Raw genomic sequence first — 57,671 nt, 5'->3', positions numbered from 1 at the left:
TTGTAGTTGAACATATCGATCGAACAGGCTTTGTGCCAACAACCATTGACGCTGCCTTACAGCAAGATGTAAAGCCGGCCCTAATTGATTCGCCGTATCAGCGACTTGAGAGCTCTCTTCAGTTGCGGATTGCTCAGCTCTACGCTCTTTTTCAAGCTCTTCTACAATCAAAGCATTTTCATTCTGACGGGAAGATAAAGCGTCACGTTGTTGAATGCGTAGGTCGGTATCTTGATCAGCTCTAGACATAGAGGCGTAGCTCACTCCCACAACGAGCAGCAAAAAAGACAGGTAGTGGTAATAGGTTTTCATTAAAGGATTCAATCAAAAAAGGGAGCGAATACACCGCTCCCAGAAACGACAAAAAGTGATTTAGTTCTTGCTACCACCAAAGGCAGTATCGAGCGTGCTGTCACCCGCGAACTTAGCAAAGCCAGCTAAGAAGGCGGCGTTAGCACCAAAGAAATGGCCTTGCGAGTGACCAATCTTTAGACCATTGGCGACGGCTGTGCCTGAAAACTCAGCCGTTGCCGCATTGATACTGTTGTTGTAAAGGTTGATTGCTAGGTTGCTGTTAGATAAAGAACCGTTCAGCTTTTGTGCTGCGAAGTCAGCGGTAAACTGACCCGCTAAAGTCGCACCATTATTTATACCTGCCACTGTGTACGTCGCCGAACCAGATGTTGGAACCGTCGTACCAGTATCATCACCGACATAATATACAGCACGATCATTAGCCTGACCGTTAGTGCTACCCGATGACCATTCACCAAACCAAATGTCCTGTCCAGCAACCTGAGAAAATACATACTTAGAATTGTTATGGTCACTACCGGAAGTGTATACCTCTCCATTTTTGCTAGCGAATACTGTCAGTCCGTCAAAATCAACTCTTTTGCCTCCAGTACTACCAATCCCTGCTTTACCTTTTGAGTGAATAAAAGGTACCCATACCTGAGACTCACCAACTTGACGATGCTCGCCATTGCTAATCGCTCCATCAAAGCCAGCATGTGCAAGTGAACTGAGACCAAGCATGGCCGCCGAAATCCATGAAAGTTGTACGATTTTCATTCTTCAATCCTTAATAGGCTATAAATTATTGTCCACTGCTAAGACCAAAGCACCTCAATCTCTATGCAGCTTCATCTGATACACCGAGTGACGATGACAAACCCGTAATCAAAATCAAAAAAACCGCAGCTTTGGCTGCGGCTTAGTGAACGTAATCCTAAAAGCGACTGGTCAGCTTAACGCTGATTGTTCTTCCTGGTGCCGGGATACCTGCTACTGCCCCCGGCTCTAGGTAATAGATATCGGTCAGGTTACTACCACGCAGCTCAAACTGGAGATGCTTGTTATAGGCGTAACCGATGTACGCATCCAACGTCGTCACATCATCGCGTTTAACATAGTCTTCTGAATGGCTTCCGTCTGCATAATAAGTTCGGGATCCGACAATAAGCTTTTTATTCAAAAAACGTGCTCCCAAGTGCAGGCTTCCGCTCATTTCAGGTGGGACTTTGTTGGCCAAATAGCTTGTGGTACTGAAACCGCCACGTCGGCATTCCTGATAGTTAGGCGTGTCATCGGTTTTCAAATCAGCCATAAAGCGTTGTGTGGCCGCGTTTTCATCACACACTTCATTTTCTAGATTGTAGGCAAAGGACAAGTCACCAAAATAGTCGCCATCGTCGTAATCCAACTGCAGCTCTATTCCACTTGTTTTCATCTTGTCCAAATTGGTAAAGCTTGTTGTCGCCACAGAAGTATTTCTATCCATGACATCCTCTATAACCTGATCGAAATAGGTTAGCTTCACATTGGCATGGTCAAAGTAGTAAACGTAGCCGAGCTCCCACAATTTAGAACGCTCGGGAGCCAACGGTGAAGACGTTGCTGGAACAGCCGAAAAACCCACGGTACTTTCGAACATACTCGGAAAGCGTAATGATTCGGCATAGCGAATATAGCTACGGCTGTCTTCCGTCATTAACCAAGTGATTGAAGCTGATGGCATCCAACCACTATCACTCGATTCATAATTGGTATAGGTACTGGTGGATGAACTACTGAGCTCCTGTGCTTTACAGCTACCTTCGACATAATTAGGGCTGTTTACTGCAGCAATACACGCATTGTCTGCCGCACTGTAATTATGTTCTCCGCTATGACGCCACTCAGACTCAATGTCTTCAACATAGGAAGTATGCGCGCTAGCCGCTGCAATTTCTTGGGCGACCAATGCATCCTGTTGCGCCACTTTTGCATCTAACTGTGCTTGAAAACCTGGGACGAGGAAGGGTGGAAGATTAGGGATTCCGTCACGTAAGTTAGCGATCTCTTGGTTCAAGCTAGTATCTGCGTTTCGAACTCGAGACTCTACGCCAGCCAGGTAAGTAGCACGATTGGCATCTGTAATAGGCACATTCATCTGATAAGAAAGTCGATAACCTTCGCCACCGTATTGAGATAAAGAAGAGCGATCCCCTGCGGCAAGGCGATTTTTTACATAGTTATCGATAGATTTGTAGTAGCCATAGCGAACACCAGCATTGAAGATAATCGAGTCACTCGCTCGCCATTCGACATTTGCACTACCATTATACTCAGTACGTTCACCCGCTCGTACTTGACCAAACTCAGCAATGACAGAGTCCAAATCACCTTTTGGTGCTAGCTGATGGTATTGATAGTTACCTGACAGCGTGACATCAACATCACTACCAAATAGCATTTTGTTGCTAAAGCTATACCCATACCTGTCTTCTTCTGAATTAATGAGGGAGGTATTTTTAATGATCGTCTCCCCTTCAGTAAGACTATTGGGCGAACCGGGGCCGGTATTAGAGCGAATGTCGGATAGCGTCACCCATAAGTTGGATTTGAAGTCGATGTAAGGGTTAGCAGGGTTAGAGCGAACCCTAAGATTATAAGCTTGCAACTCGGTATGATTCAGCGGCCACTGAGCAAGACCGGACATATAACGTGTTTCTGCTCGATCGGCCAAGATTTCCCCATGAACACTTTTCGTATAACGAGCACCAAACTCAACCTTAGTCGCTGGGCTAAGATTAAATGCAAACTTACCTAAAAAAGATTCCATTTCAGAAGAGGTATTTGGCACCTCTTCACCGGGATGGTAAACCAAAGCCAGATGCTCTGGTTGAATAAATAGCCTACGGTTTTCAACGCCTTGAGATTCATCGCCATTAAAAGGCTGTTGATAGAAGCTGGCCTTTTTGGTTCCCGAAAAATAGTTACCGCGATTGCGGTAAGCGTAGGCGGCTAGCCAATCAACCTTAGATCCAACACTACCAATCGCTAGGCGATAAGCAACATCTTCGCCATTAAATGGATTGTCATCTTGACGTTCCTTTGGGTCAACCACTAAGGCTGGGTCAGTATACAAAAGGTCATAAGCTGGGTTAGCTAGGTCTGCATACTCAGGTATCGTACTGATGTCCTGTCCTGTATATAACCTAGGTTCTCGAGGTGCGGTAGAGTTACTACTACTTTCCGCGACAAATTCCATACCAAATGTTTCACCAGGCAGAACAATGTCATTGGCTGACAAAGTGGTAATTTCAACCGCTCCCCCCACCGAGGTGTTTACATCAGGGTTAATTTGAGCGCCTTTATGTACCGTCATTCCGCCAATGAGGTTAGGGTCCAGAAAGCTACGGTTAGAAGCGGCACGATACCCATTGTCCATGGTAATTTCCTGCTCAGTGCCATCAATGATGACAGGCACCCTACCCGGACCTTGGACACCTCGAATATTCGGATCAATACCTCCGCCATTACGTGCATCACCACTATTAACGTTTGCCATCCCTTTAAAAATATCAGAAGCATCCGTTCCTCTAAAACGTTCGATCTCTTCTTTTCCTCGATACTCAGTGGCGAAGTCTTTGTCGTATACGTTGGCCTCGCCGATTTCATCTCGGTTTGCACCGCCATCCAACCTTGTACCAACTTGAACGGCGTCTAGAGCCCATTCATCACCAATATCGACTAAGTACGAGCCATCATCCTGTTTCTGGGCGCTTAAACCTGCGTCTGCCAGGAGAACAGTAAATGCGTCTTCAGGTTGGTAATCCCCTTGCAAACCTTGGCTATACTGCCCCTGCGTCAAACTAGCATCAACCGAGTATTCTATACCTGCTTGCAAAGCAAACTGGTTAAGAGCTATATCTAGATCAGCGGCAGGGATATTGAAGACCTTAGCTTGAACAGAAAATGCTACCCAAGGGAGAATCAGACCAGTACAACGAAGCTGAGTACGCATGGTCATTGAAAGCCTATTTAAGGGGAAGGGGGACTTCACGTCTGATATCCTTATTCGCTGAGTTAACTAGTGTCTACACCGAGCGAATAAGCCAAAGCCTCAATCAAAGTGAGAAAAATTATTATCGTGTCAGTAATTTATTCTTTTTTCGCAGAAATACTGACCCAAAAACGAGTTCGAGAATTAACTTCAATGGGTAGGATTTGCGTGAGGTTGTGTAAGGTTTGATCGGTATCTCGAATGGAATACACACCTGAAATACGTATCGAAGATAACTCTGGGGCGACTTTTATTACGCCACGACGATAGCGAGATAGCTCTGCGATAAACAATGGTAGCGGCGTATCCTGAGCGAGGATTTTCTCATCCAACCAAAGCGCATCTGTTGCTAATAAACTCTGCTTTTCTTCGTATTGATACGTATTGAAACCACTTTTTTGCCCAGCTAATAGGTGCTGTCCTTCATTTCGTTGCAGAGGTTTGGTAATAACCTCTCCTTCAAATACGCCAACCATAGTCTGTTGTTGAGCTAGACGGACACTAAATTTAGTCCCTATCGGCATGACACTACCATGGGGCGTAACAACACTGAATGGCGTTAGGTGATGGCCAGTCGTCACCATCACCTCTCCTTCCATCAATCGAATTCTTCTGTGATGCTGATTGAAATCAACGCGTATCCTACTCGCAGTGTTAAGTACGACGACGGTACCATCAGACAACTGTATTGGTTTTACTTCCCCTGTTGCAGAGACATACTCTGTCTCTCCTTGTGGCAAAGCGGCATCACTAGACAACACCAAGCTCATCGTCGCTAATGAAACACCGCCCCAAATCAATACCTGTCTGCGTGAGACACGTTGGCGATAAGTACCAAGTATTTTGCTGCCTGACTGGGGGTCTGGCACAGATGTGAATTTTCGCTGTAGAGACTCCATCTGTCGCCAAGCATAATCATTATCAGGATGGCGAGTCCGCCAAAGATGAAAAGCGCGCTTATCCTGCTCTGACACATCCTCAGACCACATTCGTGCCATCCACAGCGAAGCCTGTTCGATCGATTTACGTGAAATGCGCTCCATGTTTAGTAGTATCCCTCCATTGCAACCAACATGCAGCCTTGTAATGCTTTAGCGACATATTTCTCAACGGAAGAGACCGAAACCTCCAATCGGTGAGCAATTTCCTTGTAACTCAACCCTTCCATTTGTCTCAGGATCAATGCCTGACGCGCTTTGAAGGGCAATTTATGCAACATAGCGTCAATTTCAACTAAGACTTCAACCATCATGGTTTGCGCCTCAGGAGAGGCCGCAACTTCTTCAGGCTGGTGTTCAATGATTTCGAGATACGCGGCCTCAATACGACGACGGCGATAGAGATCAATCACTAACCCTTTTGCAATATGTGTCAAATAACGTCGCGAGTCCTTTCTCTCTGGGAGCTTGCCACTCACAAGTAGTCGTAAGTAAGTATCTTGAACCAAATCAGCACTTACTTGAGGGCAGCTCAACCTCCGTTGAATAAACAGCGAAAGCCAGCCGTGATGTTCTCGATACATGCTGTCGACTTCGTTGAGATCAACGGGACTCATGGCCGTCATAATTCGCCACTCCTTGTTTCAGTTGCACAAACTACAAATGAAAATAATTATCATTAAAATTTATTCATAAGCAACGATTATTGATAAGAAATGTGTTATGGAAATTCGATTCCCTGGATAAACTACAATTAAATCAGCAAATTGCGCTCTATAATTGGGCTGAAATAATTTCAACTACATGCTGAACTTCATAAAGGCATGATTGATATGAAGAAACTCTCAAAGCTAATTAGAAGCAAAAATGGTAAGCGACGTGAGTCAAAATGGTCGAATTAGCGACCGTGACTAGGCAGATTCAGAGACTCAGCCACTTGTGAAGATCCTTATGATCATGCTACTCTTCGCCTCCATTTTTCTGGCCTAAATTTCACCACTTCGGTGTTTCTATGTGGTCAGTGCTATCTTTAAACATGTCGGCATTATCAACTGGCAGTTATCAAACCAAATGTGGGATCGTACCTATGGGTAAAGGCACTCTATATATCGTATCTGCACCAAGTGGTGCTGGAAAATCTAGTCTGATTTCAGCCATGCTAGAAACTAACCCAACCTACGCGATGAAAGTGTCAGTCTCTCATACCACTCGCGGTATGCGCCCTGGCGAGCAAGATGGTGTTCATTACCACTTTGTGCAAAAAGAGCACTTTGAAGAGCTGATTGAGAGAAATGAATTCCTTGAATATGCCGAAGTGTTTGGCAACTACTACGGCACGTCTCGTGTTTGGATTGAAGAAAACCTCGATAAGGGCATCGATGTGTTCCTAGATATTGACTGGCAAGGCGCTCGTCAGATCCGTGAACAAATGCCTTTGGCAAAAAGCCTGTTTATCCTGCCGCCATCAAATGGTGAGCTAGAGCGTCGCCTTAACGCTCGTGGTCAGGATAGCGACGCTGTTATCGCGAAACGCATGGCTGAAGCAAAATCAGAAATCTCACACTACGGTGAGTACGACTACGTGATCATCAACGATGATTTCGACACTGCTTTGATGGACTTTAAAGCCATCATCCGCGCAGAAAGATTGAAGCAAGACAAGCAAGCTGCTAAATATAAAGGCATGCTTGATGCGCTTTTAGCTGAGTAAATAGCAGGAAACACAAACAGATCCTAGACACTAGGAACTGTCAGCCTGTATAATTTCTCGTCATTCAAAATTTTAGTTAACTAATTTGGAGTTCTCATGGCACGCGTAACTGTTCAAGACGCTGTTGAAAAAGTTGGCAACCGTTTCGACCTAGTTCTAATTGCGGCACGCCGCGCTCGTCAAATGCAAACTGGTGGCAAAGATTCACTAGTGCCAGAAGAGAATGATAAGCAAACGGTTATCGCTCTACGCGAAATCGAAGAAGGTCTTATCACTAAAGAGATTCTTGATGCACGTGAGCGTCAAGAGCAGCAAGAGCAAGAAGCCGCTGAACTAGCAGCTGTAAGCAGCATTGCTCACAGCCGTTAATTAGACGTCTCGTCACTACAACTATCTTCCGGGCCTAAAGTTTGTATCTATTCGATAGCCTAAAAGACGTTGCCCAAGAATACCTAACAGAGCCTCAAATTGAGGCTCTGCGTCAATCTTATGTGGTAGCGAAAGATGCCCATGAAGGGCAAACCCGCTCTAGCGGTGAACCTTATATCATCCACCCTGTTGCTGTTGCTCGTATCTTGGCTGAGATGCGCCTTGATATTGAAACCCTGCAAGCAGCCCTACTTCACGACGTTATTGAAGATACTGAAGTCACCAAAGAAGAGCTTGAAGCTCAATTTGGTAATACCGTTGCAGAACTGGTGGATGGCGTTTCTAAGCTTGATAAGCTTAAGTTTCGCGATCGCAAGGAAGCTCAGGCAGAAAACTTCCGCAAGATGGTTCTTGCCATGGTGCAAGACATCCGCGTTATTCTGATTAAGCTTGCTGACCGTACGCATAATATGCGCACGCTCGGTGCTCTTCGTCCAGACAAGAAGCGTCGTATCGCTCGCGAAACCTTAGAAATCTATTCTCCTTTGGCGCACCGCCTTGGTATCCACAACATTAAAACTGAGCTAGAAGAACTCGGTTTTGAAGCGCTCTACCCGAACCGTTATCGCGTTCTTAAAGAGGTCGTTAAAGCAGCCCGTGGTAACCGTAAAGAGATGATTCAACGTATTCATGATGAGATAGAAGGTCGCCTTGAAGAAGTCGCTCTTAAAGCGCGTGTTTTTGGTCGTGAGAAAAACCTCTTCTCCATCTACAACAAGATGAAGACCAAAGAGCAGCGCTTCCATACCATCATGGATATCTACGCTTTCCGTGTCGTCGTCGACAATGCCGATACTTGTTATCGCGTGCTTGGTCAGGTACATAGCCTATACAAGCCACGTCCAGGTCGGATGAAAGACTACATCGCGGTACCGAAAGCGAACGGCTATCAATCTATCCATACTTCAATGGTTGGCCCTCATGGTGTTCCGGTTGAAGTTCAGATCCGTACCGAAGATATGGATCAAATGGCGGATAAAGGGGTTGCCGCTCACTGGTCTTACAAAGGCAACGGTGAGCGAACAGGTACTACGGCGCAAGTCAAAGCTCAGCGCTGGATGCAAAGCCTGCTTGAACTACAACAAAGCGCGGGTAACTCATTCGAATTCATCGAAAACGTTAAGTCAGATCTGTTCCCAGACGAGATTTACGTCTTTACGCCGAAAGGCCGCATTGTTGAGTTGCCAGTGGGTGCTACCGCAGTAGACTTCGCTTATGCCGTACATACCGATGTCGGTAATACCTGTGTTGGTGCTCGTGTTGATCGCAACCCTTATCCACTGAGTAAATCGCTGAAAAATGGTCAGACGATTGAAATCATCAGTGCTCCGGGTGCGCGTCCAAATGCTGCATGGCTCAACTACGTAGTGACGTCTCGTGCGCGTACTAAGATCCGTCAGGTTCTGAAAACCATGCGCCGCGAAGAGTCGATTACCTTAGGTCGTCGCCTGCTTAATCATGCCTTAGGTGAGCTTTCTCTATCAGATATCGATGAAGAGAATATCAACCATGTTCTGACCGACCTCAAAGTAGAGTCAATCGACGATCTACTGGCAGATATTGGTCTAGGCGAGCTGATGAGTATCGTCATTGCGCGTCGCTTATTGGGCGATGCTGATGAGCTGACCGAAATTGAGAGTAATAACGAAGGTAAGAAGAAGCTGCCGATCCGCGGTGCGGAAGGTATTTTGCTGACGTTCGCTAACTGTTGTCACCCAATCCCAGACGACCACATTATCGCTCATGTTTCACCGGGCCGAGGCTTAGTTGTTCACCGCGAAATGTGTCCGAATGTACGTGGCTATCAAAAAGAGCCGGATAAATACATGGCGGTGGAATGGTCTGATGATTACGATAAAGAGTTCATCACCGAAGTCACTGTCGATGTACAAAATCGTCAAGGCGCACTCGCAGAACTGACCAATGTTATTTCAAAGACGGGTTCCAACATTCACGGACTTTCAACAGAAGAGCGTGATGGTCGCTTGTACACAGTAACAGTACTGCTAACGACCAAAGATCGTGTTCACCTTGCTGGCATTATGCGTAAGATTAAAGCTATGCCACAGACGCTTAAAGTTCGTCGCCGCAAGAACTAACCGTTTGATTTGAATATCTAACTGCCCTTGAAACCACCATTTCAAGGGCTTTTCTTTTGTATAAGATTATGAATTTAGAACGCTACAATCGAATCCAAGAAGTGTTAAAAGCACGCCAAGCTGACTTAACCCTTTGCCTAGAAGAAGTTCACAAGCCAAATAACGTATCAGCTGTTATCCGCACCGCCGATGCAACGGGTATTCACAAGATACACGCAGTATGGCCAAATGAGATGCGCACACTGAGCCATACTTCGGCGGGTGCTCGTAACTGGGTAGACGTTGAAACCCATGACTCTATCGACGAGGCAATTACTGAGCTCAAAGCGCAGGGCATGCAGGTGCTTGTCACCAACCTGTCTGAAACTGCAGTAGACTTCCGCGATATCGACTACACCAAACCCACTGCCATTATTCTCGGTAGTGAAAAAGTAGGCGCATCAGAACAAGCGAAAAAGCTTGCTGACCAAGATATTATCGTCCCAATGGTCGGAATGGTGCAGTCTCTCAACGTATCGGTAGCCAGTGCCGTGATCCTTTATGAAGCGCAGCGCCAACGTGAAGCGGCAGGCATGTACGACAATGAAGTAAGCTCTGTACCAGAAGAAACCATCCACCGCCTACTGTTTGAACGTGGTCATCCAGTGCTAGCTAAAGTCGCCAAGCGCAAAAAGCTTCCTTATCCACCACTAGACGAACAAGGCCAGATCATCGCCGATGACGAATGGTGGGCAGAGATGCAGAAGAAGTAAGAGAGCGAGAAGCGAGAAGCGAGAGAATTTGATGTGTTGGCGTTTTGCGTCAACCCTTCTTTTAAGAACTAATTAAGCATAACAACATACGACTACTGCTACACACATACCTCTCGAAGGACAAAGTCCGTTCTAAAATCCCGAAGCAAAGCGTTCTCGCGGGCGTTGCCCGATCTCTAACCCCAATTTTTCCTGTACAAAAACACAGCCCAATGGTTAACTAACAAGGTCTTATCTAACTCACTGAGTCACTTACTCAAAATAACGAGCGAGCTGTGTCATGTCCCAACTGCTATCTGCGATTCCTCTCACTTCTTTGACTGGCGTTGGTGCCAAAGTTGCCGAGAAGTTAGCCAAAGTTGGGCTCAATAGCGTTCAAGATCTTCTGTTTCACCTTCCTCTGCGTTATGAAGATCGCACTCGTATCTACCCGATTGTAAAACTGCATGCTGGCCTATGGGCGGCGGTGCAAGGCAAGGTGATGAGTGTTGATACCTTGTTTGGTAAACGCAAAATGCTGTCGGTGAAAATCAGTGATGGCAACGGCACCATCACGCTGCGTTTTTTCAATTTTACCGCCGGAATGAAGAACAACTTCGCCGAAGGTAAAACTGTTCACGCTTATGGTGAAATTAAGCGTGGTGGCTACGGACTAGAGATTGTCCATCCAGATTACAAATTCTACGCACCAAACCAAAGCGCTCAAGTAGAACAAACACTTACCCCCGTCTACCCCACGACTGATGGCCTAAGGCAGGTGACGCTGCGCAACTTAACAGACCAAGCACTAGAATTACTCGACAAATCGGCCGTGCAAGAGCTACTACCCAATGGTCTGTATGATCACCAAATCACCCTAGCGCAAGCACTGCACACTATTCACCGTCCGCAACCAAACATCGATTTAGAGCAGTTTGATGAAGGCAAGCACCCGGCGCAGATCCGCTTGATTATGGAAGAGCTGCTAGCACAAAATCTGTCGATGTTGGCGGTGCGCAGCAAAGGTCAGCAAGACACAGCATTACCGCTACCCGCTTGCAACAAACTTAAGCTGCAACTGCTCGACCAACTTCCCTTTTCACCAACCAATGCTCAAGTACGCGTAGTGGGTGAAATCGAACGAGATCTCGAAAAGCCACACCCTATGATGCGCCTAGTTCAAGGAGATGTGGGGGCTGGTAAAACCCTAGTCGCAGCGCTTGCCGCTCTGCGCGCCCTTGAGCATGGCTACCAAGTCGCGCTGATGGCCCCGACTGAACTACTCGCCGAGCAGCACGCGATTAATTTCGCTGCTTGGCTCGAACCTATGGGCATCAAGGTAGGTTGGCTCGCTGGAAAACTAAAAGGTAAGGCCAAAGAAGCTGAGCTTGCTCAAATCGCCAATGGTGAAGCGCAAATGGTGGTCGGCACCCATGCTCTGTTCCAAGAGCATGTCGAGTTTCATCACTTAGCTTTAGTTATCATTGATGAGCAGCATAGATTTGGTGTCCACCAGCGCTTAGAGCTGCGTGAAAAAGGGGCCAAGCAAGGTGCTTATCCACATCAGCTGATTATGACTGCAACTCCAATACCTCGAACACTGGCAATGACCGCCTATTCTGATTTAGAAACGTCAGTGATTGATGAGCTCCCACCGGGGAGAACGCCGATTCAAACCGTCGCCATTCCGGATACTAAGCGGGACGATATTGTTGAGCGAGTCAGAAATGCCTGTCTTAACGAAGGTAAGCAAGCCTATTGGGTGTGTACTCTGATTGATGAATCTGAGGTGCTAGAAGCTCAAGCGGCAGCGGATACGGCTGAAGAGCTACAGCGCAAACTGGCAGACGTCAAGATTGGCTTAGTCCACGGTCGAATGAAACCCGCTGAGAAGCAAGCGGTGATGCAAGACTTCAAGGACAATAAGCTCCACCTTTTGGTCGCGACGACTGTGATTGAAGTAGGTGTTGATGTGCCTAACTCAAGCTTAATGATTATCGAAAACCCCGAGCGTTTGGGTTTAGCTCAGCTCCACCAGCTACGAGGTCGTGTAGGTCGAGGCAGTGTCGCCAGTCACTGTGTGCTGCTCTACCATTCGCCACTGTCCAAAACCGCCCAAAAGCGCTTAGGCGTTTTACGTGAAAGCAACGATGGATTTGTGATTGCACAGCGTGACTTAGAAATCCGTGGACCAGGTGAGCTATTAGGCACCAAGCAAACCGGTATGGCAGACTTTAAGATTGCAGATTTGGTTCGCGATCAGCGCTTAATCCCCGAAGTTCAGCGTATTGCTCGGCATATTCATGACAACTATCCAGATAATGCTGTCGCGATTATCGACCGCTGGTTGGGTGATAGAGATGTGTATTCGAAGGCTTAAACTGGATAACTGGATAACTGGATAACTGGATAACTGGATAACAAAAAAGAGGGTTGGCGTGAAAACGTCAACCCTCTTAGTTTGAATAAACAATTCATCATCCTCAAGAGTGAGGAATGACCAAAATCAGAGCCAGCAATCCAGCAGCGTAGCAATCCCGCTTTCCATAGGGCGAAGCCCGTTCTCGAAGCGAAGCGTTCTTAAGGACGGAGTCCGCTTCAATCCTTAACCTTTAAAATCTCATCCCAAGGTAAGCTCTCATCACCCAAGACAATAAAATTCGGGTTCTCTAATGTATCGCGCTCATTGTAAGAAAGCGGCTCTAGCAAGGTACTTAGAATACGTCCACCCGCTTCTTCGACAATACATTGCGTTGCGGCGGTATCCCATTCACCGGTTGGGCCAAGCCGTAGGTAGCAATCGACCGCACCTTCAGCGACTAAACAGGCTTTCAGTGCTGCTGAGCCGAGTGGAACTAAATCATAATTCCAACCGCTGCTCATTCGGCTTGTGATGCGATTGATATCTTGGCGACGACTAATCGCAATCGCGATTGGGCTTTGCTTGCCATCATGTTGATGGGTTTTAATACGCACGCTTTCGCTTAAGTCTGGAATTTTCCACGCCCCTTTGCCTTGGTAAGCGTAGTACGTCACTCCAGAAACCGGACCATAAACCACTCCCATCACGGGCTTATTGTTTTCTACGAGAGCGATAATGGTGGCAAAATCGCCACTGCGGGCAATAAACTCTTGGGTGCCATCCAGTGGATCAACGAGCCAGTAGCGATCCCACTGTGAGCGTTTATCTAAACTGATATCAGCCGCTTCTTCCGATAACACAGGGATATCTGGAGTCAGCTCGGTTAGTCTTTCCACAATCAGTTTGTGCGCGGCGATATCAGCACTGGTCACTGGTGTTTCATCACTTTTGGTGAACGCCTGGTACTCTTTTTTCTCGTAAATATCGAGAATCAACTGCCCAGCACTACGGGCAATTTCAATCACTGCGGGCAAATGATGAGAAAGGTCTTCTGTCATTGGCATAAAAAATCCTTACGCTCTACCTACTCTTTCCTCATGCGACATCGCTGAGGAAAACGTTAATTATTTTAAGATTCGTAGAGCGAGTAACAACGCAGTAATACTGCGCGCTTCACTAAAATCGAGGTGTGTTAAAAGCTCTTCAGCTTGTGCTAAAGGCCAACGAACCACTTCTAACGGTTCTGGTTCATCACCTTCCAATTGCTCTGAGTATAGTTGCTCTGCAATGAACAGGGTCATTTTGCTAGAGAAATAAGAAGGGGCAAGAACGACTTCTTTCAAAGGCGTTAATTTATGAGCACCATAGCCAATCTCTTCTTTCAATTCACGTTCAGCCGCTTGCTGGGGAGTTTCACCAGGATCAATTAACCCCTTAGGAAAACCCAACTCGTACCTCTCAGTGCCCGCCGCATATTCTCTGACTAACAAAATGTCACCTTGATCGGTAACAGGAACCATCATGACTGCATTTCGCCCACTAGGTTTCATGCGCTCATAAGTCCGATGTTCACCATTGCTAAAGCGTAAATCCAACGCTTCAATAGCGAACAGTCGAGATTGCGCCACAGTCTGTTTCGCCAGAATTTCTGGTGGGTTCCGTTTGGCCACGAGCTTACTCCTTTGCATCAAGGGAAGGTTCTAGAATCTGTCGCTCTTTCAAAACCCTATTGTTCGAAAGATCAACACTCCTAATATATGAGAAATTTATCAGCTTTGAAAACAAAAAAAGGGCTGACATTGCTGTCAACCCTATGTATTTCATTCGGTTAAATGCATTTATTAGTAGTAAGAGTGCTCACCACGATCGTGCTCGGTTGCATCGCGTACCGCAGACAGCTCACCTTCGAATTGCTGAAGAAGCTCTTTCTCGATACCTTCTTTCAGTGTTACATCAACCATAGAACAGCCGTTACAACCGCCACCAAAGGCAACAATGGCAATGCCTTCGTCTGTGATTTCAACTAGGTTTACATGACCACCGTGACCCGCAAGCTGAGGGTTAACCTGAGTCTGAATCACGTACTCAACACGCTCTACTAGAGGCGCGTCATCAGAAACCTTACGCATTTTCGCGTTTGGTGCTTTCAAAGTTAGCTGAGAGCCCATTTTGTCAGTTACAAAATCAATTTCAGCGTCTTCAAGGAATGGCAGACTTAACTCATCAACAAATGCTGAGAAGAACTCAAACGCCAATTCAGTATCGGTAGATTCTACCGCTTCTGGCGGGCAGTAAGACACGCCACACTCTGCGTTTTGAGTGCCAGGGTTTACCACGAATACACGAATATTAGTGCCTTCTGGCTGCTGACCTAATAGGTTAGCAAAGTGTTTTTGGGCAGTTTCTGTAATAGTAATTGTATTTGACACGACGAATACCTGAGTAATTTTGTAGGCTATTAGTTGACCATTTTACTCCTGAAAACTGAGAGATCTAGCGTTTTAGTCAATTTATACTAACTTGCTGGCTCAGGAGTACGGCAGATGCAGTAAATATCAACGCTTTTCACCCCCGCTTCAAGCAGTAATTCACATAAATGCTGCACCGTACTTCCAGTAGTGAGAACATCATCAACAATCGCGATATGGTCAGCAACAACCTCTCCATTGAGTAAGAAAGCACGGTCTAGATTTCGCTTTCGTTCCAACTTAGTTAAACCTTGCTGCTGAGGTGTTGCTCTCACTCTTTTGAACAAGGGCTGACACGATACGTTGAGTTGCTGCGCCAGTGAACGTGCTATCAACTCACTCTGATTAAATCCGCGCCTTAGATACCGCCCCCAGTGCAAAGGCACAAAAGTAATCACCTGTGCGGGCGTTTCTATTCTTGGGGCGAGCAGGCTCGCGAGCTTACTCGCCTGCCAAAATTGCCGCTCGTACTTAAGCCTATGAACATATTGCGCAAGTGGTAGTTGATAGTCAGCAACGCAATAAAGCCGCCGCCATTTAGGTGGATGTTTAAGACATTCTCCGCACTCTGCAATATCAAAAGGAGTAGGCAAACCACAGCGCTGACAACGAGGTAAAGGCGCGAAGTAGCGCGAGCAATGGTCACAAATGCCACTAGGTGGGTGGGGCTTAGTCAACGCGAGATGACAAACCTCGCAATGCATAGGCAACAGGTCGGCGATGTGTTTCACTACCTTTTGAGTTAACATAACCCCACTCCATTGAAACAGTATTTGATGATTGTCTAGACAGGACTGAGAGCGAGAGGATGGAAAAAGTGCTACAAACTGAGAACAACCGTGAATCTTTGTATTGGCAATCCCAAGGTCAAGGTGATGACCTAGTGCTACTCCATGGTTGGGGAATGAATGGCGCGGTTTGGCAGCAGACAGTTGAAGTTCTTAGCCAGCATTTTTGTGTCCATGTGGTCGACCTGCCAGGGTTTGGTCATAGTCACCAATCTAGCTTCGAGAATATGCATGATCTCGCGGAACAAGTCTTGCTGCACGCACCTGAGAAAGCGATCTGGCTTGGTTGGTCACTAGGCGGTTTACTGGCAACTCATATTGCACTCAATGCCCCACAACGAGTCGAAAAGCTGATTACAGTCGCAAGCTCACCTAAATTTGCCGCCGAGAGACCTTGGCGCGGCATTCAACCGAATGTGCTTAGCGCTTTCACCGAACAATTGGTTGATGATTTCCAACTGACTATCGAACGTTTTATGGCCTTGCAGGCGATGGGGAGTCCTTCAGCGAGACAAGACGTCAAACAGCTGAAAAAAGCCGTTCTCTCAAGACCAACGCCAAACCCAACCTCTCTGTTAGCAGGTTTACAACTGTTGGCCGATATCGATTATCGTGCTGAGCTAGAAAACCTAACCATCCCGATGCTACGTCTGTATGGCCGCTTAGATGGTCTTGTGCCTGCTAAAGTCGCCAGTGACGTTGATAACCTCGCACCAAACAGCGCTAGCTACATTTTCACTGACTCTTCTCATGCTCCGTTTATGACTGAATTCGAGACATTTTGTCAGAAAGTACACCAGTTCATTGATCGCCAACGCATTAAATGAACAATGTACAAAAAATAAAAATCAGCGCTAAACCTTTGCCCCAACTGGTCGATAAATAAACTAACCGGAAGAGTTACCACTCTCAGGTTGGGCGTGAGGAGGTTAATGAATGCTCGTATCACCTACGAACGTAAGCGTTCCACTGATCGCCCCATCGGTTAATGTGCAAACGGAGCAAGCGGCGCGCGACAATAAAGTCCGGGAGCCAATTACACCGACGATTGCATTGACCAAGAGCAACGCACAACGAAAGGTGACAGCAGACGATAAACGGCGAAAGCAATCCTCATGGGATCCTTCAGAGCACCCGAGCTATGAAACGGAAGAAAGTGGGAGTGTGGTTGCGGTTTCTCAGGAAGAACCTAAAGATACCCTCGAAAGGCTATTCCAACTGTTGGCACTGGAAAGTTATAGCGAACATCAAGGTAAAGGCTATGCCATGCGTTTTCGTTTACCGAAGCGCATAATCGATGCGGCGATAACAGAGGGGATGATGGAAAAGCGCAGAACCGTGATTAAATTTCATTACGGAGATGCTGTGGCTCCAAATACCCCTTCTGATGTAATTGCGGTGTTGTAGTACCTTGTCGTTCTCTGGTTCGATAAGGTAATGCCGAAAAAAATCCCCGCTAGTATCGCTACTACGGGGATTTATATTTTTAGCGCAATAACTTAACGCTTAGCTTTTGCAAAGGCAGCAGCGAATGCACCACCCATAGCACTGTTATTGTTCGACGATTCGTCACGACGACGTTGACCACTTTGTTGTTGACGCTGCTGACCACGTGGAGCACTTGAACGCTGAGTTCGGTTGTCTTGCCCTGGCTCATCGGTCAAACGCATTGAAAGGCCAATACGTTTACGCTGCACATCCACTTCCATCACTTTCACCTTGACGATATCGCCCGCTTTAACCACTTCACGCGGATCAGAAACGTAACGGTCCGTCAGCGCAGAGATGTGCACTAAACCATCTTGGTGAACGCCGATATCAACAAAGGCACCAAAGTTGGCAACGTTAGACACTACCCCTTCTAACACCATGCCTGGTTCAAGATCGGAAACCTGATTAACGCCATCAGCGAATGTGGCTGTCTTAAACTCAGGGCGCGGGTCGCGGCCCGGTTTATCAAGTTCTTTGATGATGTCGCTCACGGTTGGAACACCAAAGTTCTCATCGGTGTAATCGACAGCGTGAAGTCCGCGTAGGAACTGAGTATCACCAATCAGCGCTTTGACATTTTTGCTGTTTTTCTCAGCAATCGCTTTGACCACAGGGTATGCCTCTGGGTGAACAGAAGAGGCATCAAGGGGGTTCTTACCATCCATAATACGCAGGAAGCCCGCACACTGCTCAAATGCCTTAGGCCCAAGACGCGCAACTTTTTTCAGCGTGGTACGCGCTTCAAAGCGGCCGTTCTCATCTCGGTAATCGACGATGTTTTGCGCAATTGTGCTCGATAGGCCCGCTACGCGAGTTAGCAGAGCCGGTGATGCGGTATTCACGTCGACACCGACGGCGTTTACACAATCTTCGACCACTGCATCAAGACGTTTTGCCAGCATGGATTGGCTAACATCATGCTGATACTGACCCACACCAATCGATTTAGGGTCAATCTTAACTAATTCAGCCAGTGGATCTTGCAAACGGCGAGCAATCGACACCGCACCACGCAGTGATACATCTAAGTTCGGAAACTCTTTTGCTGCTAGCTCTGACGCCGAGTAAACCGACGCACCCGCTTCGCTAACCATGATTTTCTGCACCTTGAGGTTGCCACGTTTAATCAGGTCAGCGACAAAACTGTCAGTTTCACGTGAAGCAGTACCATTGCCAATCGCAATCAAATCCACGTTGTACTTACGTACTAAAGCATCAACAATTTGCGCTGATTTATCATATTGCTTTTGTGGCGGATGAGGGTAGATGGTTTCGGTTGCTAGCACTTTACCGGTTGAATCGACCACGGCAATTTTCGAACCAGTACGAAGACCAGGATCGAGACCAAGTGTGGCACGAGGACCCGCAGGTGCAGCCATCAGCAGATCTTTCAGGTTAGTGGCAAAAACCTCAATCGCTTCAATCTCTGCACGCTCTTTCATCGCACCCATCAACTCAGTTTCCATGTGCATCGAAACTTTGATGCGCCATGCCCAGCTGATCACCTGCTTGCGCCAACCATCTGCCGGAGCACTGCTTAGGGAAATACCATAGTGGTCACTAATAATCGTCTCACAATGAGACTGCCGAACGCCCTCTTCCTGCGCAGGGTCAGCATTCATAGCAAGGGTCAAGAAACCTTCATTTCGACCACGCAACATAGCAAGTGCACGGTGCGATGGCACTTTACTTAAAGCTTCGTTATGCTCAAAGTAATCTTTAAATTTCTCACCTTCACGCTCTTTGCCGTCAACCACTTTAGCGACAAGTTCCGCGTTGCGATTCAGATGAGCACGAATTTTCTCTAGTAGATTAGCATCCTCAGCGATTCGCTCCATCACGATAGCACGAGCGCCATCCAGAGCCGCTTTGGTGTCAGCAATGCCTTTGTCTGCATCTAAGTAGTTTTCGGCTTCCGCTTCAGGTTCGGTCTGTGGCTGATTCCAAAGCTTGTCTGCTAACGGCTCTAAGCCCGCCTCGATCGCGATTTGGCCTTTAGTACGACGCTTTGGTTTGTAAGGCAAGTAAAGGTCTTCAAGACGCGTTTTACTGTCTGCCTGCGCTATCTCAGCTTCAAGCTCAGAGGTTAACTTACCCTGCTCTTGAATCGATTTAAGAATGGTTTGGCGACGCTCATCTAGTTCGCGTAGGTAGGATAAACGGCTATCAAGGTTACGCAGCTGAGTATCATCCAATCCACCCGTGACTTCTTTACGGTAGCGGGCAATAAAAGGGACTGTGTTTCCATCATCAATGAGGTTAACAGCAGCAGTGACCTGCTCAGGTCGAACACTCAGTTCCTGAGCAATCATATTACAGATAGCTTGGCTCATCCGTTGAATCTCTTGTTGTATTTTAACCTTCTTTATATTGGGATTCTTGATGTAAAACCCAATACTTTTTGTTACCGCGAGCAAGGTTACGCAATTGTTTTGCCAATAGTTTGGCAATTATGTGAAAGTTGTGTCAGAAATAGAGATAAGTCAGAACTTAGATCTGAAAAATGGAACTAATTTCGTTCAAGACCTTGTGCGAATAACGAGTAGTTGGAACCGCTATGAAAAAAATCTTACTGGCCCTTTCTGTACTATCTGTATCCTTAGCTTCTCCTCTGGCCCTAGCTGATCAAGCTAGCGCTGCGATCAATGCTTCTACCCAGTCTCCTGTTTACACCCTTGATGACAAACTTGTCTTAGGGCGGGTAGAAAGCGTTTATCTCGAAGAGATCGAGGCGCTAAAAGGGGTTTCATTTGCTGGTAAGATTGATACTGGCGCAGACACGACATCGATGCATGCCACCAACATTCACGTTTCCAGCTCTTATCCCCAGTTTAGCCAACTCAAAGATCACAAGCTGATGAAAGCACTGATCGATTTCGACCCTATTGATGATGTCGATTACGATGATTGGAATGCTGAACTTTTTGCCCCTTACGGCGTTGAAGTAACTTTCACCATTAAGCATCCGCACACCGGTGAGAGCATTGAGGTGACCAGGCCAATTGAACGTGTCGGCGTGATTCGCAATCGAACTCAAAAAGAACCTATTCTGCGCCCAACCATCACCTTGCCAATGACCATTGCTGGCAAAACCGTCATGACACAAGTTAACTTGACCGATAGAAACCAGTTTTCCGCGCCAATTCTGATTGGCAAAACTTTTCTCGATAACAACGCCTGGGTTTACGCAGGCTACGATTACCTTCAAGAGCAAAAGAACGCGCAACTTGTTGGTAAGAAAGAGTCAGTTGAAATCGCTGGCGTAAAACAGAAGATCAGCTACTCACTGCAAAACAACTACTCTTCACTGCATGCCACCAATATAAACATCGACTCTAACAAGCAACTGGTCTCTTTCGATATCGAAGATGGCAATGGCAGCAGCGAGACTCTCACACGCCCACTGGTACGTATGTTGAACGTGAGTGGCAAAAAGCGTCCAATGGTGTTCGTTCCAATCGACACTAACGGCGCTGAAACGCAATACTGGTTTGTCTACTTAACTGACCGGAGCAATCTCAATTCACAGCTACGTCTCGGCAAAGGAACGCTCAATCGACGCTTTATGATCGATACTGGCGCGACATCTTTGTTAGATGGCAAGCCTAAAACCATCAGTAGCAAGTCAAAAGCCATGCAGGTTTCCGGTGAGGAGTCACTGTTACTTGATGGCATTGAATTAACGGCAGAACCATCTCTAGTAGTGAAAACACCACTGCTAAAAGTCGCAAGCTTCGAGATTTTTGAAAAGAAAGGCAAAGAATGGGTAACTTACTACCTCACAGACCAAGACGGCGAGGCCAAGCAGTTTTCTAAACCGATCAATAAAACCCTAAAAGTCGGTGACTCCACTCGCCCAGTGGTATTTGGTACCTTCACCCTATACGGCGAGAAAGTTGAACTGCCGTACGCCATTGATGTGCTGGATGAAGACGAGACCAGTGATTACTTCGTAATAGGCCAGAAGATGTCCAAAAATGGCGTGCTCATAAACACTCGCACAGATCATCTACTCGATTCGTACCCGCTATTTAAGGCAGGTCATATCGAGGTAGCACAAGTAGAAGGTCTCAGCTTCCCCGTTAAACTCGATACTGGTGCAGACGTCAGCTCTATCAATGCGCAGAACATCAAACAGTTTGAAAAAGAGGGCAAGTCCATGGTCAGCTTTAGCTACCAAAATGATCTCGGTATGGAGAAAGACTTTACCCTAGAGGTCGTCGATAGTATGAAAATCAGGGCGAAAAAAGGTGAGAAACCGACCATTCGACCAGTCGTTGAAATGCAAGTCAAACTGGGCGAACTCGAGAAGAAGATACGGGTGAACCTCAAAGACCGCAGCCGTTTCCACTACAGCATGATCTTAGGTAAAAACTTCCTCAAGTATGGCGCTGTGGTGGGCAGTGAGCATAATTACATCCTCACTGAAAAACCTGACTACGAAAAATAATCACAGCCAAAAGTCCCGCCTAGCGGGACTTTTGGTATTCAGCGCTGTAGCGAATAGTGTTAACGAACCACTCTTTGTAACCTTCTGGAGTTTTAACGCTGAATTCGTCATCGACTTCTTTTTTCAATAAGGCGCGCGCCATCGGTGAATCAATCGAAATATAACCTTTGGCATCACCGTAAATTTCGTCAGGGCCAACAATACGGAAGGCTTTGATTTCTCCCGCTTCATTTTCGATTTCTACCCAAGCACCGAAGAACACTTTGCCTTCTTGCTGCGGTGAGTAGTCGACCACTTTTACTTGCTCTAAACGCTTACGCAAATAACGTACGCGGCGATCTATCTCTCTTAAACGCTTTTTGTTGTATTGATAGTCAGCGTTTTCACTCCGGTCACCGAGACTCGCCGCCCAAGTCACTTTTTTTGTCACTTCCGGACGCTCTTCTTTCCACAAAAAATCGAGCTCTTTTTTAAGTCGATCAAAGCCTTCTCTTGTTATTAGGTTCGTTTTCATATTTCTGACGTTATTAAATTGAAGTTCCGATATACATTAGCTAAAAAGGAAATAAACGTTAACAATTCTTTGCACCAATAGCTTAAGAACAGTGTTACATTTTAAGTTGCGCATAAAAGTGATTGTTTCAACAGCCTGAAGTCGCGCAAGCTTATTAACTAGGTGGACCCATTACATGCAAGAAAATCACAAGATCTTAGTTGTTGATGATGATGCACGACTTCGTGCACTACTAGAGCGTTACTTGTCTGAACAAGGATTCCAAGTTCGTAGTGTTGCAAACAGTGAGCAGATGGACCGCCTGCTAACGCGTGAAACTTTCCATTTGATGGTGCTAGACCTGATGTTACCAGGCGAAGACGGGCTATCGATCTGCCGTCGCCTTCGTAATGCCAACAGCACGTTACCAATTCTGATGCTGACCGCAAAAGGGGACGAGATTGATCGTATCGTCGGCCTAGAGGTCGGGGCAGATGACTACTTACCAAAACCGTTTAACCCACGTGAACTATTAGCGCGTATTAAAGCGGTCTTGCGCCGTCAAACGACCGAGCTACCCGGTGCACCAAGTAGTGAAGAGTCAGTGGTTGAGTTTGGTGATTTCCGCTTAAACCTAGGTACGCGTGAAATGTTCCGTGGCGATGAAGCCATGCCGCTAACTTCAGGTGAGTTTGCCGTACTAAAAGCTCTCGTGACCAATGCTCGTGAGCCAATGTCGCGTGATAAGTTAATGAACATGGCCCGCGGCCGCGAATATTCAGCGATGGAACGTTCGATTGACGTGCAAATCTCTCGCCTACGTCGTATGCTCGAAGTCGATCCAAGTAAACCTCGTTACATCCAAACTGTATGGGGCTTAGGTTATGTTTTTGTCCCAGATGGCAAAGAAGCGTAATCGACAATATGTTTTGATAGAGTGCGAGACCTAGTCTCGCACTCTTTGTTTTAGACTAACCTTTTCTCAAGGTAGGTGTTATGCGTATCCGCAGCTCATTTACTCAATCCATTTTTATCTTTCTGACTCTGCTTATTGCCAGCCAAGTCTATTCTTACTACGCCGTGTTTAATTACGCGCTGATGCCGAGCTTGCAGCAGTTTAATAAAATCCTCGGCCACGAAATTAATCTGATGCTGGATGACTCCGCCACCCTAGAAGATGGCTTAGCAATGGATGCGCCACTGCGTAGGCGTGTATTGGAGCAGCTAGGGGTAACCGTTCACGCTGAAGATAGCCCAATGGCAGAAGAGTATTACCATGCGGTGAGCATCGACCTGATGAGTGAAGAGATGACCAATGAACTTGGCTCGCCAACTGATGTTCGTATGATGCTCGGAGAAAATAGCTACATCCTGTGGATGAAGATAGATTCTCTGCCCGATTCCCTATTACGCATTCCTCTCTCTGAACTGCAAGAAGAGGACTTCACGCCACTGTTTCGCAATAGCCTGATCATGGCGTTGTTAATTGTTGCGGGAGGCTGGTTGTTTATCCGTTTGCAAAACCGTCCTCTCATTGCGTTGGAAAAAGCGGCCAAAGGAGTGGGTCGTGGTGAGATTCCACCACCATTACCTGAAAAAGGCGCTTCGGAAATTCGCTCGGTAACCCGTGCTTTCAACCAGATGTCCAAAGGTATCCAAGCACTTGAGGAAGACAGAGCCCTACTGATGGCGGGCATTAGCCACGACCTGCGTACTCCGTTAACAAGAATTCGTCTTGCGACAGAAATGATGTCCCCTGAAGACAGCTATCTAGCCGAGGGCATTATTAGCGATACTGAAGAATGCAACGAGATCATCAGCCAATTTATGGATTACCTCAAACCGGTAAACAAGCAGTCTTTTATTGAGGTTGACCTTAATGAAATCGCTAACGATGTCGCTTCATCTGAAGGCGGTTACGAGGTGCAAATTGATACCGAGCTCCACCAACCAATCAAAGAGACCTTAGGCAGCCCAATTGCTATCAAACGTGCGGTGAGCAATTTAGTCGTCAATGCGATTCGCTATGGTAATGGCTGGACAAAAGTGAGCACTGGCATTACCGCGGATAACAAGTTGGTTTGGGTGTGCGTTGAAGATAATGGACCAGGGATAGAACAGAGCCAGATCGCGAAGCTGTTTGAACCCTTCACTCGTGGTGATACCGCGCGAGGAAGCGAAGGAACAGGGCTTGGCTTAGCGATTGTTAAACGCATTGTCAGTCAGCACAATGGTTCAGTGATCGTCAATAATCGTAGTGGCGGTGGCTTAAAAGTACAAATCAGCTTCCCTGCGACAAAGTAACAGGGAGTCAAACCAACAAGGGCAGCTTAATCGCTGCCCTTGTTGGTTGTTAGACTTAGTGTTTAGAGTCGACCTTGGTAACTAAACTGGAACTTACCTTCGCGGTCTGCGGGGGTTGGTAACCATTTTAACTGCTGCTGAAATGCACTCGGAAACTCAGCCTGAGGCTTAAACCAAGCACTTGAGGTGTAACTCTGATCCGAATTCAGCTTAGCAGTGAAGCCACTTTCGACTTGATTACTCTTCTGCTCGCCAACCACATCAAAGCTGCTCGACTGACAGCTAAAGTTAGCAATCACAGGGCCAACTTCTAAGTCAGACATTGGCGTGCCAACAGTATCGGTATTCCACACCACACTCCCTTGGGCACTCTCACAATAGGGAGACGTGTAAACGTATGAGCGTAAGCTAAGTTCTACTTGCCCGTTTAGTTCTAAAGGAACAGGCAGAGACGGTACAAACTGCATCACTTTTTCAACGGGCAACGAAGCAATTAAGTTCTCAGCGTATAAACCACTTGGCGAATAACCAACAATTCCGCGACCTTGAAGCGATAGATCACTACCACGACCAAAACGTACTTGAGCCTCTGCAGTCCCAGTCAGCAACTTAGCTACGTTAAGCTGCCAGTTTAGCGCGCCATAGTTTTGGTTTTGCCATTTCACTTGGTGCACTGAGCCCTGCCACACAGTTCCATCAACCCCAACTAAACTAAGTTGATTGGGTAAAGGTGCATATTGCACCATGAACTGAGCGGGTAAATGCACCATCGCACTGGCAACAAACACGGAACTAAGAAATAAGCCCGATAACACTGTTTTCTTCACCCGATCACCCTCTGCCAAGCTGAAGTCGATTTATTTCAATCATACCGTCTTTATTGCCTTTATCGATATCAAGAAATACCACCTTGATTCCATGCATCTCTTGCAAAAAGGTTATCCAGTTTAAAAACTGATTGAAAGGCATAGGCGCTACCCACACCTGAAACTGCTCGCCACGTGGCTGGACACGAATCAACTCAACTTTAAAACGCCCAACACTTGAAGAAACTGCTTGGTTGATTGGTAGGCCAGAAACCGCTCTTCCTCCCTGCCCTTGGTACTGACTGATCTGATCCGCTTTGTCTTTCACCCAAGAGAGTAGTTGCTTCTCACTTTGAATACGCATTTGCGCATTGTTTGCTCGCTCGGCAACAGGTTGAACGACGCCCCAATACAGGCCGCCAATGACCACCAATAGAGAGCAAGCAACCACTAAGCGCTGCTCACGTTGTGAGATACTCAGCCACCAAGTTTGTAAGGTATTGACCAATTTATTCATGCTTCATCCCTCACAACGGCTTGAGAACAAAAGAGCCATTGACTAGGCTCCCTGAGCGGTTAAGTTGACCTTGCTCGACCGCAAAATTGGAGCCCAACAGCTCTGCAGCCTTTTCAAAAGTTTGGAAATCTTTGCTTTGCGCTTGTAAGCGAACTTCATTACGTCCACTGTCATACTTAAAACTGGTGAGATCTAAACCAGGTACTTGATTGAGTAAAGGAGGCAGCTTCACCATCAAACTAATGAGTTCATTTCCATCGGAGCCACCAGACAGGCGACTCGCTTCACGCTCCATTTCACGCTTTAAATAGCTGACGGTCGGAATCTTAGTTTTACCCGGCAAGGACTGGCGGAAAATACGCTCACTTTCCGTACGATAAGCACTTGCCTGCGCTTCATACTTTTGAATCTTAAGCACATTATCGACAACAACAACTGCCAATAACAACACAGCCGCGACAGCTACCTTCTGCCATACTTTCCAATAGCGACTAAACGACGATTTAGGCTTAAATTGACCAGTCAGAAGATTAATTTTGCTTATGATCGCTTGTTCCGCAAGTAACTGCATTACCAACTTAGGCTCGCCATTCAACCACTGCTGCTGTTCAGCAAGCTCAAGAGAAGTCGGCAAAGCCGAATATGAAGTTAGCGGTAGAAATTCTTCGTCTTGTTGTACCCATTCAGACTGAGCCACCAACGATAGCCAGTCACTCTCAACCGACATACCTTGGTAACTAGACTTCTTCAATAACCATTGCTGACCAATCTCAACCGCAGACAATCCTTCACTATCTGGAAGTGCCAATACGTCGGGCATGACCTTTTGTATCTGACAACCAATATCGCCAAGTTCCATGAGGACTTTTTCTAGCCACTGCGAATCCACCGCACACACCTGCGCTCGACCTTGCGATTTGTTAAGAATGGTAAAATGCAGTTGATCGACATCCTGTGCTAAATCATCTTCAAGCACATAGGGCAGCATAGATTCAAGCTGGCGACTGGCACCCGCGGGAATTTCTACATCGGTTAGAACCAAGCTTTCTGCTGACAACAAAACAATCGTGCGACGGCCTTCCGCGTATGTCGCGATCTCTGGCAGTGCCTGATAACTGTCTAGCTCTCCGCTCGCAATCACTTCCTTTTGCGACTCCGACCAGACTAACCACTGGATAGCCTGAGCGGTATTATTTGTCAGTCGAACGATCAGAAACTCGTTCACCGATACCTCCGAAGCGACGGCTAATGACCGTCGCAGTTTGTTTATCACTACTAAATAGCAAGCTGCGCACTCTCACGCGAGAATCCCCAACTAATAATTCAACGTCCAACTCAAAATAGGCACTGGTTACAGCCAAATAGCCTTTGCCCTCTTTACGTGCATCAGCCGTTACGTTGGCAAACTCTTTCTCATTTAAAAAGTCGTCAACACTCGCCCAACCGTCAAAAGGGCGATTTTCTAAGACCTGCTTAGCTTGAGTGACACTAAGAGCAGGCTGAAACAAAGCTGCCAACAATGCAGCATGCTCGGGCTTGATCGTATTTACATTTAATCTCAAATCGGTGGTTGGAATAGCACACACGTAAGGCAGTACTTTTTCCATCACTTCACCCGAAACCTGGTTGACTGCGCGTAACTCAGAGCTATCCACCATCAGGCTATTTGCTGCCATATAGGCGGGAGACATCGACTCATAGAAGCTGTCTTCAACCCCAACCGTCGAGTTAACCGAGTTATTGCTGTCGACGTATTCCCAAGTAGATTGAGCAACTGTTTCTGCTTGGTAATTTTCAATTTGCAACTCTTCGAGCAAGTTTTGAAAAACATCGACCAAGTATGGAGACTTATCCGACCCAGCTGTCGAAGCTAAGCTCGACAGAGCATTGAGGTTAAAGCAGGACTGCTGATCAACTAAGCGGCCTTTTAGCGTCCCGTAGTCCAAAGGGTAAGTTTGCTCTTCCAATGCCCATGGCTGCGAAAGGTTAATCGTATCTGAGTCTTTAAAGCTCTGTTCAAGACCTGACTTCGCCAATGCTTCAGCCCCGACGCTATACCAATAAGCTTGCTGATAATTGATCTGGTTAGTCGCTCGTTTAAACTGACTAAATAGACGGTCTGCCATGCTTGCAGCGATACTGACCATGACCGCTAATAACAACAGCACGATGATAAGTGCGACACCTCGCTGCTTTCTAACCATCTTGTTTCTGCTCCTCAGACAGCTCCAAAGTGCCCCCTGATGTCAGATAGATGCGCTCAATCTTGCCATAATCCTCTAGCTCTAAACTCAACGCTACGGCTTGTGGTAGAGCAAACTTAGTTTGCCACTCTTTCTGCCACTGTGTGCCATCGAAAAAACGCATCTCAAACTCTTCCACACCATCGAGCAATGGCATCACAATGCCTTCTTGCCCAGCGGGTGTGTCCGCATAACGCCACCATACTCGTTGCAGCTGCTTATCTTTAATCCGATAACCGACTTTACTTATTTCACCACGCGGAAACTGCTGCTGTGGATTGTGCCAACCAGCGCGAACGAACATCACCCCTTTTGCATCAGAGTCGAGTAAATAGTCTTTCCATTGCAGCAACATAGGAGAAGGCTCTTCGCCATTGGTACGAGCTTGACGCAGCGCGATTTGGCGAAAGTCATTGTCCATAAACACTAAGGCTCGTTGTAGCGTTTTTAAACGCTCACTACGCTCCATCGAAATTTCATTGCTGCGCTGAACCTGATTGAGAACCTGATAAGCCCCCACACTCAAGCTAGCAAAAATCGCAATCGCCACCAGCACTTCAATCAGGGTAAAGCCCTGTGACCGATTAAGACTATTTCGGGACATAACTTCTCACCGTGACCACTGGCGATCCTTTTTCACTGGTCGCGACTTTAACATCAAAGGCTTGTAGCATATCCCCAGCGGTGGAAACGGGTTCCACTGTCCAGAACCAATCTCGCTGTGCAAGTGTTTCTTTGCCTTTTTTCTTACTTGGCTTACTACCAGATAAAAGCACCTTCGCCATTTGATTGTCTGCCACCATAGCCGCAAAAGTTTTCTCTTCGAGAAAGTTAAGCGTATTAATATGCTGGCTAACCGAGCGAATGGTCGCAATCGCTGCAGTGGCAAAGATCGCTAACGCGACCAACACCTCAAGAAGCGTAAAGCCTTGCTTAGCTTTCTTCATCACTTTCTCCAGGTGCTAACAAGATGATCTGACCATTTTCTTTTGCCACTATTCGCCATGCATCGTCTTCAACACTGCGATCCTGCGGGTAAATAGCAATAGAAAATGGTGTCACTTCACCGCTCGACATAATGAAAACTTGCGGTGGTGGCAGCTTTTTCTTCTCTTGTTCAAACTCAGCGAACATATCTTCATCAAAGAGAGAACCTGGCTTAAACAAGCGCTCTTTGTCATTCCAGACGTTGCCTCCCAACGCTAACATGATAGACAGGTTACTCGCTAGTTCAGTCTCGGGCGGTATATGGTGTTGCTCGAGCTTTTGCCAACCTTCTGATTTTAATCGCATAAAGTGGTAGCTTGATTTCTTCTCATCAACGCGCAGACCGAAGTCATTACCACTCAACATCGCCTCTTCATTAAGAAGCTGAACACGATAATACAAAGATTGAGCGTGCTTTTTCGCGCCGTCTTCTGCACTGACTGGCAAGGTAGAAATCACCGCTACGGATGCGAGTGAAATCAGCACCAATACCAGCAAAATCTCAAGCAGAGTAAATCCAGAATGACGACGCATAAAGGCTAAGCGTTAGCAGCTAATTACTGAAAATCTTGAATATTCCAGTTGCCGATATCAGCGTTGGCACCTTCGCCACCTTCCTGACCATCCGCACCTAGCGTAAAGATATCGACATTGCCATGGTCACCTGGGCTTAGGTATTGGTAGTCATTGCCCCATGGATCGGAAGGTAGACGCTTAATGTAGCCACCGTCACGGTAGTTGCGCGGCTCTGGGCTAGAAGGTTTCGTCACTAACGCTTCTAGACCTTGGTCTGTTGACGGGTAAACGCTGTTATCAAGCTTGTACATATCAAGAGCATTCTCTAGCGCAACGATATCGGTAATCGCTTTCTGTTGATCCGCTTTTTCTTTGTTGCCAAGTAGGTTAGGTACGACAAAGCTTGCCAAAATACCTAAGATCACCACAACAACCATAACTTCTAACAAGGTAAAGCCAGACTGTTTTTTCATTTTTTTGTTCATTTTATTCTCCACAAAAAGCAGCTTAGATTTGCTAAAAGCTGTTATGAACTCATTAAGTTATTCATTTCTAAAATTGGCATTAGTGTCGCCATGACAATAAACAGCACCAACCCTGCCATTAAAGCGATTAAAGCCGGAGTAAAGATGCCCAGGGCGATATTAACTGTCGATTCAAAGTTTGAGTCTTGGTTGTCCGCGGCACGAGTGAGCATGCCTTCTAGCTCACCACTCTGTTCACCACTGGCAATCATGTGCAACATCATTGGGGGGAACAATTTAGTTTGCTCAAGAGCACGGCGTAAGCTGGCACCTTCACGAACATTATCTGTCGCGATTAAGACCTGCTGTTTAACGTAATGGTTCGACATAACGTCCACTGCAACGCGCATTCCTTCCAAAATTGGAATCGCGCTCGAAGTACAGATAGATAATGTACGCGCAAAGCGCGAAGTGTTTAGGCCACGGGCAATTTTGCCAACCAATGGCATAGAGATAACTTTGCGATCCCAACTCAGACGTAACTTAGGCTTACTGAGCGCAAACTTAACTAGGTAGATAACCACAATCAAAGCAAAAAGCAGGGTGAGCCCCCAATGCTGGATAAAGTCGCTGGCAGCAAGCAAAAACTGAGTGGATTGAGGCAGCTCTTGGCCCATCTGGACAAACTGACCCACAATTTTCGGTACAACAGCGGCAAGCAAGAATGCCACAATACCGACCGCGAAAACCACCAATACGACTGGATAAATCATCGCTTGCTGCAACTTGGAACGTAACTTTTGACGGTTTTCAGCATAATCCGCGAGACGCTCTAGCACTGAGTCCAAATGCCCTGACTTTTCGCCCGCTGAAACCATCGAACGAAACAGCTCGTCGAAGACATGAGGAAAATCGGCCAGACTGTCGGCCAAGGTATAACCTTCCGTCACCTTGGAACGGACAGCAAGCAACATAGTACGAATGCGCGGTTTTTCTGACTGTTCAGAAACGGCTTTTAAACACTCTTCAAGCGGCATACCGGACTGAACCAAAGTCGCCAATTGACGAGTGATTAAAGCTAAATCAGGCGTGCTTAAACCCCGTTTAAACTGAAACGTCGCTTGGCTAGTCTGATTTTTCGCTTTCTGCCTTGTTTCGCTCACTTCAACCGGTATTAGGCCTTGTTCTTTAAGTCTGGCACGCACCTGACGAGCATTATCGCCTTCGATAACGCCTTTTTTGGTCTTACCTTTCGCATCGAGTGCTTTATATTCAAATGCCGCCATTAGCCTTCCTTGGTCACCCGCATCACTTCTTCAAGCGAGGTGATACCTGCACGCACTTTACTTAAACCATCATCGCGAATGCTCGGAGTATGCTCGCGAATCTGCTTTTCAATCGCCTGCTCTCCTGACTCGCTGTGAATCAAGGTCTGAACATCTTCATCAACCACCAGCAGTTCGTGAATGCCTGTACGTCCGCGGTAACCTTTATAATTACATGCTTCACAGCCACATGCGCGATAGAGAGTTAAGTCCTCTTTCTTCTTCAAACCAAACAGTTTTTTGGTTTCTTTATCCGCTTCATACGGTTCTTTACAGTCGGAGCATAGCGTGCGAACTAATCGCTGAGCCAAAACGCCCAGTAAAGAGGAAGAAATTAGGAAAGGCTCAATACCCATATCACGTAGACGTGTGATAGCACCGACGGCTGTATTGGTGTGCAGGGTCGACATCACTAAGTGACCGGTCAAAGAAGCCTGAACTGCGATTTGCGCCGTTTCTAGGTCACGTATCTCACCCACCATGACCACATCTGGGTCTTGGCGTAGAATTGCACGCAAACCACGAGCAAAAGTCATATCCACTTTGGGATTAACCTGAGTTTGACCGATACCGTCGATATCAAATTCAATCGGATCTTCGACCGTCAGAATATTGCGTTCATTGCTGTTAATCTCTGTCAGGCCAGCATATAGCGTGGTTGACTTACCAGAACCTGTGGGACCCGTGACCAAAATGATGCCATGCGGACGAGCGATCATCTGGCGGAACGCGTTGTGGTTGGTTTCTGTCATACCAAGACTATGTAAGTCCAAACGCGTCGCATTTTTATCTAACAGACGCATTACTACCCGTTCACCGTGTGAAGACGGCATCGTTGAAACACGAACATCAACAGCGCGACCACCAATACGCAACGAGATACGACCATCTTGTGGTACACGCTTTTCTGCGATATCAAGCTTGGCCATAACCTTAACACGCGATACTAGCAGTGGCGCTAACTTGCGGCTCGGTGAGAGCACATCACGCAGCACACCATCGATACGGAAACGAATAGAGAGGCTTTTCTCAAACGTCTCGATATGGATATCCGACGCCCCTTCTTTTATCGCCTCGCCCAGCATCGCGTTGATAAGCTTGATGATCGGTGCATCATCTTCTGACTCAAGCAAATCTTCATCTTGCGGTAAGTCTTCCGCCAAAGAGAAGAAATCATCATTGTCGGCACCGATGTCTTCCATCAGTTGGCGCGCTTCCGAAGAGTCACGCTGATAAGCTTCGGTTAGCTTGCCATCAAATGCTTCTTTGCTTAGCGCTTGCAAAGTAAAAGACTGACCACAAACACGCTTCACTTCAATCAAAGCCTGCACTGAAATCGGCGCAATATAGTAAAGTACTAAACCACTGTCCGCAGGCTCTAAAACAAGCTTAAAGCGATTGGCAAAACTAAACGGCAAGCGTTTAAAGCTTGGATTTAACTCAACGTCCATTACTTAGCGCTCATCTGATCAATAAATGCTTGGATCTCAACTGGATGACCTATCTCTTCACCGTACTCAGGCAAGACCGGAATATGACCGTCATCCATTAGCTTCAAACCCTGATCTGCTCTGTAGAGCTGCTCTGCACGAATAAAGTTGTATTTACGTTGAGTGATACCATCCGCCGTCATGCCATCACGGATGATGGTTGGCTTGATAAACACCATTAGATTTTTCTTCTCAACCTGAGTGCTGGTTGATTTGAATAGATGGCCTAGGTAAGGAATATCGCCCAGTAGCGGCACCTTAGATTCACTTTCGAGTGCACGCTCATCAATAAGACCACCAAGGACAATCATCTGGCCATCTTCTACCATCACTGAGGTATTCAGTTGACGCTTGGCAAATCGCACATCGACCGCACCATTCGCACCAAGCACATTCGACACTTCTTGCTCAATTTTTAACTGTACCGAGTTACCTTCGTTGATTTGCGGTACAACTTTAAGCTTGATACCGACCTCTTTACGCTCAACGGTCTGGAATGGGTTGTCATTATTTGAACCAGTCTGCGAACCAGTAATGACCGGCACTTCTTCACCAACAATAAATGACGCTTCACCGTTATCCATTACGGTAATACTTGGCGAAGACAGAATGTTTGAGTTGGAGTCTGTTGAAACAGCAGTGATAAGCGCAGTCCAGTCACCCATAACGACGCTCAATGCCGCGCCATTTACCCCAGAAAGAGCAGAGGCAAGTTTGGTGTAGTCACCTTTCTTCGTCACTGAGTTAAAGCCCGTCACTTGCCCAGTGGTATCAGTGAGCGTGGTTGTTTCCGTGCTATCTTTAGCCTCTTCTAAGCCGACCATAACACTACCAATCGGTGCACCAGCATTAGAGTGCTGAATCACTGCTCCAGTATCTAGCGAGCCCCACTGCACACCAAAGTTAAGTCCATCGCCTTCTGACATTTCAACAATCAGCGCTTCGATGAGAACCTGAGCACGGCGAATATCGAGCTGAGCAATCACATCCTGCAATGCGTTCATGATATCTGGCGGAGCGGTTACCACTAATGCGTTGGTATCTGGGTGAGCGGCAATCATCACTTCACCACGTTTAGCGCTACTCGCCTGTTTCGAACCGGATGATTTCTCTGCTTGCAGGTTATCTGACACGCCTTTTAGCACATCAACCAAGTCTTCTGCTTTGGCATATTTAAGGTAAACCACGCGGTTATTGCCCTTTGATGCCATCTCAATATCGAGTTGTTTGATTAACTTACGTAGGCGCTCACGTACTTGCGGATCACCAGAGATCAGAATCGAGTTGGTTCGGTCATCAGCAACCAATTTAGGTTGAAGGAAGGCAGGAGTGTTTTTGGCATCGGTGGTCTTGTTCAGAGCTTCGACAATACGCACCATTTCTGCAGCTGAAGCATTATCTAGTTCAACCACTTCTATTTCTTTGTCACCCGCTTGGTCAACACGCTTGATAATATCTGCAAGACGATTAACCACAGCCGCGCGGCCCGTAATTAGGATGATGTTTGCTGGGTCATAGTGGACCACGTTGCCCGCACCTGCATTATCATTAAGCTGACGTAATAGAGGCGATAGTTCACGCACTGAAACATTGCGTACCGCGACTACTCGAGTGACGACCTCATCACCATTGATACTGCCATCACCGACAACAGGCACTGCCGATGTTTTCGCATCTTTGTCTTTGATGACTTTTAAGATGCCATTGTCCATTTCTACTACAGCAAAACCGTACACTTCGAGTACATTGAGGAAAAAGCTGTAGTACTGCTCTTCCGTCAACATGTCGTAACTACGCACGTCGACTTTACCTCTCACCGAAGGGTCAACAATGATGGTTTTTTCTAAGTTACGGCCAACAATATTGATAAATTCTTGAATATCTGTGCCTTTAAAGCTGGCACTAAAATCATTTGCTACCACCATTGCAGGTGACGTTAATAAGCTTCCTGCTAAAAGCCATGCGCTTTTTTTAAGCCAATGGTTCACTCTGTACTCCTCGGATCGCTGACGCTGCTGCGACAACCTTATAATTCAATGTATATTTCGTGTTGTTGACCGTTTCGTTCTACTGTTAGGTTGAGTTCAGTCAACTGGGACAAGCTTCTAAACACTTCTCCCATTGCCGCAGAATCTTTGAGATCCAGTCCATTTATTGAAATTGCGATATCACCCGGTTTAAGACCAACAGCGTCAAACAGCGCTCTATCTTTACCCGGAGAAAGGCGGTAGCCAACCACCTCTCCATCTTGTTTTACTTGCGACATCCGCACATATTGGAAGATCTGTTTAGCATCTTGGCGGATTTCTTCGCGAATTTTATTTAATGAGTCTGGTGAAACCTGACTGCGTGTCACACTTTCTGGTGCTTTAACTGCCGTTACTGATGGTTTGGTATATTTCAGACCTTCTAACATAACTGTCTCATTGCGGCCTGAATTATCGATGATGACTCGATCAGACTGAACTTGGACAAGTTTAGCGCGAGTACCTTCAATCACTTCATTTATTCCATACGTTGCCTGCTGACCGCGATTGGCAATCACTGCTAAACTTTTTTCTGGGTTCGAGCTAGTCACCACGCCAACCAAAACCACGTTCAAGCGACTTTTCGGCGCATCTTGTACTTTTGGTTGTTCGACAACTGGCGCACTTTCTTGATACTTGCCAAAAAGATTGCTGTTCTGCAGCTCTGAAATATCGAGTTGCGATGCACTAGACGAGCCCGCACTAACCACGCCACTAGGCTGCCATTGCGATACGGAAGATGTACTCCACGGTTGCCAAAGCATCTGCCCACCAATCCAAGCACTGATTGTGAGTAGAAGCATCATCACTACGTAGCTGATACGCTGCTGCATAGTCACGTCTTTGAGCGCCTCACCGAATTTAAGTAGAGCCATTACACTGTTTTGCTTCACTCGCTGTCCCTATCTCGCTAGCTTGGAGCCTTGTTGCACCCGTTAAGAATATGGTACTAAGCCCTGTATAACGGAAGTTAATATTAGTTATCAAAGATGTAGCGGTTCATTGTATCAAAATATGAAACAAGCTAAACATAAAACCACCGAACGTCACTTTCTTAGTGCTTAATTTTTATGATCTCGCTTGAAAAATGCCACATTCGTCACCATTGTTACTGCATCTGAATGGAACAAACATTCATCACCTTAGAGGGCAAGAGATACAATGGGTTCCCAAACCGAAGCAGTAAGACTCGATAAATGGCTATGGGCTGCACGATTTTATAAAACTCGCTCCATCGCGCGCAACATGGTCGATGGTGGCAAAGTCCATTATAATGGTCAGCGCAGCAAGCCAAGTAAGGCTGTCGAACTCGGTGCGGTGATTACCTTAAGACAAGGGCACGAAGAGAAGACTGTGGTCATAGAAAAGATTTCAGACCAACGTCGCGGTGCCCCAGAAGCACAAACGCTCTACTCTGAAACAACAGAGAGTCTAAGTAAACGTGAAGAGAATGCAGCACGTCGCAAGCTTCACGCCCATAATCCTAGCCCAGATCGCCGCCCTGATAAAAAGCAGCGCCGCGATATCATTAAATTTAAACACCAATAAGCTCTAGCAGATTTACGAGGAATCGCCACATGGCAAGCAATGTTTTGAACCGCTACTTATTTGAAGATCTTTCAGTTCGTGGTGAGTTGGTACAATTGGATGACGCTTACCAACGTATTATTTCTAGCAAGGAATACCCAGCACCACTACAAAAGCTGCTGGGTGAGCTATTGGTTTCAACCACTCTTTTAACAGCAACGTTGAAGTTTGAAGGCTCTATCACTATGCAATTACAAGGTGATGGCCCTGTATCACTAGCTGTCATCAATGGCGATCATGACCAGAAAATCCGTGGTGTTGCTCGCTGGGAAGGTGATATTGCTGATAACGCGACTATTCATGACATGATGGGTAAAGGTCACCTGGTCATTACTATCGATCCTAAAAAAGGCGAACGTTACCAAGGTATTGTTGGTCTAGACGGTGACAACTTGTCTGAGATCCTAGAAAGCTACTTTGCCAACTCAGAGCAGCTTAAAACTCGCATCTGGCTGCGTACTGGTGAATACGAAGGTCAACAGCGTGCGGCAGGTATGCTAATTCAGGTTATGCCAGATGGTACTGGCACACCTGAAGATTTCGAGCACCTAGAGCAACTAACAGATACAGTAAAAAATGAAGAGCTCTTCGGCTTAGAAGCGAATGAATTGCTCTACCGCCTCTACAACCAAGAAAAAGTTCGTTTGTTTGATCCGCAAGCCGTTGAGTTTTTCTGTGGCTGTTCTCGTGAACGTAGTGGTGCAGCTATCGTGACCATCGATCGAGCAGAAGTGAACGACATTTTGGCTGAGGTTGGTTCAATTTCTTTACATTGTGATTACTGCGGCACGAACTATTCGTTCGACGAAGCACAGGTATCTGAGCTGTTCAATCAAACGGATTCAGGCAACAAAACACTGCATTAATTTTTACAGCATAGCAAGACTGTAGTTTACCCTTCAAAAGGCCAGCACACGCTGGCCTTTTTTGTGATCATTCCCCCGTAATACCTAGCCTCATCCGTAATAAATTAACCTGTTAATTTTTATCAATTAATAATGATTTTGCTCTAGCGCAAAGCTTTGCGCACACGATAAACTAACTCCACCAATATGTGATGTGTCGCTTAAAACCCCACCAAAAATACGGATATTTTTTGAGCTATATCCCTGTTTTCTACGAGGCCCATTGCTAGCATGGTGAGCAGATAAAAATTAAAAGATTATTACAAAATCCCTACAAAATATTCCTATAAGGAGCACCTATGACCGTTATGGAACATACAAAGGCTGCAACAATTGATCTTACCAAACACGGGCTTCAAAACGTTAAAGAGGTTATTCGTAACCCAAGCTACGAAATGTTGTTCGAAGAAGAAACTCGCGCGGATCTGGAAGGCTATGAAAAAGGCGTGGTCACCGAGCTAGGCGCAGTCGCTGTAGATACCGGTATTTTTACTGGACGCTCACCAAAAGATAAGTACATCGTAAAAGACGCGACCACAGAAGAGCACATGTGGTGGACATCAGATGCGGTGAAAAATGACAACAAACCGATTGATCAAGCGGTATGGAATGATCTTAAACAGCTCGTCACAAATCAGCTATCTGGAAAACGTGTTTTCGTCATTGATGGCTACTGTGGTGCCAACCCAGACACTCGTTTAAGCATTCGAGTCATCACTGAAGTAGCGTGGCAAGCGCACTTCGTGAAAAACATGTTCATCCGCCCATCGGAAAAAGAGCTAGCCACCTTCGAACCGGATTTCGTGGTAATGAATGGTGCTAAGTGTACTAACCAGAAATGGGAAGAGCACGGCCTCAACTCTGAAAACTTCACGGTATTTAACCTAACTGAACGCATGCAGCTTATTGGCGGTACTTGGTACGGCGGTGAGATGAAGAAAGGTATGTTCGCAATGATGAACTACTTCCTTCCTCTTAAAGATATTGCTTCTATGCACTGTAGCGCCAACAAGTGTAAAGAAAATGGCGATGTTGCCGTGTTCTTTGGCCTGTCTGGTACAGGTAAAACCACGCTATCTACCGATCCTAAACGCGAGTTAATCGGCGATGATGAGCACGGCTGGGATGACGACGGTATCTTCAACTTCGAAGGCGGTTGTTACGCTAAGACTATCAAGCTATCTAAAGAAGCTGAGCCAGACATCTACAACGCGATTCGCCGCGACGCACTACTAGAAAACGTCACTGTACGTAGCGACGGCTCTATCGACTTCGATGACGGTTCTAAAACCGAAAACACCCGTGTTTCTTACCCAATCGAACACATTGAGAATATCGTTAAGCCAGTGTCGAAAGCGGGCCATGCAAACAAGGTCATTTTCCTATCTGCTGATGCGTTTGGCGTTCTACCGCCAGTGTCTAAGCTGACTCCAGAGCAAACTAAGTACCACTTCCTATCTGGCTTTACCGCCAAACTAGCGGGTACAGAGCGCGGCATTACTGAACCGACGCCAACTTTCTCAGCCTGTTTTGGTGCTGCGTTCCTAACGCTACACCCTACAAAATATGCGGAAGTACTGGTTAAGCGTATGGAAGCAGCGGGGGCTGAAGCTTACCTAGTCAATACAGGCTGGAATGGCAGCGGTAAACGTATCTCAATTCAAGATACTCGCGGCATCATTGATGCAATTCTAGATGGCTCAATTGAGAATGCGGAAACCAAGCATATTCCAATCTTTAACCTAGAAGTGCCAACGGCATTGCATGACGTTGATCCTGCAATCCTAGATCCTCGTGATACTTACACTGACCCACTACAATGGGAAAGCAAAGCGAAAGACCTAGCAGAGCGCTTTATCAACAACTTTGATAAGTACACAGACAATGACGAAGGTAAATCACTGGTTGCAGCTGGACCTCAGCTAGATTAGTGACCTGCTTGGAAATTGTTTAGCTAAGCCCCTCTATTGAGGGGCTTTTTGTTGCCTGAAAAGAAAAAGTGTTCCAAGCTAGTAGCATCTATCGACGAGGGAAAGTGATTAAACGTGAAAAAAGCACTCTTGCTGCTTACTATTCTAGTGGTCAGTACCATCACTCTATCCGTACTTGCCTTGTATACGGTCATGCAAACCAGTTACGCCGCAAAACTCGTCACTACTTTTATTAATACCCTGACGCCTTATCAACTAGAAACCACCCACGCTGAATATTCTCCACCATTCCAACTGACATTAAACGATGTTGAGCTGCAACATGACGACAAAGCGATCCAGCTCCCTAAGCTCACCTTATGGCTGAGCCAGTTTCCTTGGCAACAAGGCAAACTAAACTTCGACTCTATTTTAGTCGAAGGCGCAAGTTTAGATCTGAATGAACTTGAATCTACCCTTTTCGAGCAAGTTAAGCTCCACCAGCTAGCGTTGAAGCATGTCGATATCAGTAGTAATAAATGGTCGGCTCGTGGCGTGAATATGCAGATAGAAAACCCTATATGGCAAAGCGATCAATCTAGGCTGCCTTATGGCAATATCCAGCTATCTGTTGAACAACTTTACATGCAAGGAGAGGCTCTCGATAACGTGCTCGTCGATATGCGTTACCAAGCCGCCAACAGCACAATATTTGGCAGTTCTTTTAATTGGCGCGGAGCGAATATTTCCGGACAAGCAGAGCAGTACCCGCAAGGTTGGTCTTTAATTAACGTCACCATCGACCAACTAAAGCTGCCACTTTCGAGCCAGATAGAAACGCTTTCAACCACATTTCGTAACCTCAACCTGCCGATCTACCACATCAACAGCTTAGACATTCTTAATAGTTCATTTAACTATCGCCATTGGCGCTTTGAGCATCTTGATGCTTCGCTAGAGAATCTCGACCTAACCCAGCCAGTGTGGCAACAGCAGTCTGGTTATGCATCATTTGATGCGGAAAACATTGGCAACGGAGAGCTACAGCTTTTCTCTCCAACAGCCAAGCTCGCATTCGCTTCCAACCAGATCAGGGTTGAGGAGTTTGACGCAGACTTCAAACAGGGACGAGTGCAGCTACAAGGCACAGTTTCACCACAAACTATCTCACTGTCGCAACTCAAGCTGGCAGGGATTAAGTGGTTAGAACAAACCGAGCAGCTAATACCTAATCTCAAAAAGGCCACAGCGGCAGTAAAGCATTTAGCAATTGATCAACTTGAAGTGGAAAACTCTCAGTTTATCCAAGTTGAAAAGCAGCCATATTGGCAAGTTTCAGGTTTGAATATTGAAGGCTCTGACCTGACGCTGATTGATCAAGACAAACACGGCCTGCTAGAAGGCAAGCTAGAGATAAGCGCCAATGCCGCTAGTATAGATAAGCTACTCACCACTCAGGCTCATTTGACTGCGCATGCCAGTAACAACAAACTCACCTTAGATCGCGCCTTCATTCCGCTAGAACAAGGTTACATTGAAGCTAATGGTATTTGGGACAGAAGCACATTGAGTGCGCCTTGGCAGCTGACACTTCATGCCGATGGCCTACCCTTAGAACATTATTTGCTACAACAAACACTGCCATTTTCTCTCGCCGGGCTGGCAGAGGTAGAGGTTGACGTTGAAGGTCTATCGGGTGACTACTCAATGCTATCACATAGCTTGTCTGGAAAAATAACGACCTATTTGCACCAATCCATACTAGAAGCAAAAAGTGTCGATGGCGAGCAAGAATATCGGCACCCATTAGACTTGGGAGCTATAGAAATGATTGCCGATCGAGGGCGAATTTCTATCAGTAGCCCCAATAGCCAGTCACAGATTGCCGGAGAAATGGATTTGACCAAACCTCAGTTTGCGACCTTGCTGTTTAAGTCGCAACAAGAATGTTTAGAGCTTTGGTCAGATATCCTCAATGGTGCCAACGTGATTAAGCAGACTTGCCAGGCCGATAAGCCTAAACCTGAATCGGCCGCACAAGAAGCGAACGCTTACACCGACGCTGAAGAGTCATCACCAAGTACAGACTTATAATCTGGGATCAGCATATAGGTACCGATGAATTCTACCGCCGCCTGATCGCCACTCTGAATCGTGACATGAATGACAATTCGCGCTTTACGTCCTGACGCCAAACGATCCAAATCACCGCTGATACCATCTAGAGAAGTCGAGGCAACTGGGTTTTGCGTCACTGGATGACGGTAACGAATCTGGCTATCTGCCAACACAATATCACCAGTTAAACCGCGTTCTTTCATCAGCAGCCAAGTCATTCCCCAGCCTGTCAGGGTTGCTAACGTAAAGGCTGAGCCAGCAAACATTGTATTGTGTGGATTCAGGTTAGGGTTAAGCTGCGCACCACATTCAAACTGATAACCAGTGTATTGGTTTATCTTGATGCCCATCTTGTCACTGATTGGGATCTGATGCTCCCATCGCTCTTGTAGCTCAGTACACCACTCTGGTTTTCGCAGTACATTCGCCATCGGATCGAGTTGCTTAACCATCTGCTGATGCCTCACCGGGCCTCGCTCGTCTGTTAGTTCACCACGTCGTTCAAAGCCATTCTTCTCATAAAAGGAGATCGCATCCTCACGAGCATTACACACTAAGCGCTTTGCCCCCTCCTGACGCGCCAAAGACTCAAGCGCCACCAAGACAAGTGAGCCCATGCCTTTACTACGACGAGAACCTTTAACCGCCATGTAGCGGATTTGACCTTCACTGTCTGGCGTAATGTACAGGCGCCCGATTGCCATTGGTCTGCCACGACCATCAACAATCATGCGGTGGTGACTCATTGGATCATATTCATCGCGCTCTGAACCAATCGGCATTCGCCACGGTTCGCGCAACATTTGCCAACGAAAGTGATAGTACTTATTCAGTTGGTTGTCTGTTTTTGGCGTGATCAGCTTAAACATAAAAATCCTTTTTATAGAGACGAGGTCGCCTCTCTACTAGCCTTATAATTATACTTGCAACCAGAAGGTTACGGGGCCGTCATTAACTAACGACACTTTCATATCTGCCGCAAAGCGTCCTCGCTCCGTCGGTAATACTTCTGCGCAGCGATCAGCAAAGTATTCGTACAAACGCTCGGCTTCCGCTGGGTGTGCGCCACGAGAAAATCCTGCTCGAGTGCCTTTCTTAGTATCAGCGGGTAACGTGAATTGAGAGACCACCAGCACTTTACCATCGACTTGTTTCACGTTGAGGTTCATCTTGTCCTCATCGTCACCAAACACACGGTAAGTCGTTACGCGCTCCATCAAACGTTTTGCTTTCGCTTCATCATCGTCTTTTTCTACGCCTAACAACACAAGTAGACCTTTGTCGATCTCTCCTACCACTTCACCATCTACGCGTACGGCTGCCTCACTTACTCTCTGGATCAGTGCTATCACTCTGCTTTCCTTTGACTAGCTCAATATTAGATTGGGTTGAGTTTACCATTTCTTGCTGCTCACTCCACTGCTCTCTTTCACCCAGAGCAGCCGTCACTTCAGCGCCCACTAAGACAATTAACCAACATAAGTAGACCCAAACAAACAGGATAGGAATTGCAGCTAAAGCGCCGTAAATCAACTGATAAGAAGGAAACTCGGTAATATAAGCAGCGAACCCTTTCTTACTTGCTTCAAACAGCAGTGCAGCGACAATCGCGCCAATAACCGCATGGGGGAATCGCACCTTCTTGTTTGGCACTAACAAATATAAACCGACGAAAGCGAAGAATGACAGTAAGAAGGGTAGCCAGCGCAATAACAGGTTGTAGACACCTGATATCGTCTCACTCTCAAGGATTTTCAGAGAAGTGACATAGGAAGTCGCAGCAATACTGGCGCCAACAAGTATTGGCCCAAGCGTCAGTACCATCCAGTACATTGAAAAGGAAAACACAGCACGGCGCTTTTCTGTTACGCGCCAAATATAATTGAGGTTTTTGTCGATGTTCGAGATCAGCATCAAAGCCGCAACAAACAAGAAAGCACCACCGACAGCACTCATTTTTCCTGTGTTGGCGACAAACTCCAGCAGAGCGTTCTTAACCGCATCTCCTGCGGCTGGCACAAAATGAGTAATCACAAAGTCTTGCAACGCGGTGCCAGCATTTTCAAAAATCGCAAAAGAGGATAAGACTGATAGCAGTACGGTTAGCATAGGTACAATTGACAGCAGGGTAATGTACGCCAGATAGCCTGCATTTACGTTGACTCTATCGTGACCCATTCTAGTCAGCAGATAGCGCGCAAATAATACGGTTTGCTTTATCACTGGCTCAATTTTCAACTTGTAACTCCCTACTATCTCAGTCATCCTAACAGTCTAATTCTAAAGGAAAGGAAACCATCATGCCGTACTTACTGGCTATTGTATTGTCGATTTTTACCCTAACAGGGTGTCAATCAGCCTATTACTCTGCAATGGAACAAGTAGGCTACCATAAACGAGACATCATGGTGGATCGTGTTGAAGACGCTAAACAATCACAACAAGACGCGCAGCAAGAATTTACTAGTGCACTGGAAGCGCTTTCGGCACTAACCAACTTCGACGGTGGAGAACTAGAAACCGTCTACAACCAGATCAACGACAAATACCAAGACAGTGAAAAAGCCGCACAAGACGTCAGTGACCGCATTGCCGCGATTGAAGATGTGTCTGATGCGCTATTTGCCGAATGGCAAGAAGAGCTAAAACTATACACTAGTTCCAAGCTTAAGCGTTCGAGTGAACAAAAACTTAAAGAGACTCAGCGCTCATACAATACTATGTTATCAGCGATGAAGCGCGCAGAAGACAAAATGACCCCAGTACTCAATACACTGCGCGACAATACTCTTTATCTAAAGCACAACCTTAACGCGAGCGCGATTGGCTCTCTACAGGGTGAGTTTGCAAGCTTGGAGCAAGATATCCAATACGCAATACAAGATATGAATGCTGCGATTGCAGAATCGGATAAGTTTCTGCAAAAGCTAAGTCAAAAGTAAGATAAATCCATTAGCTTTTAGACTCATTTAATCACCTAATATTCCTCCAGAAAATAGTGCCCCTTAACAAGCAAAATTAACTTCACTTTTGCTTGCTACACGGTAAGAATGCAGCCAAATCAATGACTACTATTTTCTGCGAGGACTCATTCTAGTGCTTAGACAGTTCACTCTTATCTCTTTAATTACCATCGTCTCTGGCTGCACGGCAAAAGTAACTCTGGTTGATGGCGCTCACTCCGTAAGGTCAATGACCGCTCGCACAGAGCAACTCTATGCATGCGAGTTTTTGGGTAGTGGCTCGGTGTCTGACTTGCATGCAAATAATGTCACACCAACAATTCGCAACCAAGCCTATATGAAAGGGGCGACACACTATCGTATCACTGAAATCATTTCGAAGGATTATAGGGACCGTATGTCTGGTGCAAACTATGACATGTACCAATGTAGTAGCAGCTATAAATAACCAGCGAAGCCAACGGTGATCTAGTATTTACAAGATAACTGTTTGGTTTTGCTCAGCATCTAAACCTAAAACTTGGCGAACAAAAGCAACCCTTTCAGTCAGCGTGCCCCATGGCACCTCAACCACTTGATAACCTAGCTCCGAATAGGTTTCGACAAGCACTTGGTGGATTTGCAGCGCTTCTTCAAAGCTATGTGGGCGCACCTCATCTTGAACATAAATCGAGGCTTCAGGTCGGCACGCAAACACCTGACTATGGTATCCAGCACTTTGATCTAGGAACTCTTGCCCCACCGTGCAGCCGCCCACTCTCAGATAAGCAACAATATCGGGGATAGCTCGATCCATAAAAGCCACCTGTGATTGCTGCGCAGTGAGCTTTTGGTCACCCATAAACCTTAAGCATAAACGCGCGAATTTAGGCAAGTCGGTCCATGGCAAAATACCATCTGGCAGCTGGCTCTGCTGCTCAATCAACGCGCGAGAACCTTCAGTAAATACGGCATAGCCATATTCAGCCAAAGCCTCAAGCAAGGTTGTTTTACCAGCCCCCGGGCCGCCAGTAATTATGATAGGTTTCATTTCCATACCCTAAAAAACAAAAGCCCCAAGTTGGCATCAACTCAGGGCTTTAAAGCTTAAACAATAACTAAGTGATATTACTTAGCGTTACGAGCTTCACGCTTACGATCACTTTCCGTTAGGAACTTCTTACGGATACGGATGCTTTCTGGCGTAACTTCTACTAGCTCGTCGTCATCGATGAATTCTAGCGCTTGCTCTAGAGTCATGATGATTGGCGGAGTCAGTACCTGTGCGTCATCAGTACCAGATGCACGTACGTTGGTTAGCTGCTTACCTTTTAGCGCGTTTACCGTTAGGTCGTTGTCACGGCTGTGAATACCGATAACCATGCCTTCGTATACTTCAACACCGTGACCAATGAACATGCGACCACGTTCTTGAAGGTTAAACAGTGCGTTAGTTAGTGCTTTACCTGCCGCGTTCGCGATCAGTACACCGTTGATACGTTGACCAATGTTACCGCCTTTGTGAGGGCCGTAGTGATCAAACGTATGGTATAGAAGACCAGAACCAGACGTCAGTGTCATGAACTCAGTTTGGAAACCAATCAAACCACGAGATGGCATTACGAAGTCCATACGTACACGGCCTTTGCCATCTGGAGACATATCTTTCAGCTCACCTTTACGTAGGCCGATGTTCTCCATGATGCCACCTTGGTGCTCTTCCATCACGTCGATAGTTACCGTCTCAAACGGTTCCATTAGCTGACCATCTTCTTCTTTGATGATTACTTCTGGACGAGATACTGCTAGCTCGAAGCCTTCACGACGCATGTTTTCGATCAGGATAGATAGGTGAAGTTCACCACGACCTGATACACGGAATTTGTCTGGATCGTCAGTCTGTTCTACACGTAGTGCAACGTTGTGTACCAGCTCCTTCTCTAGACGCTCAAGGATGTTACGTGAAGTCACGAACTTACCTTCTTTGCCCGCGAACGGAGAAGTGTTTACTTGGAACGTCATTGTTACTGTTGGCTCATCAACAGATAGCGCAGGTAGCGCTTCAACTTGGTTCTGTGCACAGATAGTGTCAGAGATCTTCAGCTCACCAAGACCAGTGATCGCGATGATGTCACCCGCGTTCGCTTGATCTACTTCGTGACGCTCTAGACCTAGGTAACCCATTACCGTACCGACTTTACCGTTGCGAGTCTTACCGTCAGCACCGATAACTGTCACTTGTTGGTTTGGCTTAACGCTACCACGAGTTACACGAGCAACACCGATAACACCAACGTAAGAGCTGTAATCTAGCTGAGAAACTTGCATCTGTAGTGGACCTTCTAGGTCAACTTGTGGTGCAGATACTTCTTCAACGATAGTTTGGAACAATGGTTCCATGTCTTCGCCAGTTTCGCCTTCTTCTAGAGATGCCCAACCGTTTAGTGCTGAAGCGTAAACCACTTTAAAGTCTAACTGTTCGTCAGTTGCACCTAGGTTGTCGAATAGGTCGAATACTTGGTCCATAACCCAATCAGGGCGCGCGCCTGGGCGGTCAATCTTGTTGATTACAACGATTGGCTTAAGACCGTGAGCAAAGGCTTTTTGCGTTACGAAACGCGTTTGCGGCATTGGGCCATCAACCGCGTCAACGATAAGTAGCACTGAGTCTACCATCGACATGATACGTTCTACTTCACCACCGAAATCCGCGTGTCCCGGAGTATCTACGATGTTGATACGGTAATCATTCCAGTTAATTGCTGTGTTTTTAGCAAGAATGGTAATACCACGCTCTTTCTCGATGTCGTTCGAGTCCATGACTCGCTCTTCAGCTTCACCGCGAGACTCTAAAGTACCTGATTGCTGTAGTAGTTTATCAACCAGTGTAGTTTTACCGTGGTCAACGTGCGCGATGATCGCGATATTTCTTAAATTATCAATCTGTGGAGTAGCCATGGATTTTGATTCACTTATAAAAGAAGCAACCCTCTTAAATTGAACATTTAATGAGCACTGCCTATTTGATTAAAAAAACGACCGTAATGTACCAGATTCTAGCGAAAAACCCAGAAATATGTGATCTGATTCGCTCCATTTCGACGAATTTTTTATTGATGAAACGCAAGCTCACTCCGAGTAAAGGGAAATCCCCATTGACATGCGGTCGAAAACTCGGCTGAATGATTGTCGATTTTGTCTTATCTTGGTGCAATACACCCCAAGCGCACCAATTAAGTGCAAACAAAGATCATTTTGGTGCAAAGAGCTGCACCAAATTAACACCAAAACCGCTAATTTATTGAAATTAATGGATTAATTTTTTTGGCATGCTTTTGGCTTTAAGAGAAATAGCATCGATTAATACGATTGAAACGAAATTAATCAATGCTGGATTGAATAAACCAAATCGAGCTAAACCGCTTTAATAACACTGGAGGTTATCCAAGATGTCAGTAGAAAACGTTCTATCTCTGATCCAAGAAAACGAAGTTAAGTTTGTTGACCTACGCTTTACCGACACTAAAGGTAAAGAGCAGCACGTATCTATCCCTGCACACCAAGTTGACGCAGACTTCTTCGAAGAAGGTAAAATGTTTGACGGTTCATCAGTTGCTGGCTGGAAAGGCATCAACGAATCAGACATGGTAATGATGCCTGACGCATCATCTGCTGTACTTGACCCGTTCACTGAAGATGCAACGCTTAACGTTCGTTGTGACATCCTTGAGCCTGCAACAATGCAAGGCTACGACCGTGACCCTCGCTCAATCGCAAAACGCGCTGAAGACTACCTACGTGCTACTGGTATCGCTGATACAGTACTTGTTGGTCCAGAGCCAGAGTTCTTCCTATTTGATGACGTTAAGTTCGCGACTGACATGTCTGGTTCTTTCTTCAAGATTGACGATATCGAAGCAGCTTGGAACACAGGCTCAGACATCGAAGGCGGTAACAAAGGTCACCGTCCAGGCGTTAAAGGTGGTTACTTCCCAGTAGCGCCTGTGGATTCTTCTCAAGACATCCGTAGCGCAATGTGTCTAATCCTAGAAGAGATGGGCCAAGTAGTAGAAGCGCATCACCACGAAGTAGCAACTGCGGGTCAGAACGAAATCGCAACTCGCTTTAACACGCTAACGGCGAAAGCGGACGAAATCCAAGTTTACAAGTACGTGGTACACAACGTTGCTCACGCATTTGGTAAAACAGCGACATTCATGCCTAAGCCACTCGTTGGTGACAACGGCTCTGGTATGCACGTTCACCAATCTCTAGCGAAAGACGGTGTTAACCTATTCGCTGGTGACAAGTACGGCGGCCTATCTGAAATGGCGCTTTACTACATCGGTGGTGTTATCAAGCACGCTAAAGCAATCAACGCATTTGCTAACGCATCAACTAACTCGTACAAGCGCCTTGTACCTGGTTTTGAAGCACCTGTTATGCTTGCTTACTCAGCACGTAACCGTTCTGCTTCTATCCGTATCCCAGTGGTACCAAGCCCTAAAGCACGTCGTATCGAGTTACGCTTCGGTGATCCATCTGCGAACCCATACCTATGTTTCGCTGCAATGCTTATGGCTGGTCTTGACGGTATCAAGAACAAGATCCACCCAGGTGAAGCAATGGATAAAGACCTTTACGACCTACCAGCAGAAGAAGCAGCTGAAATCCCAACTGTTGCTTACTCACTAAAAGAAGCCCTAGAGTGTCTAGACGCTGACCGTGAGTTCCTAACAGCTGGCGGCGTATTCTCTGATGACTTCATCGACTCTTACATCGATCTTAAGTCTCAAGACGTAGAGAAAGTAAACATGACAACTCACCCACTAGAGTTCGAATTGTACTACTCTGTATAATCAACTTTAGTACGCGCTATCGCGTCAGGTTACATAAAACTAAGGCTCATCTCGCAGGTGAGCCTTTTTGTTTCTATGCCGTTTGATGCGCCTGATACCCTGACTGTGACATCAAATCAGGAACGGTTATGCGCCCACTTCAACTCACTCTCACTACAAGCCTTCTCTTCACTGCCATAACATCAGCTCAAACTGTTTACACCTGGATTGATGACGATGGTACTCGTCATTTCAGTGACTCACAGCCCGAAAACACGGCCAGTGCGATTACCTTGCCTCAACATGAACCAATAACTGCTCCTTCACATCAACAAGAAGAAAGCCAAACTTTGTATCAGCACAATATTGAGCAACAGCAAGTTCCCTCTTCCTCACCCGCACTAACGATACCACTGGAAGTAAACATTACCGTGCCGGAGCCAGACTCAGCGGTAAGAAGCAATAACGGTTCGCTGCAAATTAAAGCGACGCTCAACCGTAAACTTGCCCGAAATGAGCAACTACAACTTATTGTCAACGGGGTTGGTTATGGCGACCTTAACACTCAGCCCAATTGGCAGTTAGAAAACCTCGATCGAGGTCAACACTCATTGAGCATTCAAGCATTTAGAGACGGCAAGCTTATTGCATCTTCTCAACCTATTACGGTGCATTTACTGCGAGCAACCATCAAATCAGTGAAACCAAGCCCTAATTCCTAGGACTTTCACCTGTTTTCACTTCAGTTCTCACATTCAATGCGCCATACTTGAATCACTTAACGCACCATATTGGTGCATTGCACAATTCAAGTTCAAGGATGGGGCAAAAGCAGTGGATAGCGAACTCAACGACATTATTTTAAATCATCAAGTCACGGCGATTTTGATCATGAACGAATCGCTGTTGGTCAAATACGCCAACCCAGCCGCAGAGCAGCTTTTTTCCCAGAGCGCTAAGCGAATCGTTGACCACCCTCTTTCCCACTTAATTCAGCACGCCTCGATGGATCTCGCATTGCTCTCTCAGCCTTTGCAAAGCGGTCAAAGCATCACAGATAGTGACGTGACTTTTGTGGTTGATGGTAAGCCTTTGATGTTAGAAGTTACCGTTAGCCCTATTTCTTGGAAAAAAGAGTTAATGCTGTTAGTCGAGATGAGAAAGATTGGCCAACAGCGTCGTTTATCTCAAGAGCTCAATCAACATGCGCAGCAGCAAGCGGCCAAGCTTCTAGTGCGCGGATTAGCCCATGAAATAAAGAATCCGTTAGGAGGGCTGAGAGGTGCGGCTCAACTGCTTGAGCGAACCTTGCCAGACCCAAGCTTAGCGGAATATACCCAGATCATTATTGAGCAAGCAGACCGACTTCGCGCTTTAGTCGACAGATTGTTGGGCCCGCAAAAACCCGGTAAGAAACAACCCGAGAATCTGCACCTGATTTTGGAAAAAGTTCGCCAACTTGTCGACCTTGAGGTCAATCAAAGTGTCACGATTGAACGAGACTATGATCCAAGCTTGCCTGAAATCTTAATGGATGCGGATCAAATAGAACAAGCACTGCTTAACATTGTTAGCAATGCTGGGCACATACTAAAAAACCAATCGAATAGCCAAATCACTATTCGCACCAGAACGGTGCACCAAGCCAATATACATGGTCAGAGATGCAAATTGGCTGCCCGGGTCGAGATTATCGACAATGGACCAGGTATTCCAGCCGACTTACAAGACACGCTGTTTTATCCAATGGTCAGTGGCCGCGAGGGCGGGACAGGACTTGGGCTTTCGATTGCACAAAATCTGATCGACCAACATCAAGGTAAAATTGATGTAGAGAGTTGGCCAGGTAGAACAACATTTACGATTTATTTACCTATTTAAACAACATTAGTGGCATTGCTGTAAGGAAAACAATATGAGTAAAGGATATGTTTGGGTGGTCGATGACGACAGCTCCATTCGCTGGGTCATGGAGAAGACCCTATCGTCTGCCAATATCAAGTGTGAAACCTTTGCTGATGCAGAGAGCGTGCTGATGGCGCTTGAACGTGAAACACCTGATGTGCTTGTTTCCGACATACGCATGCCTGGTATTGACGGCATTGAGCTCCTTAAGCAAGTCCATGAACGCTCGCCTGAATTACCCGTCATCATTATGACTGCCCACTCCGATCTCGATGCAGCCGTGAACGCTTATCAGAAAGGGGCATTTGAATATTTGCCTAAGCCATTTGATGTTGATGAAACGCTGACTTTAGTTGAGCGCGCCATTACCCATAGCCAAGAACAAAAACAAGAACAGGCTTCTCTTGCTGATGATAACTACACACCACCAGAAATCATTGGTGAAGCACCCGCCATGCAAGAGGTGTTTCGCGCTATCGGTCGCTTATCGCGTTCGTCGATCTCAGTGCTTATCAATGGGGAATCAGGTACCGGTAAAGAACTGGTCGCTCATGCCCTTCATCGTCACAGCCCACGAGCCAGCAAACCTTTTATCGCCCTTAACATGGCCGCGATACCGAAAGACTTAATCGAGTCTGAGTTGTTTGGTCATGAAAAAGGAGCATTTACCGGCGCAAATAGCGTTCGCCAAGGTCGTTTTGAGCAAGCCAATGGCGGTACTCTGTTCTTGGATGAGATTGGCGACATGCCGCTTGATATTCAAACGCGATTGCTACGTGTTCTCGCAGATGGTCAGTTTTACCGCGTTGGCGGCCACTCGCCAATTAAAGTGGATGTAAGAATTGTCGCAGCAACCCACCAAAATCTCGAAAAGCTGGTGCATAAAGGCGATTTCCGTGAAGATTTATTTCACCGCCTCAATGTTATTCGCATCCAAATCCCTGCCTTAAGAGAGCGCAAGCAAGATATTGAAAAGCTCACGCTACATTTCCTCGCTCTCGCGGCTGAAGAGCTTGGCGTTGATGTAAAAACGCTTCATCCAAATACAGTTGAAACACTTAACCGCTTAGATTGGCCAGGCAACGTACGTCAGCTCGAGAACATCTGCCGCTGGTTAACCGTCATGGCGAGCGGTACTGAAGTTTTACCTGCCGATCTTCCTACAGAGCTGCTTGAAGAGAAAGCACACAACGATGTTTCCACTTCAGGTTCTTGGCAACAACAACTCGCGACATGGGCCAAAAGTTCTCTATCACAAGGCGATACCGAGCTACTTTCTTATGCACTTCCTGAATTTGAACGTATACTTTTGGAAGCAGCGTTGGAGCACACCAACGGACATAAGCAAGATGCAGCAAAAGTTTTAGGTTGGGGACGAAATACACTGACACGTAAGCTCAAGGAGCTCTATTAACACTGGAACAAACGTCACAACTTGATTGAAATAGAGGTGATTTAATCTGCGCAGCTAACCTCATTAGCTTGAATAATAAGGATAAATCACCTACTTTTTAATCAATACACTCGCTCGCATTTAATACAATAATAAATTCAGAGTACTGTATCAGCAGAAGAACACGGATGTCAGCGACCACTCAAATCACTCTTAGAACCGCCGTAGTACTACCTTTCGTGATGATTTTTATCTTCACCATAGGCGTGATCGTCACAGTTCAGAAGAATAGTTATGAAGAGATGGTGGTTGATATCAGTGACAAGCAACTCACAGCCCTGACCGACAACGTTAACCTCGAACTTCACAGCTTTTTAGATGAGCCCTTTCAAGCAAGCTTAGCTTTGAGCCATTCTATTGGCTTCAATCGACTCTATACTCCGGGTGATACAACAGATATTGAGCAGTATTTGCTTACCTCATTTCGCAATCTCTACAATAATTTCCCACAACTTGATGTGATTGGTTTTGGCGGAGAAAACGCCGAGTATATAGGCTTTCGCAAGGAACCGAATAAGGGTTATACCTTAATGGTGCAAGACGATCGCACTGACGGAAAGCTGGTCATTTATCGAGGTCAGGAGATCAGTGAAGATATCCGCTCAGTGTTTGAAGGCTACGATCCACGCATTCGTCCTTGGTATGCACCTGTTGCAAAAAGTTTAGTGCCGATGTGGTCATCTATATATGCCAACGCCGATGAACGACAAGAAATTACCCTATCAGCATTAACTCCAGTCTTTTACGACCAAGTCTTTCAAGGTGTTGTCGTCACAGATATCAAAATCGACACCTTCAATACCTTTCTCAAAAATCAACAGCAAAAGACCAGCGCAGTACTCTACATCGTCGACGATAAAAACCGCGTCGTCGCCCAATCAACCAGTGGACGAATTGTCTCGTGGGGCACTCCACAAAGTAAGAAAGGTGAACGCTTACTCGCGACGGAAAGCTCCGATCCTATAGTGAAAGCTAACGCTGATTATTTCTCATCTCACAAGCTTCATCAGCAAAGCGAGACTCTAAGATACACACTCGATATTGAAGGAGAGCGCTACTTCAATCATTTTACCCCTTACACAGACGAACATGGCTTGAAGTGGTATATAGGCGTAGCCATTTCAGAAAATCACTTATTGGGCAAACTACCTGAAAGCCAAAGAAATAGCTGGATAATTGGTGTCATCGCCAGTTTCATCGGCATAGGTTTAGGTCTCGTCGCGTTCAACCGTATCGTCGCACCAATCACCTCTACAGCGGCAGCTGCCAAGCGTTTGGCGAAAGGTGACTGGGACAGCCACATGCCAAAACCTGGAAGTATCTACGAAACAACCATGCTGGTTTATGCCTTTAATGAAATGGCGAATAACCTTAAGGCTTCGTTTAGAGCGCTTCGCTCTCAGCTTCTCTACGACTCTTTAACCAAGCTTTATAGTCGAGAAGGTTTGATAGATACCTGTGACAAACTTCCTGCTCTCAATGGCACACTGATGCTGGTTGGTATCAATAAGTTTAGAGATATCAATGACAGCCTAGGTCACTATCAAGGTGATCAGCTGCTGATTACTATTTCGCGACGTCTCAAGTCAGCATTCACTAATGAGCATTATTTAGCACGAATTGGCGGTGATGAATTCGCTATTTATATACCTGAACAACAAAATGGTGAGAGCTCGCTTCAAACCGCCAATCGAGTTCTAAAAACGTTCGCCTCTCCTTTTGTCATGGAGCAAGAAAGCGTTGTTGTCAGTGTATCAATCGGTATTGTTGAAAATGGCCCGGATGAAAACATGACTCTGTGGCTACGCAACGGCAGTATCGCGCTCAGTACAGCAAAACAAGACATGACAAGCATTAGCCATTATCGTCCTGAAATGGCAGATATTTCTCGTAACCGCACTCTCATGCAGGTCAAAATTAAAGATGCATTAGAACACAATGAATTTGTTCCTTTCTATCAACCGCTTGTGGACCTTAAGACTGGAGAAGTCGTCGGTGCAGAGGCTTTAGCACGGTGGCTCTCTCCCTCTGCTGGTTTGGTATCTCCGATGGACTTCATTCCTATCGCTGAAGAAAGTGGGCTGATTGGGGCGATTGGTGAACAGATACTGCTTCAAGCCTGTAACGACACAGTACAAGGGATGAAAGAGGGTAAATGGGACTCATCATTCCATATACACGTCAACCTGTCAGTAAATCAATTGTCTCAACCAGACTTCATTTCAACATTGCAGAAGGTCCTCGCTCAGTCGACGTTAAGCGCGAACAATCTGACCTTGGAAATTACTGAGTCTCGCATCGTTGACAACGATCCCGTCACTATTCAGAACATGCAAGCCATACGCGATCTCGGTGTTCATATTGCGATTGATGACTTTGGTACCGGCTACAGCTCGCTTGCATACTTGCATAAGCTGCCCTTTAACTGCCTTAAAATTGATCGCACTTTCGTTAATAACCTTAATCCTGAAGAGCTTGATACCTCGATTGTGGCTGCGATTGTCAATATGACGAAAGGAATGAAGGTATCGCTTATTGCAGAAGGCATTGAAACTGATGAACAGGCTAAACTGCTGTCAAAGCTCAACTGTCCGCTTGGCCAAGGTTTCTTATACAGCAGACCTGTTCCTTATGAAGAATGGCCAAGCAATCTAGTTAACATAAAGTAAAGCCCTTCTTTATAAGTGACGAAGCAAGCTGTATTGATAGTCATATCTTTTGACCGAGTCACGGTTTCTTGATTGCCTTCCTCCTAAGATGAAAAGAACAAATTATGGTAAGCAAGGAAGCTTGAAGTGGCAAAGTATGCCTTCATAGTACTGTGTTTCATCTTTTCGGGTCACAGCTATGCGCTGAAACCTCTGACTGGTGTTCAAGACGAGTGGCCGCCGTATTTTAATTCTCCGTCTCAACCTCTTGGCTATGCTCATCAGATAGTAACAGACACGCTATGCCTTGCAGGTTATGAACTAGAAACACATTTTCTACCGTGGAAAAGGGCTTATAAGTCAACGCTAGAAGCAAAAACAGACGTCTTACTTGGAGTGTGGAAAACACCGGAAAGAGAGCAAGACTTTCTATTTAGCCATCCCTATTACATCAATCAAATTAAATTAATAAGCCCCAAGTCGGCACCTATTAAGTATCAAGACGCTCAGAGCCTAAGCGAGATCAGGCTAGGTTTAGTCTCTGGGTACGCTTATGGAGAAGCACTAAAGTCCAAATCAGGGCTTAATATCCTTGCAGCGAAAGATGTCAAAGAGAACATTCTGTATTTAACTAAACAAAGAGCGGACGCCATCTTGATGGATGAGGTTGTCTTCTCTTGGAACGTAAAAACAATGGGGCTCAAGCAAAAAGACTTTTACGTATCAGATCTAGCGGTAAAGAGGGTTCCTCTACACATCGCTGTAAGTCGTGAGCACCCATTAGCTGAAGCGATTATTTCTCACTTCAATTCCGCTTTAAGAAACAGTTCTGTATGCGAAATTCAGTAATATCAGAGTTATAGAGCAACAACGAAAAAACCCCAGCATTTCTGCTGGGGTTTAAATAGTGGCGGAGAGATAGGGATTTGAACCCTAGATACGCTATTAACGTATGCCGGTTTTCAAGACCGGTGCTTTCAACCACTCAGCCATCTCTCCACAAATTGTCATCGTCAGATTAGTACACTGATGATGTGGTTACACGTATATACGAGTAACAGTATTTAAAGCCTGGCGATGTCCTACTCTCACATGGGGAAGCCCCACACTACCATCGGCGCTAATTCGTTTCACTTCTGAGTTCGGCATGGAATCAGGTGGGTCCAAATCGCTATGGTCGCCAAGCAAATTCTTTAATTCGGAAAGCTGTTATTAAGTTCTGTAGTTACACATTCAAAGTTCTTGCTTTGAGTCCATCAAAACCCTTTGGGTGTTGTATGGTTAAGCCTCACGGGCAATTAGTACAGGTTAGCTCAACGCCTCACAACGCTTACACACCCTGCCTATCAACGTTCTAGTCTCGAACAACCCTTTAGGACCCTCAAGGGGTCAGGGAAGACTCATCTCAGGGCTCGCTTCCCGCTTAGATGCTTTCAGCGGTTATCGATTCCGAACTTAGCTACCGGGCAATGCGTCTGGCGACACAACCCGAACACCAGAGGTTCGTCCACTCCGGTCCTCTCGTACTAGGAGCAGCCCCCTTCAATCTTCCAACGCCCACGGCAGATAGGGACCGAACTGTCTCACGACGTTCTAAACCCAGCTCGCGTACCACTTTAAATGGCGAACAGCCATACCCTTGGGACCGACTTCAGCCCCAGGATGTGATGAGCCGACATCGAGGTGCCAAACACCGCCGTCGATATGAACTCTTGGGCGGTATCAGCCTGTTATCCCCGGAGTACCTTTTATCCGTTGAGCGATGGCCCTTCCATACAGAACCACCGGATCACTATGACCTGCTTTCGCACCTGCTCGAATTGTCATTCTCGCAGTCAAGCGGGCTTATGCCATTGCACTAACCTCACGATGTCCAACCGTGATTAGCCCACCTTCGTGCTCCTCCGTTACTCTTTGGGAGGAGACCGCCCCAGTCAAACTACCCACCAGGCACTGTCCTCAACCCGGATAACGGGTCTAAGTTAGAACATCAACACTACAAGGGTGGTATTTCAAGGACGGCTCCACCGATACTGGCGTACCGGTTTCAAAGCCTCCCACCTATCCTACACATGTAGGGTCAATGTTCAGTGCCAAGCTGTAGTAAAGGTTCACGGGGTCTTTCCGTCTAGCCGCGGGTACACTGCATCTTCACAGCGATTTCAATTTCACTGAGTCTCGGGTGGAGACAGCGTGGCCATCATTACGCCATTCGTGCAGGTCGGAACTTACCCGACAAGGAATTTCGCTACCTTAGGACCGTTATAGTTACGGCCGCCGTTTACCGGGGCTTCGATCAAGAGCTTCGACTTACGTCTAACCCCATCAATTAACCTTCCGGCACCGGGCAGGCGTCACACCGTATACGTCATCTTACGATTTTGCACAGTGCTGTG

The 57,671-nt window shown here is 46.4% G+C and carries 50 protein-coding genes, 1 tRNA gene and 2 rRNA genes (1 of these 53 running past the window's edge); 22 read left to right on the top strand and 31 right to left on the bottom strand.

Annotated elements, in window-relative coordinates; all coding sequences use genetic code 11:
* The 5 genes from AC6R00_RS12185 to AC6R00_RS12165 all read right to left on the bottom strand — a co-directional run.
* Positions 1 to 312, bottom strand: the 5' portion of a protein-coding gene (locus tag AC6R00_RS12185) for a surface lipoprotein assembly modifier (RefSeq protein ID WP_500640576.1). It extends 1,167 nt beyond the left edge of the window; only the first 312 of its 1,479 coding nucleotides appear in the window; its start codon is at positions 310 to 312; the stop codon falls past the left edge of the window.
* 60 nt (positions 313 to 372) lie between these two features.
* Complete coding sequence (locus AC6R00_RS12180) at positions 373 to 1,074, bottom strand: Slam-dependent surface lipoprotein (protein ID WP_500640575.1); 702 nt, start codon at positions 1,072 to 1,074, stop codon at positions 373 to 375.
* Positions 1,075 to 1,231: 157 nt separating this feature from the next.
* Entirely contained in the window at positions 1,232 to 4,297 is a 3,066-nt protein-coding gene (locus AC6R00_RS12175; protein WP_500640574.1) for a TonB-dependent receptor, read from the bottom strand.
* 131 nt (positions 4,298 to 4,428) lie between these two features.
* Positions 4,429 to 5,373 carry a FecR domain-containing protein gene (locus tag AC6R00_RS12170; RefSeq protein ID WP_500640573.1) on the bottom strand — a complete coding sequence of 315 codons (945 nt, stop codon included), beginning with the start codon at positions 5,371 to 5,373 and terminating at the stop codon, positions 4,429 to 4,431.
* Between the two features lie 2 nt (positions 5,374 to 5,375).
* The gene (locus AC6R00_RS12165) at positions 5,376 to 5,894 is read right to left on the bottom strand and encodes a sigma-70 family RNA polymerase sigma factor (RefSeq protein WP_500640572.1); all 519 of its coding nucleotides are present in this window, start codon (positions 5,892 to 5,894) and stop codon (positions 5,376 to 5,378) included.
* 461 nt (positions 5,895 to 6,355) lie between these two features.
* On the opposite strand from AC6R00_RS12165, the gene gmk reads away from it, so the two are divergent.
* From gmk to recG, 5 genes are all read left to right on the top strand, one after another.
* Positions 6,356 to 6,979: a guanylate kinase gene (gmk, locus tag AC6R00_RS12160; protein WP_500640673.1), complete on the top strand. Its 624-nt coding sequence runs from the start codon at positions 6,356 to 6,358 to the stop codon at positions 6,977 to 6,979.
* A 96-nt stretch (positions 6,980 to 7,075) separates the two neighbouring features.
* A complete protein-coding gene (gene rpoZ / locus AC6R00_RS12155) occupies positions 7,076 to 7,348 on the top strand; it encodes a DNA-directed RNA polymerase subunit omega (protein WP_004410883.1) in 273 nt (90 codons plus the stop codon).
* Positions 7,349 to 7,389: 41 nt separating this feature from the next.
* Positions 7,390 to 9,507 (top strand): bifunctional GTP diphosphokinase/guanosine-3',5'-bis pyrophosphate 3'-pyrophosphohydrolase, encoded by a 2,118-nt coding sequence (gene spoT, locus AC6R00_RS12150; protein ID WP_500640571.1) that lies wholly within the window; start codon positions 7,390 to 7,392, stop codon positions 9,505 to 9,507.
* 68 nt (positions 9,508 to 9,575) lie between these two features.
* Positions 9,576 to 10,259, top strand: coding sequence for a tRNA (guanosine(18)-2'-O)-methyltransferase TrmH (trmH, locus tag AC6R00_RS12145; protein ID WP_004746080.1), 684 nt, complete (start codon positions 9,576 to 9,578; stop codon positions 10,257 to 10,259).
* Positions 10,260 to 10,539: 280 nt separating this feature from the next.
* Positions 10,540 to 12,618: an ATP-dependent DNA helicase RecG gene (gene recG / locus AC6R00_RS12140; RefSeq protein ID WP_500640570.1), complete on the top strand. Its 2,079-nt coding sequence runs from the start codon at positions 10,540 to 10,542 to the stop codon at positions 12,616 to 12,618.
* 218 nt (positions 12,619 to 12,836) lie between these two features.
* Here the strand turns inward: recG and cysQ are convergent, their stop codons facing one another.
* The 4 genes from cysQ to AC6R00_RS12120 all read right to left on the bottom strand — a co-directional run bounded on the left by cysQ (position 12,837) and on the right by AC6R00_RS12120 (position 15,817).
* Positions 12,837 to 13,664 (bottom strand): 3'(2'),5'-bisphosphate nucleotidase CysQ, encoded by an 828-nt coding sequence (gene cysQ / locus AC6R00_RS12135; RefSeq protein WP_004746085.1) that lies wholly within the window; start codon positions 13,662 to 13,664, stop codon positions 12,837 to 12,839.
* 60 nt (positions 13,665 to 13,724) lie between these two features.
* Complete coding sequence (nudE, locus tag AC6R00_RS12130) at positions 13,725 to 14,270, bottom strand: ADP compounds hydrolase NudE (RefSeq protein WP_500640569.1); 546 nt, start codon at positions 14,268 to 14,270, stop codon at positions 13,725 to 13,727.
* 171 nt (positions 14,271 to 14,441) lie between these two features.
* Positions 14,442 to 15,029: a Fe-S biogenesis protein NfuA gene (gene nfuA, locus AC6R00_RS12125; RefSeq protein WP_054962683.1), complete on the bottom strand. Its 588-nt coding sequence runs from the start codon at positions 15,027 to 15,029 to the stop codon at positions 14,442 to 14,444.
* 86 nt (positions 15,030 to 15,115) lie between these two features.
* A complete protein-coding gene (locus tag AC6R00_RS12120) occupies positions 15,116 to 15,817 on the bottom strand; it encodes a phosphoribosyltransferase family protein (RefSeq protein WP_500640568.1) in 702 nt (233 codons plus the stop codon).
* 59 nt (positions 15,818 to 15,876) lie between these two features.
* Here AC6R00_RS12120 and bioH point away from each other — a divergent pair, with 59 nt between their 5' ends.
* The gene (gene bioH / locus AC6R00_RS12115; RefSeq protein ID WP_500640567.1) at positions 15,877 to 16,683 is read left to right on the top strand and encodes a pimeloyl-ACP methyl ester esterase BioH; all 807 of its coding nucleotides are present in this window, start codon (positions 15,877 to 15,879) and stop codon (positions 16,681 to 16,683) included.
* A gap of 109 nt (positions 16,684 to 16,792) precedes the next feature.
* On the top strand, positions 16,793 to 17,263 hold the full coding sequence (locus AC6R00_RS12110) for an ATP-dependent Lon protease (RefSeq protein ID WP_494505612.1): 471 nt from the start codon (positions 16,793 to 16,795) through the stop codon (positions 17,261 to 17,263).
* 92 nt (positions 17,264 to 17,355) lie between these two features.
* Here the strand turns inward: AC6R00_RS12110 and AC6R00_RS12105 are convergent, their stop codons facing one another.
* On the bottom strand, positions 17,356 to 19,680 hold the full coding sequence (locus AC6R00_RS12105) for a Tex family protein (protein ID WP_500640566.1): 2,325 nt from the start codon (positions 19,678 to 19,680) through the stop codon (positions 17,356 to 17,358).
* A 224-nt stretch (positions 19,681 to 19,904) separates the two neighbouring features.
* Here AC6R00_RS12105 and AC6R00_RS12100 point away from each other — a divergent pair, with 224 nt between their 5' ends.
* Positions 19,905 to 21,797, top strand: coding sequence for a putative ATP-dependent zinc protease (locus tag AC6R00_RS12100; protein WP_500640565.1), 1,893 nt, complete (start codon positions 19,905 to 19,907; stop codon positions 21,795 to 21,797).
* 19 nt (positions 21,798 to 21,816) lie between these two features.
* Here the strand turns inward: AC6R00_RS12100 and greB are convergent, their stop codons facing one another.
* Positions 21,817 to 22,311, bottom strand: a complete 495-nt coding sequence (gene greB, locus AC6R00_RS12095) for a transcription elongation factor GreB (RefSeq protein ID WP_500640564.1) — start codon at positions 22,309 to 22,311, stop codon at positions 21,817 to 21,819.
* Positions 22,312 to 22,486: 175 nt separating this feature from the next.
* On the opposite strand from greB, the gene ompR reads away from it, so the two are divergent.
* On the top strand, positions 22,487 to 23,206 hold the full coding sequence (gene ompR / locus AC6R00_RS12090; protein WP_004746095.1) for an osmolarity response regulator transcription factor OmpR: 720 nt from the start codon (positions 22,487 to 22,489) through the stop codon (positions 23,204 to 23,206).
* Between the two features lie 80 nt (positions 23,207 to 23,286).
* On the top strand, positions 23,287 to 24,594 hold the full coding sequence (gene envZ / locus AC6R00_RS12085) for a two-component system sensor histidine kinase EnvZ (protein WP_171323900.1): 1,308 nt from the start codon (positions 23,287 to 23,289) through the stop codon (positions 24,592 to 24,594).
* Between the two features lie 62 nt (positions 24,595 to 24,656).
* Here the strand turns inward: envZ and AC6R00_RS12080 are convergent, their stop codons facing one another.
* The 12 genes from AC6R00_RS12080 to gspC are packed head-to-tail and all read right to left on the bottom strand — an operon-like array spanning position 24,657 to position 35,844.
* A complete protein-coding gene (locus AC6R00_RS12080; protein WP_500640563.1) occupies positions 24,657 to 25,421 on the bottom strand; it encodes a type II secretion system protein N in 765 nt (254 codons plus the stop codon).
* Between the two features lie 4 nt (positions 25,422 to 25,425).
* Positions 25,426 to 25,917, bottom strand: a complete 492-nt coding sequence (locus tag AC6R00_RS12075) for a type II secretion system protein M (protein WP_500640562.1) — start codon at positions 25,915 to 25,917, stop codon at positions 25,426 to 25,428.
* A gap of 10 nt (positions 25,918 to 25,927) precedes the next feature.
* Positions 25,928 to 27,142 carry a type II secretion system protein GspL gene (gspL, locus tag AC6R00_RS12070; RefSeq protein WP_500640561.1) on the bottom strand — a complete coding sequence of 405 codons (1,215 nt, stop codon included), beginning with the start codon at positions 27,140 to 27,142 and terminating at the stop codon, positions 25,928 to 25,930.
* Positions 27,108 to 28,121, bottom strand: a complete 1,014-nt coding sequence (gene gspK, locus AC6R00_RS12065; protein ID WP_500640560.1) for a type II secretion system minor pseudopilin GspK — start codon at positions 28,119 to 28,121, stop codon at positions 27,108 to 27,110. Before gspK ends, gspL begins: the two co-directional genes overlap by 35 nt.
* Entirely contained in the window at positions 28,114 to 28,764 is a 651-nt protein-coding gene (gspJ, locus tag AC6R00_RS12060) for a type II secretion system minor pseudopilin GspJ (RefSeq protein ID WP_500640559.1), read from the bottom strand. The genes gspK and gspJ overlap by 8 nt, the downstream gene beginning before the upstream one ends.
* On the bottom strand, positions 28,751 to 29,107 hold the full coding sequence (gene gspI / locus AC6R00_RS12055; protein WP_500640558.1) for a type II secretion system minor pseudopilin GspI: 357 nt from the start codon (positions 29,105 to 29,107) through the stop codon (positions 28,751 to 28,753). The genes gspJ and gspI overlap by 14 nt, the downstream gene beginning before the upstream one ends.
* Positions 29,094 to 29,681 (bottom strand): type II secretion system minor pseudopilin GspH, encoded by a 588-nt coding sequence (gene gspH / locus AC6R00_RS12050; RefSeq protein WP_500640557.1) that lies wholly within the window; start codon positions 29,679 to 29,681, stop codon positions 29,094 to 29,096. Before gspH ends, gspI begins: the two co-directional genes overlap by 14 nt.
* 23 nt (positions 29,682 to 29,704) lie before the next feature.
* Positions 29,705 to 30,148: a type II secretion system major pseudopilin GspG gene (gspG, locus tag AC6R00_RS12045; protein WP_069667717.1), complete on the bottom strand. Its 444-nt coding sequence runs from the start codon at positions 30,146 to 30,148 to the stop codon at positions 29,705 to 29,707.
* A 41-nt stretch (positions 30,149 to 30,189) separates the two neighbouring features.
* Positions 30,190 to 31,413: a type II secretion system inner membrane protein GspF gene (gspF, locus tag AC6R00_RS12040; RefSeq protein ID WP_500640556.1), complete on the bottom strand. Its 1,224-nt coding sequence runs from the start codon at positions 31,411 to 31,413 to the stop codon at positions 30,190 to 30,192.
* Positions 31,413 to 32,903, bottom strand: a complete 1,491-nt coding sequence (gspE, locus tag AC6R00_RS12035; RefSeq protein ID WP_500640555.1) for a type II secretion system ATPase GspE — start codon at positions 32,901 to 32,903, stop codon at positions 31,413 to 31,415. The genes gspF and gspE overlap by 1 nt, the downstream gene beginning before the upstream one ends.
* Positions 32,903 to 34,930 carry a type II secretion system secretin GspD gene (gspD, locus tag AC6R00_RS12030; RefSeq protein ID WP_500640554.1) on the bottom strand — a complete coding sequence of 676 codons (2,028 nt, stop codon included), beginning with the start codon at positions 34,928 to 34,930 and terminating at the stop codon, positions 32,903 to 32,905. The genes gspE and gspD overlap by 1 nt, the downstream gene beginning before the upstream one ends.
* A 38-nt stretch (positions 34,931 to 34,968) precedes the next feature.
* Positions 34,969 to 35,844, bottom strand: a complete 876-nt coding sequence (gene gspC, locus AC6R00_RS12025) for a type II secretion system protein GspC (RefSeq protein WP_500640672.1) — start codon at positions 35,842 to 35,844, stop codon at positions 34,969 to 34,971.
* Positions 35,845 to 36,130: 286 nt separating this feature from the next.
* On the opposite strand from gspC, the gene hslR reads away from it, so the two are divergent.
* From hslR to AC6R00_RS12005, 4 genes are all read left to right on the top strand, one after another.
* Positions 36,131 to 36,517, top strand: a complete 387-nt coding sequence (gene hslR / locus AC6R00_RS12020) for a ribosome-associated heat shock protein Hsp15 (RefSeq protein ID WP_500640553.1) — start codon at positions 36,131 to 36,133, stop codon at positions 36,515 to 36,517.
* Positions 36,518 to 36,546: 29 nt separating this feature from the next.
* Positions 36,547 to 37,422 carry an Hsp33 family molecular chaperone HslO gene (hslO, locus tag AC6R00_RS12015; protein WP_500640552.1) on the top strand — a complete coding sequence of 292 codons (876 nt, stop codon included), beginning with the start codon at positions 36,547 to 36,549 and terminating at the stop codon, positions 37,420 to 37,422.
* A gap of 338 nt (positions 37,423 to 37,760) precedes the next feature.
* Positions 37,761 to 39,392, top strand: coding sequence for a phosphoenolpyruvate carboxykinase (ATP) (gene pckA, locus AC6R00_RS12010; protein ID WP_004746111.1), 1,632 nt, complete (start codon positions 37,761 to 37,763; stop codon positions 39,390 to 39,392).
* A 114-nt stretch (positions 39,393 to 39,506) separates the two neighbouring features.
* Entirely contained in the window at positions 39,507 to 41,465 is a 1,959-nt protein-coding gene (locus AC6R00_RS12005; RefSeq protein WP_500640551.1) for an AsmA family protein, read from the top strand.
* On the opposite strand, the gene AC6R00_RS12000 is transcribed toward AC6R00_RS12005, so the two are convergent.
* From AC6R00_RS12000 to AC6R00_RS11990, 3 genes are read right to left on the bottom strand one after another with little or no spacing between them, the layout of a single operon-like run.
* Positions 41,423 to 42,358, bottom strand: coding sequence for a bifunctional GNAT family N-acetyltransferase/hotdog fold thioesterase (locus AC6R00_RS12000; protein ID WP_272786044.1), 936 nt, complete (start codon positions 42,356 to 42,358; stop codon positions 41,423 to 41,425). The genes AC6R00_RS12005 and AC6R00_RS12000 overlap by 43 nt on opposite strands.
* Positions 42,359 to 42,406: 48 nt before the next feature.
* Positions 42,407 to 42,841 carry a D-aminoacyl-tRNA deacylase gene (gene dtd / locus AC6R00_RS11995; RefSeq protein ID WP_239852536.1) on the bottom strand — a complete coding sequence of 145 codons (435 nt, stop codon included), beginning with the start codon at positions 42,839 to 42,841 and terminating at the stop codon, positions 42,407 to 42,409.
* Positions 42,813 to 43,754: a virulence factor BrkB family protein gene (locus AC6R00_RS11990; protein WP_500640550.1), complete on the bottom strand. Its 942-nt coding sequence runs from the start codon at positions 43,752 to 43,754 to the stop codon at positions 42,813 to 42,815. The genes dtd and AC6R00_RS11990 overlap by 29 nt, the downstream gene beginning before the upstream one ends.
* A 35-nt stretch (positions 43,755 to 43,789) precedes the next feature.
* Here AC6R00_RS11990 and AC6R00_RS11985 point away from each other — a divergent pair, with 35 nt between their 5' ends.
* Together AC6R00_RS11985 and AC6R00_RS11980 are read left to right on the top strand one after the other, a co-directional pair.
* Entirely contained in the window at positions 43,790 to 44,431 is a 642-nt protein-coding gene (locus AC6R00_RS11985) for a DUF2959 domain-containing protein (RefSeq protein WP_425666209.1), read from the top strand.
* A gap of 154 nt (positions 44,432 to 44,585) precedes the next feature.
* Positions 44,586 to 44,900 carry a hypothetical protein gene (locus AC6R00_RS11980; RefSeq protein WP_500640549.1) on the top strand — a complete coding sequence of 105 codons (315 nt, stop codon included), beginning with the start codon at positions 44,586 to 44,588 and terminating at the stop codon, positions 44,898 to 44,900.
* A 27-nt stretch (positions 44,901 to 44,927) separates the two neighbouring features.
* On the opposite strand, the gene AC6R00_RS11975 is transcribed toward AC6R00_RS11980, so the two are convergent.
* Together AC6R00_RS11975 and typA are read right to left on the bottom strand one after the other, a co-directional pair.
* Positions 44,928 to 45,482, bottom strand: coding sequence for an AAA family ATPase (locus tag AC6R00_RS11975; protein ID WP_500640548.1), 555 nt, complete (start codon positions 45,480 to 45,482; stop codon positions 44,928 to 44,930).
* A gap of 77 nt (positions 45,483 to 45,559) precedes the next feature.
* A complete protein-coding gene (typA, locus tag AC6R00_RS11970) occupies positions 45,560 to 47,389 on the bottom strand; it encodes a translational GTPase TypA (protein WP_500640547.1) in 1,830 nt (609 codons plus the stop codon).
* A gap of 491 nt (positions 47,390 to 47,880) precedes the next feature.
* Between typA and glnA the strand changes: the two genes are divergently transcribed.
* From glnA to AC6R00_RS11940, 6 genes are all read left to right on the top strand, one after another.
* Positions 47,881 to 49,290, top strand: a complete 1,410-nt coding sequence (gene glnA / locus AC6R00_RS11965) for a glutamate--ammonia ligase (RefSeq protein WP_004749011.1) — start codon at positions 47,881 to 47,883, stop codon at positions 49,288 to 49,290.
* A gap of 128 nt (positions 49,291 to 49,418) precedes the next feature.
* The gene (locus AC6R00_RS11960) at positions 49,419 to 49,991 is read left to right on the top strand and encodes a DUF4124 domain-containing protein (RefSeq protein WP_500640546.1); all 573 of its coding nucleotides are present in this window, start codon (positions 49,419 to 49,421) and stop codon (positions 49,989 to 49,991) included.
* Positions 49,992 to 50,103: 112 nt separating this feature from the next.
* Positions 50,104 to 51,150 carry a nitrogen regulation protein NR(II) gene (gene glnL / locus AC6R00_RS11955; protein WP_500640545.1) on the top strand — a complete coding sequence of 349 codons (1,047 nt, stop codon included), beginning with the start codon at positions 50,104 to 50,106 and terminating at the stop codon, positions 51,148 to 51,150.
* A 34-nt stretch (positions 51,151 to 51,184) separates the two neighbouring features.
* Positions 51,185 to 52,588 carry a nitrogen regulation protein NR(I) gene (gene glnG, locus AC6R00_RS11950; protein WP_500640544.1) on the top strand — a complete coding sequence of 468 codons (1,404 nt, stop codon included), beginning with the start codon at positions 51,185 to 51,187 and terminating at the stop codon, positions 52,586 to 52,588.
* A gap of 167 nt (positions 52,589 to 52,755) precedes the next feature.
* A complete protein-coding gene (gepA, locus tag AC6R00_RS11945; protein WP_500640543.1) occupies positions 52,756 to 55,296 on the top strand; it encodes a phosphodiesterase GepA in 2,541 nt (846 codons plus the stop codon).
* Positions 55,297 to 55,422: 126 nt separating this feature from the next.
* Positions 55,423 to 56,124 carry a substrate-binding periplasmic protein gene (locus AC6R00_RS11940; protein ID WP_500640542.1) on the top strand — a complete coding sequence of 234 codons (702 nt, stop codon included), beginning with the start codon at positions 55,423 to 55,425 and terminating at the stop codon, positions 56,122 to 56,124.
* 59 nt (positions 56,125 to 56,183) lie between these two features.
* On the opposite strand, the gene AC6R00_RS11935 is transcribed toward AC6R00_RS11940, so the two are convergent.
* From AC6R00_RS11935 to AC6R00_RS11925, 3 genes are all read right to left on the bottom strand, one after another.
* Positions 56,184 to 56,274, bottom strand: a tRNA-Ser gene (locus AC6R00_RS11935).
* 70 nt (positions 56,275 to 56,344) lie between these two features.
* Positions 56,345 to 56,460 (bottom strand): 5S ribosomal RNA (rrf, locus tag AC6R00_RS11930).
* A gap of 92 nt (positions 56,461 to 56,552) precedes the next feature.
* Positions 56,553 to 57,671: ribosomal RNA gene (locus AC6R00_RS11925) — 23S ribosomal RNA — on the bottom strand; the annotation flags it as partial.

The organism is Vibrio sp. R10-SF1-ISO8 (genome assembly GCF_059833805.1).
Note: the sequence above shows the minus strand (reverse complement) of the source record. Positions and strands in the feature narration are given on the sequence as shown.

Bases quoted from the DNA above. Each gene is read 5' to 3' on its own strand.
- AC6R00_RS12180 (WP_500640575.1), bottom strand. From the start codon at position 1,074: ATGAAAATCGTACAACTTTCATGGATTTCGGCGGCCATGCTTGGTCTC.
- AC6R00_RS12175 (WP_500640574.1), bottom strand. From the start codon at position 4,297: ATGACCATGCGTACTCAGCTTCGTTGTACTGGTCTGATTCTCCCTTGG.
- AC6R00_RS12170 (WP_500640573.1), bottom strand. From the start codon at position 5,373: ATGGAGCGCATTTCACGTAAATCGATCGAACAGGCTTCGCTGTGGATG.
- AC6R00_RS12165 (WP_500640572.1), bottom strand. From the start codon at position 5,894: ATGACGGCCATGAGTCCCGTTGATCTCAACGAAGTCGACAGCATGTAT.
- gmk (WP_500640673.1), top strand. From the start codon at position 6,356: ATGGGTAAAGGCACTCTATATATCGTATCTGCACCAAGTGGTGCTGGA.
- rpoZ (WP_004410883.1), top strand. From the start codon at position 7,076: ATGGCACGCGTAACTGTTCAAGACGCTGTTGAAAAAGTTGGCAACCGT.
- trmH (WP_004746080.1), top strand. From the start codon at position 9,576: ATGAATTTAGAACGCTACAATCGAATCCAAGAAGTGTTAAAAGCACGC.
- recG (WP_500640570.1), top strand. From the start codon at position 10,540: ATGTCCCAACTGCTATCTGCGATTCCTCTCACTTCTTTGACTGGCGTT.
- cysQ (WP_004746085.1), bottom strand. From the start codon at position 13,664: ATGCCAATGACAGAAGACCTTTCTCATCATTTGCCCGCAGTGATTGAA.
- AC6R00_RS12120 (WP_500640568.1), bottom strand. From the start codon at position 15,817: ATGTTAACTCAAAAGGTAGTGAAACACATCGCCGACCTGTTGCCTATG.
- bioH (WP_500640567.1), top strand. From the start codon at position 15,877: ATGGAAAAAGTGCTACAAACTGAGAACAACCGTGAATCTTTGTATTGG.
- AC6R00_RS12110 (WP_494505612.1), top strand. From the start codon at position 16,793: ATGCTCGTATCACCTACGAACGTAAGCGTTCCACTGATCGCCCCATCG.
- AC6R00_RS12105 (WP_500640566.1), bottom strand. From the start codon at position 19,680: ATGAGCCAAGCTATCTGTAATATGATTGCTCAGGAACTGAGTGTTCGA.
- AC6R00_RS12100 (WP_500640565.1), top strand. From the start codon at position 19,905: ATGAAAAAAATCTTACTGGCCCTTTCTGTACTATCTGTATCCTTAGCT.
- greB (WP_500640564.1), bottom strand. From the start codon at position 22,311: ATGAAAACGAACCTAATAACAAGAGAAGGCTTTGATCGACTTAAAAAA.
- ompR (WP_004746095.1), top strand. From the start codon at position 22,487: ATGCAAGAAAATCACAAGATCTTAGTTGTTGATGATGATGCACGACTT.
- envZ (WP_171323900.1), top strand. From the start codon at position 23,287: ATGCGTATCCGCAGCTCATTTACTCAATCCATTTTTATCTTTCTGACT.
- AC6R00_RS12075 (WP_500640562.1), bottom strand. From the start codon at position 25,917: ATGAATAAATTGGTCAATACCTTACAAACTTGGTGGCTGAGTATCTCA.
- gspK (WP_500640560.1), bottom strand. From the start codon at position 28,121: ATGGTTAGAAAGCAGCGAGGTGTCGCACTTATCATCGTGCTGTTGTTA.
- gspJ (WP_500640559.1), bottom strand. From the start codon at position 28,764: ATGTCCCGAAATAGTCTTAATCGGTCACAGGGCTTTACCCTGATTGAA.
- gspI (WP_500640558.1), bottom strand. From the start codon at position 29,107: ATGAAGAAAGCTAAGCAAGGCTTTACGCTTCTTGAGGTGTTGGTCGCG.
- gspH (WP_500640557.1), bottom strand. From the start codon at position 29,681: ATGCGTCGTCATTCTGGATTTACTCTGCTTGAGATTTTGCTGGTATTG.
- gspG (WP_069667717.1), bottom strand. From the start codon at position 30,148: ATGAACAAAAAAATGAAAAAACAGTCTGGCTTTACCTTGTTAGAAGTT.
- gspF (WP_500640556.1), bottom strand. From the start codon at position 31,413: ATGGCGGCATTTGAATATAAAGCACTCGATGCGAAAGGTAAGACCAAA.
- gspE (WP_500640555.1), bottom strand. From the start codon at position 32,903: ATGGACGTTGAGTTAAATCCAAGCTTTAAACGCTTGCCGTTTAGTTTT.
- gspC (WP_500640672.1), bottom strand. From the start codon at position 35,844: ATGGCTCTACTTAAATTCGGTGAGGCGCTCAAAGACGTGACTATGCAG.
- hslR (WP_500640553.1), top strand. From the start codon at position 36,131: ATGGGTTCCCAAACCGAAGCAGTAAGACTCGATAAATGGCTATGGGCT.
- hslO (WP_500640552.1), top strand. From the start codon at position 36,547: ATGGCAAGCAATGTTTTGAACCGCTACTTATTTGAAGATCTTTCAGTT.
- pckA (WP_004746111.1), top strand. From the start codon at position 37,761: ATGACCGTTATGGAACATACAAAGGCTGCAACAATTGATCTTACCAAA.
- AC6R00_RS12000 (WP_272786044.1), bottom strand. From the start codon at position 42,358: ATGTTTAAGCTGATCACGCCAAAAACAGACAACCAACTGAATAAGTAC.
- AC6R00_RS11990 (WP_500640550.1), bottom strand. From the start codon at position 43,754: ATGACTGAGATAGTAGGGAGTTACAAGTTGAAAATTGAGCCAGTGATA.
- AC6R00_RS11985 (WP_425666209.1), top strand. From the start codon at position 43,790: ATGCCGTACTTACTGGCTATTGTATTGTCGATTTTTACCCTAACAGGG.
- AC6R00_RS11975 (WP_500640548.1), bottom strand. From the start codon at position 45,482: ATGAAACCTATCATAATTACTGGCGGCCCGGGGGCTGGTAAAACAACC.
- typA (WP_500640547.1), bottom strand. From the start codon at position 47,389: ATGGCTACTCCACAGATTGATAATTTAAGAAATATCGCGATCATCGCG.
- glnA (WP_004749011.1), top strand. From the start codon at position 47,881: ATGTCAGTAGAAAACGTTCTATCTCTGATCCAAGAAAACGAAGTTAAG.
- AC6R00_RS11960 (WP_500640546.1), top strand. From the start codon at position 49,419: ATGCGCCCACTTCAACTCACTCTCACTACAAGCCTTCTCTTCACTGCC.
- glnG (WP_500640544.1), top strand. From the start codon at position 51,185: ATGAGTAAAGGATATGTTTGGGTGGTCGATGACGACAGCTCCATTCGC.
- gepA (WP_500640543.1), top strand. From the start codon at position 52,756: ATGTCAGCGACCACTCAAATCACTCTTAGAACCGCCGTAGTACTACCT.